Source organism: Limnofasciculus baicalensis BBK-W-15, assembly GCF_024178385.1.
Taxonomy (GTDB): domain Bacteria; phylum Cyanobacteriota; class Cyanobacteriia; order Cyanobacteriales; family Coleofasciculaceae; genus Limnofasciculus; species Limnofasciculus baicalensis.
The window spans coordinates 1-42,618 of sequence record NZ_JAMZMM010000009.1; the positions used below are offsets into that span (position 1 = coordinate 1).

The 42,618-nt window shown below is 41.3% G+C and carries 54 protein-coding genes and 1 pseudogene; 36 read left to right on the top strand and 19 right to left on the bottom strand.

What is annotated here, in order from left to right; all coding sequences use genetic code 11:
* Positions 1 to 698, top strand: a 698-nt coding sequence (locus NJ959_RS01740) for a sensor histidine kinase (protein ID WP_254010015.1), incomplete at its 5' end; no start/stop codon positions are given.
* A gap of 148 nt (positions 699 to 846) precedes the next feature.
* A complete protein-coding gene (locus NJ959_RS01745; protein WP_254010016.1) occupies positions 847 to 1,092 on the top strand; it encodes a hypothetical protein in 246 nt (81 codons plus the stop codon).
* A 247-nt stretch (positions 1,093 to 1,339) separates the two neighbouring features.
* Here the strand turns inward: NJ959_RS01745 and NJ959_RS01750 are convergent, their stop codons facing one another.
* The gene (locus tag NJ959_RS01750; protein WP_254010017.1) at positions 1,340 to 1,639 is read right to left on the bottom strand and encodes a hypothetical protein; all 300 of its coding nucleotides are present in this window, start codon (positions 1,637 to 1,639) and stop codon (positions 1,340 to 1,342) included.
* Entirely contained in the window at positions 1,636 to 1,875 is a 240-nt protein-coding gene (locus NJ959_RS01755; protein ID WP_254010018.1) for a C39 family peptidase, read from the bottom strand. Before NJ959_RS01755 ends, NJ959_RS01750 begins: the two co-directional genes overlap by 4 nt.
* Positions 1,876 to 1,903: 28 nt before the next feature.
* Here NJ959_RS01755 and NJ959_RS01760 point away from each other — a divergent pair, with 28 nt between their 5' ends.
* Positions 1,904 to 2,173, top strand: a complete 270-nt coding sequence (locus NJ959_RS01760; RefSeq protein ID WP_254010019.1) for a type II toxin-antitoxin system Phd/YefM family antitoxin — start codon at positions 1,904 to 1,906, stop codon at positions 2,171 to 2,173.
* 220 nt (positions 2,174 to 2,393) lie between these two features.
* Here the strand turns inward: NJ959_RS01760 and NJ959_RS01765 are convergent, their stop codons facing one another.
* The 4 genes from NJ959_RS01765 to NJ959_RS01780 form a co-directional block, all read right to left on the bottom strand.
* A complete protein-coding gene (locus NJ959_RS01765) occupies positions 2,394 to 2,663 on the bottom strand; it encodes a hypothetical protein (RefSeq protein WP_254010020.1) in 270 nt (89 codons plus the stop codon).
* A 192-nt stretch (positions 2,664 to 2,855) separates the two neighbouring features.
* Entirely contained in the window at positions 2,856 to 4,715 is a 1,860-nt protein-coding gene (ilvB, locus tag NJ959_RS01770) for a biosynthetic-type acetolactate synthase large subunit (protein WP_309242534.1), read from the bottom strand.
* A 305-nt stretch (positions 4,716 to 5,020) separates the two neighbouring features.
* Positions 5,021 to 5,464: a type II toxin-antitoxin system VapC family toxin gene (locus NJ959_RS01775; RefSeq protein WP_254010021.1), complete on the bottom strand. Its 444-nt coding sequence runs from the start codon at positions 5,462 to 5,464 to the stop codon at positions 5,021 to 5,023.
* Positions 5,464 to 5,706, bottom strand: a complete 243-nt coding sequence (locus NJ959_RS01780; RefSeq protein WP_254010022.1) for a hypothetical protein — start codon at positions 5,704 to 5,706, stop codon at positions 5,464 to 5,466. The genes NJ959_RS01775 and NJ959_RS01780 overlap by 1 nt, the downstream gene beginning before the upstream one ends.
* Between NJ959_RS01780 and NJ959_RS01785 the strand changes: the two genes are divergently transcribed.
* The 5 genes and pseudogenes from NJ959_RS01785 (at position 5,705) to NJ959_RS01805 (ending at position 7,096) form a co-directional block, all read left to right on the top strand.
* Positions 5,705 to 5,863, top strand: coding sequence for a hypothetical protein (locus tag NJ959_RS01785; protein WP_254010023.1), 159 nt, complete (start codon positions 5,705 to 5,707; stop codon positions 5,861 to 5,863). The genes NJ959_RS01780 and NJ959_RS01785 overlap by 2 nt on opposite strands.
* Before the next feature lie 103 nt (positions 5,864 to 5,966).
* Positions 5,967 to 6,221 (top strand): hypothetical protein, encoded by a 255-nt coding sequence (locus NJ959_RS01790; RefSeq protein WP_254010024.1) that lies wholly within the window; start codon positions 5,967 to 5,969, stop codon positions 6,219 to 6,221.
* Positions 6,176 to 6,316: pseudogene (locus NJ959_RS01795) on the top strand (DUF5615 family PIN-like protein); the annotation flags it as partial. The gene NJ959_RS01790 and the pseudogene NJ959_RS01795, both read left to right, overlap by 46 nt.
* Entirely contained in the window at positions 6,312 to 6,575 is a 264-nt protein-coding gene (locus NJ959_RS01800) for a DUF6932 family protein (RefSeq protein ID WP_254010025.1), read from the top strand. The pseudogene NJ959_RS01795 and the gene NJ959_RS01800, both read left to right, overlap by 5 nt.
* On the top strand, positions 6,572 to 7,096 hold the full coding sequence (locus NJ959_RS01805) for a helix-turn-helix domain-containing protein (protein ID WP_254010026.1): 525 nt from the start codon (positions 6,572 to 6,574) through the stop codon (positions 7,094 to 7,096). The genes NJ959_RS01800 and NJ959_RS01805 overlap by 4 nt, the downstream gene beginning before the upstream one ends.
* Before the next feature lie 142 nt (positions 7,097 to 7,238).
* Here the strand turns inward: NJ959_RS01805 and NJ959_RS01810 are convergent, their stop codons facing one another.
* From NJ959_RS01810 to NJ959_RS01825, 4 genes are all read right to left on the bottom strand, one after another.
* Positions 7,239 to 7,526, bottom strand: a complete 288-nt coding sequence (locus tag NJ959_RS01810) for an addiction module antidote protein (protein ID WP_256528524.1) — start codon at positions 7,524 to 7,526, stop codon at positions 7,239 to 7,241.
* 9 nt (positions 7,527 to 7,535) lie between these two features.
* Positions 7,536 to 7,826 carry a type II toxin-antitoxin system RelE/ParE family toxin gene (locus tag NJ959_RS01815; RefSeq protein WP_254010027.1) on the bottom strand — a complete coding sequence of 97 codons (291 nt, stop codon included), beginning with the start codon at positions 7,824 to 7,826 and terminating at the stop codon, positions 7,536 to 7,538.
* A 247-nt stretch (positions 7,827 to 8,073) separates the two neighbouring features.
* A complete protein-coding gene (locus NJ959_RS01820) occupies positions 8,074 to 9,054 on the bottom strand; it encodes an ABC transporter ATP-binding protein (RefSeq protein WP_254010028.1) in 981 nt (326 codons plus the stop codon).
* On the bottom strand, positions 9,051 to 11,366 hold the full coding sequence (locus tag NJ959_RS01825; protein ID WP_254010029.1) for a lytic transglycosylase domain-containing protein: 2,316 nt from the start codon (positions 11,364 to 11,366) through the stop codon (positions 9,051 to 9,053). Before NJ959_RS01825 ends, NJ959_RS01820 begins: the two co-directional genes overlap by 4 nt.
* A 148-nt stretch (positions 11,367 to 11,514) precedes the next feature.
* Here NJ959_RS01825 and NJ959_RS01830 point away from each other — a divergent pair, with 148 nt between their 5' ends.
* The 4 genes from NJ959_RS01830 (at position 11,515) to NJ959_RS01845 (ending at position 13,169) form a co-directional block, all read left to right on the top strand.
* A complete protein-coding gene (locus tag NJ959_RS01830) occupies positions 11,515 to 11,685 on the top strand; it encodes a hypothetical protein (protein WP_254010030.1) in 171 nt (56 codons plus the stop codon).
* A gap of 186 nt (positions 11,686 to 11,871) precedes the next feature.
* Entirely contained in the window at positions 11,872 to 12,249 is a 378-nt protein-coding gene (locus tag NJ959_RS01835) for a Uma2 family endonuclease (RefSeq protein ID WP_254010031.1), read from the top strand.
* Between the two features lie 117 nt (positions 12,250 to 12,366).
* On the top strand, positions 12,367 to 12,738 hold the full coding sequence (locus tag NJ959_RS01840; protein WP_254010032.1) for a hypothetical protein: 372 nt from the start codon (positions 12,367 to 12,369) through the stop codon (positions 12,736 to 12,738).
* Complete coding sequence (locus NJ959_RS01845; protein ID WP_254010033.1) at positions 12,738 to 13,169, top strand: HNH endonuclease; 432 nt, start codon at positions 12,738 to 12,740, stop codon at positions 13,167 to 13,169. Before NJ959_RS01840 ends, NJ959_RS01845 begins: the two co-directional genes overlap by 1 nt.
* Before the next feature lie 74 nt (positions 13,170 to 13,243).
* Here NJ959_RS01845 and NJ959_RS01850 read toward each other — a convergent pair whose 3' ends face one another.
* From NJ959_RS01850 to NJ959_RS01860, 3 genes are all read right to left on the bottom strand, one after another.
* Positions 13,244 to 13,687: a DUF29 domain-containing protein gene (locus tag NJ959_RS01850; protein WP_254010034.1), complete on the bottom strand. Its 444-nt coding sequence runs from the start codon at positions 13,685 to 13,687 to the stop codon at positions 13,244 to 13,246.
* A 204-nt stretch (positions 13,688 to 13,891) separates the two neighbouring features.
* Positions 13,892 to 14,476 carry a hypothetical protein gene (locus tag NJ959_RS01855; RefSeq protein ID WP_254010035.1) on the bottom strand — a complete coding sequence of 195 codons (585 nt, stop codon included), beginning with the start codon at positions 14,474 to 14,476 and terminating at the stop codon, positions 13,892 to 13,894.
* A gap of 1 nt (position 14,477) precedes the next feature.
* Entirely contained in the window at positions 14,478 to 16,043 is a 1,566-nt protein-coding gene (locus tag NJ959_RS01860; RefSeq protein ID WP_254010036.1) for a YcjF family protein, read from the bottom strand.
* A 325-nt stretch (positions 16,044 to 16,368) separates the two neighbouring features.
* On the opposite strand from NJ959_RS01860, the gene NJ959_RS01865 reads away from it, so the two are divergent.
* A complete protein-coding gene (locus NJ959_RS01865; protein WP_254010037.1) occupies positions 16,369 to 16,881 on the top strand; it encodes a DUF937 domain-containing protein in 513 nt (170 codons plus the stop codon).
* Positions 16,882 to 16,941: 60 nt separating this feature from the next.
* On the opposite strand, the gene NJ959_RS01870 is transcribed toward NJ959_RS01865, so the two are convergent.
* Complete coding sequence (locus NJ959_RS01870; protein ID WP_254010038.1) at positions 16,942 to 17,979, bottom strand: Hpt domain-containing protein; 1,038 nt, start codon at positions 17,977 to 17,979, stop codon at positions 16,942 to 16,944.
* Positions 17,980 to 18,838: 859 nt separating this feature from the next.
* Between NJ959_RS01870 and NJ959_RS01875 the strand changes: the two genes are divergently transcribed.
* The gene (locus NJ959_RS01875) at positions 18,839 to 19,930 is read left to right on the top strand and encodes a hypothetical protein (protein ID WP_254010039.1); all 1,092 of its coding nucleotides are present in this window, start codon (positions 18,839 to 18,841) and stop codon (positions 19,928 to 19,930) included.
* A gap of 586 nt (positions 19,931 to 20,516) precedes the next feature.
* Here NJ959_RS01875 and NJ959_RS01880 read toward each other — a convergent pair.
* Positions 20,517 to 20,657, bottom strand: coding sequence for a hypothetical protein (locus NJ959_RS01880; protein ID WP_254010040.1), 141 nt, complete (start codon positions 20,655 to 20,657; stop codon positions 20,517 to 20,519).
* Between the two features lie 26 nt (positions 20,658 to 20,683).
* Between NJ959_RS01880 and NJ959_RS01885 the strand changes: the two genes are divergently transcribed.
* Positions 20,684 to 21,079 (top strand): hypothetical protein, encoded by a 396-nt coding sequence (locus NJ959_RS01885; protein ID WP_254010041.1) that lies wholly within the window; start codon positions 20,684 to 20,686, stop codon positions 21,077 to 21,079.
* Here NJ959_RS01885 and NJ959_RS01890 read toward each other — a convergent pair.
* Positions 21,059 to 23,386 carry a M48 family metalloprotease gene (locus tag NJ959_RS01890; RefSeq protein ID WP_254010042.1) on the bottom strand — a complete coding sequence of 776 codons (2,328 nt, stop codon included), beginning with the start codon at positions 23,384 to 23,386 and terminating at the stop codon, positions 21,059 to 21,061. The genes NJ959_RS01885 and NJ959_RS01890 overlap by 21 nt on opposite strands.
* A 172-nt stretch (positions 23,387 to 23,558) precedes the next feature.
* Here NJ959_RS01890 and NJ959_RS01900 point away from each other — a divergent pair, with 172 nt between their 5' ends.
* The 3 genes from NJ959_RS01900 (at position 23,559) to NJ959_RS01910 (ending at position 24,562) form a co-directional block, all read left to right on the top strand.
* Positions 23,559 to 23,897, top strand: a complete 339-nt coding sequence (locus NJ959_RS01900; RefSeq protein WP_254010043.1) for a hypothetical protein — start codon at positions 23,559 to 23,561, stop codon at positions 23,895 to 23,897.
* Positions 23,898 to 24,065: 168 nt separating this feature from the next.
* Positions 24,066 to 24,305, top strand: a complete 240-nt coding sequence (locus NJ959_RS01905; protein ID WP_254010044.1) for a hypothetical protein — start codon at positions 24,066 to 24,068, stop codon at positions 24,303 to 24,305.
* The gene (locus NJ959_RS01910; protein ID WP_254010045.1) at positions 24,302 to 24,562 is read left to right on the top strand and encodes a type II toxin-antitoxin system RelE family toxin; all 261 of its coding nucleotides are present in this window, start codon (positions 24,302 to 24,304) and stop codon (positions 24,560 to 24,562) included. Before NJ959_RS01905 ends, NJ959_RS01910 begins: the two co-directional genes overlap by 4 nt.
* A gap of 97 nt (positions 24,563 to 24,659) precedes the next feature.
* Here the strand turns inward: NJ959_RS01910 and NJ959_RS01915 are convergent, their stop codons facing one another.
* A complete protein-coding gene (locus NJ959_RS01915; RefSeq protein ID WP_254010046.1) occupies positions 24,660 to 24,917 on the bottom strand; it encodes a DUF433 domain-containing protein in 258 nt (85 codons plus the stop codon).
* Between the two features lie 158 nt (positions 24,918 to 25,075).
* Between NJ959_RS01915 and NJ959_RS01920 the strand changes: the two genes are divergently transcribed.
* From NJ959_RS01920 to NJ959_RS01950, 7 genes are all read left to right on the top strand, one after another.
* Positions 25,076 to 25,645 (top strand): Uma2 family endonuclease, encoded by a 570-nt coding sequence (locus tag NJ959_RS01920; RefSeq protein ID WP_254010047.1) that lies wholly within the window; start codon positions 25,076 to 25,078, stop codon positions 25,643 to 25,645.
* 125 nt (positions 25,646 to 25,770) lie between these two features.
* Positions 25,771 to 26,037 carry a DUF4258 domain-containing protein gene (locus tag NJ959_RS01925; protein ID WP_254010048.1) on the top strand — a complete coding sequence of 89 codons (267 nt, stop codon included), beginning with the start codon at positions 25,771 to 25,773 and terminating at the stop codon, positions 26,035 to 26,037.
* Positions 26,027 to 26,227, top strand: a complete 201-nt coding sequence (locus NJ959_RS01930; protein WP_254010049.1) for a DUF2283 domain-containing protein — start codon at positions 26,027 to 26,029, stop codon at positions 26,225 to 26,227. The genes NJ959_RS01925 and NJ959_RS01930 overlap by 11 nt, the downstream gene beginning before the upstream one ends.
* Positions 26,228 to 26,288: 61 nt before the next feature.
* Positions 26,289 to 26,528, top strand: a complete 240-nt coding sequence (locus NJ959_RS01935) for a DUF4926 domain-containing protein (protein ID WP_309242535.1) — start codon at positions 26,289 to 26,291, stop codon at positions 26,526 to 26,528.
* A 143-nt stretch (positions 26,529 to 26,671) separates the two neighbouring features.
* Positions 26,672 to 26,917 (top strand): DUF433 domain-containing protein, encoded by a 246-nt coding sequence (locus NJ959_RS01940; RefSeq protein WP_254010051.1) that lies wholly within the window; start codon positions 26,672 to 26,674, stop codon positions 26,915 to 26,917.
* Positions 26,917 to 27,273, top strand: coding sequence for a DUF5615 family PIN-like protein (locus NJ959_RS01945; protein ID WP_254010052.1), 357 nt, complete (start codon positions 26,917 to 26,919; stop codon positions 27,271 to 27,273). The genes NJ959_RS01940 and NJ959_RS01945 overlap by 1 nt, the downstream gene beginning before the upstream one ends.
* A gap of 319 nt (positions 27,274 to 27,592) precedes the next feature.
* Positions 27,593 to 30,430: a lipase family protein gene (locus NJ959_RS01950; RefSeq protein ID WP_254010053.1), complete on the top strand. Its 2,838-nt coding sequence runs from the start codon at positions 27,593 to 27,595 to the stop codon at positions 30,428 to 30,430.
* On the opposite strand, the gene NJ959_RS01955 is transcribed toward NJ959_RS01950, so the two are convergent.
* Positions 30,417 to 30,638: a hypothetical protein gene (locus NJ959_RS01955; protein WP_254010054.1), complete on the bottom strand. Its 222-nt coding sequence runs from the start codon at positions 30,636 to 30,638 to the stop codon at positions 30,417 to 30,419. The two genes, NJ959_RS01950 and NJ959_RS01955, sit on opposite strands and share 14 nt — an antisense overlap.
* Here NJ959_RS01955 and NJ959_RS01960 point away from each other — a divergent pair.
* The 11 genes from NJ959_RS01960 to NJ959_RS02010 all read left to right on the top strand — a co-directional run bounded on the left by NJ959_RS01960 (position 30,637) and on the right by NJ959_RS02010 (position 40,840).
* Positions 30,637 to 31,050, top strand: a complete 414-nt coding sequence (locus tag NJ959_RS01960; protein ID WP_254010055.1) for a hypothetical protein — start codon at positions 30,637 to 30,639, stop codon at positions 31,048 to 31,050. The genes NJ959_RS01955 and NJ959_RS01960 overlap by 2 nt on opposite strands.
* Positions 31,043 to 31,282, top strand: coding sequence for an HNH endonuclease (locus NJ959_RS01965; protein WP_254010056.1), 240 nt, complete (start codon positions 31,043 to 31,045; stop codon positions 31,280 to 31,282). The genes NJ959_RS01960 and NJ959_RS01965 overlap by 8 nt, the downstream gene beginning before the upstream one ends.
* Before the next feature lie 287 nt (positions 31,283 to 31,569).
* On the top strand, positions 31,570 to 32,850 hold the full coding sequence (locus tag NJ959_RS01970; protein WP_254010057.1) for an MFS transporter: 1,281 nt from the start codon (positions 31,570 to 31,572) through the stop codon (positions 32,848 to 32,850).
* Positions 32,851 to 33,167: 317 nt separating this feature from the next.
* Complete coding sequence (locus NJ959_RS01975; protein WP_254010058.1) at positions 33,168 to 33,791, top strand: Uma2 family endonuclease; 624 nt, start codon at positions 33,168 to 33,170, stop codon at positions 33,789 to 33,791.
* Positions 33,792 to 33,827: 36 nt separating this feature from the next.
* On the top strand, positions 33,828 to 34,256 hold the full coding sequence (locus NJ959_RS01980; protein WP_254010059.1) for a XisH family protein: 429 nt from the start codon (positions 33,828 to 33,830) through the stop codon (positions 34,254 to 34,256).
* A complete protein-coding gene (locus NJ959_RS01985; RefSeq protein WP_254010060.1) occupies positions 34,244 to 34,606 on the top strand; it encodes a XisI protein in 363 nt (120 codons plus the stop codon). Before NJ959_RS01980 ends, NJ959_RS01985 begins: the two co-directional genes overlap by 13 nt.
* Before the next feature lie 523 nt (positions 34,607 to 35,129).
* Positions 35,130 to 35,873 carry a cistern family PEP-CTERM protein gene (locus tag NJ959_RS01990; protein ID WP_254010061.1) on the top strand — a complete coding sequence of 248 codons (744 nt, stop codon included), beginning with the start codon at positions 35,130 to 35,132 and terminating at the stop codon, positions 35,871 to 35,873.
* A gap of 212 nt (positions 35,874 to 36,085) precedes the next feature.
* On the top strand, positions 36,086 to 37,723 hold the full coding sequence (locus tag NJ959_RS01995; RefSeq protein WP_254010062.1) for a GspE/PulE family protein: 1,638 nt from the start codon (positions 36,086 to 36,088) through the stop codon (positions 37,721 to 37,723).
* A gap of 729 nt (positions 37,724 to 38,452) precedes the next feature.
* Complete coding sequence (locus NJ959_RS02000; protein ID WP_254010063.1) at positions 38,453 to 39,355, top strand: CHAP domain-containing protein; 903 nt, start codon at positions 38,453 to 38,455, stop codon at positions 39,353 to 39,355.
* A gap of 108 nt (positions 39,356 to 39,463) precedes the next feature.
* Positions 39,464 to 39,868, top strand: a complete 405-nt coding sequence (locus tag NJ959_RS02005; RefSeq protein WP_254010064.1) for a hypothetical protein — start codon at positions 39,464 to 39,466, stop codon at positions 39,866 to 39,868.
* 357 nt (positions 39,869 to 40,225) lie between these two features.
* Positions 40,226 to 40,840, top strand: a complete 615-nt coding sequence (locus NJ959_RS02010) for a hypothetical protein (RefSeq protein WP_254010065.1) — start codon at positions 40,226 to 40,228, stop codon at positions 40,838 to 40,840.
* Positions 40,841 to 41,076: 236 nt separating this feature from the next.
* On the opposite strand, the gene NJ959_RS02015 is transcribed toward NJ959_RS02010, so the two are convergent.
* Entirely contained in the window at positions 41,077 to 42,501 is a 1,425-nt protein-coding gene (locus tag NJ959_RS02015) for a BCD family MFS transporter (RefSeq protein WP_254010066.1), read from the bottom strand.
* Positions 42,502 to 42,618 lie beyond the last annotated feature (117 nt).

A 42,618-nucleotide genomic window follows, 5' to 3' on the forward strand; every position in this document is an offset into this window, starting at 1 on the left:
TCTTAGAATTATTAAATCTTTATCAAAAACACTACCCCCATCCCTTGCCTGAAATTGAAACAAAAATAGAGAATATTGAACTAGAATTTATTAGCGAAGATTTATTAAAAATTCTAGCTTCTATGGAATTTGGCACGGAGCGCATTCAGAAAATTATTCTATCCTTGCGTAACTTTTCCCGTCTTGATGAGTCGGAAATAAAAAAGGTTGATATTCACGATGGAATTGATAATACTATTTTAATTCTGATGTCCCAATTGAACCCAAAGATTGAACTACTGAAGCAGTATGGTAATTTGCCGTTAATTGAGTGCTATCCAGCCCAGCTTAATCAACTATTTATGAATATCATCAACAATGCAATTGATCAACTATTAACTAATTCCACAAAATTATCCAAGCAAATTTTAATTCAAACTAACCCTATTGAAAACGACCAAATTCAAGTGAGGATTCGAGACAATGGTTTAGGCATCCATCCAGAAATAAAAGACAAAATATTTGATCCATTTTTTACCACGAAGCCGATTGGAGAAGGCACTGGTATGGGGCTGGCTATTTCCTATCAAATTATTGAGAAACATGGCGGGAAAATTGAGGTAATTTCTGAATTGGGTGAAGGTACTGAGTTTGTCGTCACTCTGCCGATATTATCTAGTTTAGTCAAGGAAGGGATCGTGATGAACGCTTTAAGATAATAGGATATTGGGGAAAACTCCCAACTCTACGGAGGAGAATTGTAGAGTCAAGTTACCGTATCAGTAAATTTACGGTTACAAAGCCAAAGAAATCTATTCTATAATCACAGCAGTTGTTTAAGGATATAATGAAATGTATACAACTGAGATGATTTCAATCAATACTAAATCTCATAACGTTGATTTCCTGTGGCAAGCTGCGGAAACCTTATCATTAAATGAAAAAGCCGAACTTATTGAGAAGTTGCTGGGTAGAGAATCAGGATTGATGCTAATATCTGCTAACAGTAATTTAGCTGATTACGTGATTGCTCAGACGCAGTTGTTATCTTTGACAGGGTTAACTTATGTATGGAATGCGATTACTGCTGAGATTGCTGGGAAATTAAGTTAAATCCTTCTCAAGTATAAACTCAACAGCCAAGTTAATCGATTAAGATGGTAGGGCACTGGCTGTAGGTGAATTGTTATTTCTATTAAACTAACTTTGTTACTGAAAAAAATAACTTGATTTGATAAATATAAAGATCTTCAATCCACATTTCAATTAGTAAATGTTAGAATCTTATCGGGGATGGTAATGTCCATGGTTTTCTCCTCTCGACAAGCTAAAAGAGTAAATTGGTCAAGTAATAAAGGTATTATACCTTAACAGCTTCTAATTTACCTGGATAAAATTCCCCGATTTCTACTGGTAATTCTACCATCTGACTGTTATAAAATTTGGCAACTAACTTACAAATATTAGAGGCAATTCCCTGATTAAACCTGAAGGTTTCCGAAAAAATATTATTGCCATTAATAATTTGGATTTCTCGATCGGCAATGGTATCTATTTCGACTGTTATCGGAAACTGATATTCTTGGTTTCCAATTAAAACTATGACATCGAATATTTTCGATATTTTGGTTGGTTTTATGGTTAGGATTTGTACTTTCATGCTTTCCTTAGATAAACGCCTTGTTGATTCCAGTATCGCAAAAATTCATCTTTCTCCATTTTATATTTTGTGCCTTTACCCTGTGGATCTCGAATCTTAACTTTTCCGGTTTCATCAATACCATCAACCACAACAATATGACCAAATCGCCCTCCTATCTCCCATAGTACCGCAGACCATGAGCCTTTGGTGTTTAAAGCATCAACCACTTGAGACGGTGTTGCGCCAGGTATCACTAATTCTCCACCACCCCAAAGTCTAGAAGTGTCAGGATCGAGAGTATTTAGGGCACGGGCAATGGTGCTGGCATCTGTGGGTACTCCTGTTTGGGAGGCGATGCCTGTAATTATTACGGAGCGAGGGCAACCTGTTATGGTGGCTATTAGCTATGCACAATATGTTTCTCTGTTAGAAACTATTGATATTTTGTCGGATCGGGAATTTAAGGAGCAACTGATAGCCGGAATTGCAGAAGATCGACAAGGGAAAAGAGTAAGTTTGTCAGATGCTATCATCCAGTTAGGATGGGAGTGAATTATTGATAAGTTAACTAGAAAATGCCGCGAGAGCTAACTTATGGAATATGAAATTGAGTTAATTCCTTTGGCTATTAAGCTACTAGTAAACAAGCTCTTTTCTTTGCAGGGGAATTATTAAATAGTAATCTGTTGACTTTTAGCTAAATGCAGAAGTTGCGCAGGAATGCCTCCCCACAGTAAAGCTGAAATCCAAACGTTAACATCAAGAACAACTCTCATTTTTTACCCCATAACTCTTGTCTCACTTCTTTGACAATTTCACTGATTTCTTGAAGTGTCGGTTGTTCCGGATCAGGTTCTAGTTCATCAATTTCTTGAAGAAATTTATCTAAATCAATTCTTGGCTTGGTAATTTTTTCAAAAATAATAGCTCCTTCTGTAACTGAAATCTTATATTCAGTTAATGGTTGTAATTGTGCTAAAATTTCTGACGGAATCTCTAATTTGCCATCAGGGGTTACTTTAGCAATTAATTGTGTTTTCATTATTTTCTCTCAATCTAAGTTAATTAATATAGGGTGCGTAATATCCTGTATGCTGCATCAGTTGTGGATATTTTTAACTATTGTAGGGGCGAAGCATTCGGGCGATAACCTATTCCAAAAACGATAGTATTTATATCCGAATGCTTCGCCCTGACTGGGGAAAGAAAACACCCCCTATCTACTTAATTTCCATCAAAGTTTCGTCCCACATTCCGGACAGAAATTATGAGTAGAAATAGTCTTCGCCCCACAATTACTGCAATAGATTATCTCAGCTACTATGTCACTTTTCGGACGTTCCGGCAAACCAATCATTTGGGCATTACTCTTACCCGGTGCAACCATCGGATAACAATTTTCATCCTTATTTACCCGGATATCTGCCAAAACAGGACCATCATGTGCGAGAATTTCTGCGATCGCATCCTCCAATTGCTCCGGGTTTGTCACTTGCATCCCCTTGACACCATAAGCCTCGGCTAATTTCACAAAATCCGGCATCCCTACTTCCATATCGGAGGAAGAATACCGTTCCCCGTAAAATGCTTCTTGCCACTGACGTACCATCCCTAGCCAACCATTATTCAGAATCACTGTCTTGACATTAATCCCATAATGTGCAAGGGTTCCCAATTCCTGAATATTCATTTGAATTGAAGCATCGCCCGCCACACAAATTACCTGTTCATTTGGTAGCGCCACCTTCACACCCATGGCTGCGGGCATACCGTAACCCATCGTGCCCAAACCACCGCTAGAAATCCAGCGGCGGGGTCCATTTTTCAGGAATTGGGCAGCCCACATTTGATGTTGACCGACATCGGTAGTATAGTAAGCATTGGGCGCTTGACGGTGTAACTCTACCACCACTTCTTGGGGAGAAATGCGATCGGGATAGTGAGAAACTTGTAAGGGATATTCTTCACGCCAACGGTTAATTCGGGCTAACCACTCTTTAGTTTGTTGTGGTTGGGCAGGAATTCCTTGTTCCTCATAGCGGCGCAACAAATCATTCAATACTAACTTCACATCTCCCACAATGGGTACTTGGGGGGCGCGATTTTTCCCTACTTCTGCGGGGTCAATATCAATATGAATTACTTGGGCATGGCTGGCGAATGTATCTAGTTTACCTGTAACTCGGTCATCAAAACGCGCACCCACAGCGATGAGCAAATCGCACTCAGTTACAGCAAAGTTAGCATAAGCTGTCCCGTGCATACCCAACATACTTACAGATAGAGGATGATTTTCATCAAATGCCCCCTTACCCATTAAAGTTGTCGTTACCGGAATTTGGAATATTTCGGCTAATTGTTGTAACTCATCATGGGCAGCCGATGCGATCGCGCCACCTCCCACATATAATAAAGGTCGCTTTGATTCCCGAATCAAATTGAGCGCCTGATTAATTTGGCGAGGATTCCCCTTAACTGTCGGACGATAACCTGCTAACTTAACAGTACCGGGTTCCACAGGGACATAATCAAATTCTTCCAATCCCACATCCTTGGGAATATCAACTAAAACCGGACCAGGACGACCAGTGCTAGCAATGTGGAAAGCTTCTGCTATAATCCATGCCATATCCTTGGGGTCCCGCACCACATAAGAATGCTTAACAATTGGTAACGTAATCCCATAAATATCAGTTTCCTGAAAAGCATCGGAACCAATTGCCGCCCGTGGCACTTGACCTGTAATAATTACCATGGGAATCGAATCCATGTGGGCGGTAGCAATACCCGTGACTAAATTAGTTGCACCGGGACCCGATGTCCCGAAACATACTCCCACTTTACCAGTAGCACGAGCATAACCGTCAGCAGCATGAGCTGCCCCTTGCTCGTGTCTGACTAAGATATGCTGAATTTCGCCACGGGCTTCCCAGCGGTACAATTCGTCATAAATCGGCAGGATAGCGCCACCGGGATAGCCGAAAATATGCTCGACACCGTGACGTTTGAGACTATCCATTAAGGCAAAAGCGCCTGATTTCGGAGTACTCATCTTCTGTTGGACTTCTTTTTTGGCGATGGTTTGAGAACGCACTCTGATTACCTCACTAAAGAACTAAAGGTTTTTATACGATCCGATATTTATCTAAAATACTTGCTCGGGCTGCGGATAACCCTTTATTTTATAGGATAATGGGGATTTCTGTCTAGAGCGGATTTAGGATTGTGATGGTCTATCTTACCTTTTGCAGTATTCTTAGACAAGGATTTGGGCGAATGCGGAACAACGAATGAGAGTGGCGGAAGCAGCAAAGATTTAGTCGGAAAAAGTGCTGAATATGTCGGGTTTGTTGGCTGTAAATTAGATTAAGTAGGCGCTCTCGTTTCTTTGGGGATCTTTCAGATCCAGGATTCCAAGTCGAATGGCTCAACTGCTTGAATGCGCTGGAAGTCTCGATCGCTTGTGACTAGGGTAAGTTGATGCTGGATGGCAACTGCGGCAATCCACAGATCGTTTTCGCCGATGCCCAATTGAGTGATGTTGGTTTGACGGCGTTGGGCTTTGTCTTTTGGGGCGTAGCGATCGAAAACTGCCGCTTTGAGGTTACCGTAAATTTCGGCGGTGGTTTCGTCGATGGGATAGATGTATAGCCCAAGTAGGAAGCGTTGAACTAGGGCAAGATTAGCCTGTCGTTGTTGGGATCTCGCCGCCATGTCAATCAGTTCACCCTTAACAATGGTGCAGGTAGCGATTGAGGAATCCCCAAGGCTGGCAAGGTGTTCGAGTACTTGAGTCTTGCCTAGTATGGCATAGCTACAATGGTTGGTGTCGAGGAGAAACATTACTCAAAGGGATTGGGGCTGTAGTCAAATTGTGCTTCGCCGCCTGAGTTTTGGACAGCTTCTAAACATTCTTGGAAGTCATCGCCTGACCAAGTGCCGATTGTCTTGAGGTGGGTGAGGAAGGATTTAGCAGTTGGGATCGAAGGTTTCGTGGTGAGAGATTTCAGGAAGGAGAGGGCTTCAGCAAGCCTTGTATTGGGCAAAGCTTCGATTGCTTGGAGGAGTTGTTCTTTGAGAGTCATGATCGTGTATCTTGTCGCTTATGGGCGATCGCATCCGCTTGCTTTTGGCATTTACTCTTTCATTTTAGGCGATCGCATCCCCGTGCTTTTGGCATTCGCTCTTTCATCCCAGAGTCACTACAGCGTCCAATCTTCGAGTGAAAGTCCCGGAACTTGACCAAAGTCTCGTTGGTTGCGGGTGACAACGACAGAGGTTCCCCAAGTGGATGAAAGAGAAAATTCTGACTATACTACTATAATAACGCCAAATATTTGTTTTTATGATTCTGACTGAATTATTACCAATGCTGCGAGATTTATCCCGCCACGATAAGTTGCGTTTGCTGCAATTTTTGGTAGCGGAAATGGCTAAAGAAGAAGGTTTAACTTCGCCAGAAAATGGAGCAGTTTATCGAGTTTGGTCACCCTATAATTCCCCGGAAGCTGCTCATAAATTAACGAAGCTATTGGAGGAACAGAAGCATAACGGATGGCACGTCTCTATGCCGATGAACAATACCCCTATCCTGTTGTAGAATTACTGCGAAATTTGGGTCATGATGTGTTAACTGTTCAAGAAGCAGGCAAAGCTAATCAAGGAATTTCTGACTCGGATGTTTTAGCTTTTGCTAAGTGAAACTAAACCTAAAGATTTTGATGCTTGCTACGATCCGGAAACTGTAGATTTTGAAAATCTGAGAGTAAACGCTCCTAGATTATTCAATTATGCCAATCGTGATGCCCAAAAAGCTAAGTATAGAGGAGAGATTTTCCCCTCAGATCAACCTGTAGGTAATTATGGGGAAAATTCTTTCGAGTTTTTTCAAACTGATAGACAGCAAAACAGAAAAGGAATCATAGCTATAGACTTACTGAGGTGGTCACCATGATCAAAAATGAATCAGAATATAAATATAGTCAAGAATGGGCAGAAAAGTTTAAAAGATCTATATCGGCGATGGGGCAAGATGAAGAATGGAAAAGAAATGATTTGAGCAGATGGGAATCAAATCTAAGTGTGTTACTCTATCATCTGGAGGAGTTAGAAAAAGAAATAGCTGAATATGAAAGACTGATTAATTGCGATTGCAGCCAGCCAATAGAAATTGAAGTTAAAAAATTTTCTGAACTGGCAGAGGCTTTAATTAAAGCTCGGATGGCAGCCAAAATTAGCCACGAAGAACTAGCAGAAATTGTAGGTTTTGACTCAGGAAGGATTAAGCAATGTGAAGATAAAAGATATGAATGTGCTAGTTTTGGAGAAATGCTGGAAATTAGTGCAGCTTTAGGTATAGAGTTTAGAAATACAGCGATATGGGTAAATTTTGAGGAAATAGAGACAGGTAAAAAAATAGCCAAAAGATGGCGAAAAAGAAGAGAAAAAATGAAGATGGCAAGTACAAGATCTTAAAGAGTTGTAATTTGACCAAGAGGTTGGGTAACATCTGTCAGTGCGAGCTAACATTGAAGTTGTGCGGCGGCTGGTAGCCTTGAACTGAGTCTTCAGATTTCTTGTCCCTCCGCACCAACCCGGTGTTACGCAATGGGAGATGTCAAATTGAAGTAACTCGCAGACGCAAACCAAGTGCCTGGACAACCTTGAGAATTGTAGCAAATTCTGGATTGCCTTCAATCGATAACGCCTTATAAAGACTCTCGCGCCCAAGCCCCGTTTCACGAGCGATATGTGTCATTCCCTTGGAGCGAGCAATATCTCCTAATGCAGCGACGACTAGGGCGGGATCGCCATCTTCAAGTGCTGCTTCGAGATATGCAGCCATATCATCTCTAGTTTCCATGTGATCCGCTGCATCCCAGGGATAAGTTTGAATTTTGGTCATAACGATCTCCTATAATTTCTCCGCTAAATCTAAGGCTGTCTTTATATCCCGCTCTTGGGTACGTTTGTCCCCTCCTGCAAGTAAGACAATCAATGTATCCCCGGATTGTACGAAATACACTCGATACCCTGGGCCATAGTCAATACGCACTTCTGATACACCTTTTCCCACTGGCTTCACGTCACCAGGGTTGCCCATCGATAAACGACGAATGCGAATATCGATACGCGCCCTAGCTTGCCTATCCCGCAAGGAGTTAAACCATCGGGAATAGATTTCCGTCTTACGAATTTCAATCATGTCTTGTATCCTCCGGGATACAAGACAACTGGGATACAAGCAGACAACAGAAAGTATTAATTAAGAGTAGCTCCCTTAAAATCAGCTTAATTATTATTAATTTACTTTGGCACTAAAAAGAGGTAAGCAGAGCTATTCCTAACCAACAACCAATAACCAATAACCAATAACCAATAACCAACAACCAATAACCAATAACCAATAACCAATAACCAATAACCAATAACCAATAACCAATAATCAATAACTACTGACTAGACTTAATTCCCCGTCTCTGTAACTGATTCATAAAAAATTCTTCCAAAGAGACACGCGCCAAGTTAATCCCAATAAGCTGTGCCCCCATTAACCTCAGACTACCAAGAAACTCTTGAGGTTCGCCCTTTAATTGACCATGCCAAACATCTTCATCGAATGCCAAATCCTCGATCCAACGATTCAGGATATCTATATTACCACCTTTGCCCCTCACCTGATAGCGATTAGCCTTACCCAGAAGTTGATCCAGGGAACCCATACAGATTAATTCGCCCTCAGCTAAGATGGCAATGCGATCGCAAATCATCTCCACATCTGATAAAATATGGCTATTGAAGAATATTGTTTTCCCTTGCTCTTGTAGGGAAAGGATAATCTCCCGTATTTGATAGCGTCCGATTGGATCTAATCCTGACATAGGTTCATCAAGAAATATCAATTCTGGATCGTTAATTAGAGCTTGTGCCAAACCGATACGCTGAAGCATCCCTTTAGAATATTGCCGCAGTTGCTTTTTGCGCCCTGTTTCTTGAGATAATCCGACTAATTCCAATAACTGCGGGATACGTTGGCGCTTTACGCTGGCAGGAATTTGGAATAAGTCAGCCACTAGTTCCAAAAATTCCCATCCCGTCAGATAATCGTAGAAATAGGCATTTTCTGGCAAATAGCCGATTCGTTGCTTAACTGAAGTATTTCCTATGGGTTTACCCAATAACCACCCTCTTCCAGCAGTAGGGCTAACTATCCCTAATAATGTTTTTAATAATGTAGTTTTTCCTGCACCATTTGGGCCAAGTAAGCCAAAGGTTTCTCCCTGATAGACGGTGAGGGAGAAGCTTTTGAGAGATTCAATTTTTTGATTGAGCCAGAATCCTGTGCGGTAGACTTTCTGTAATTCTAAAGTCTGAATTACAGGTATTCTATCTATAACAGTTAGTGCAGACGCTGAATTGACAGTAGAATTCATTTGATTTTCGCAGCAATTTGAGGATTGTAAAGCCGCAAGTAATTCCAATAATTACCAAACACCTGCTTCACATAATCTTGGGTTTCTGGAAAGGGAATAGATTCCACAAATTCATCGGTATCAATTGCTCCTTTTCCTGCCAGCCATTGCCCTGTATTCCCAGAGCCAGCATTATAACTGGCAACTGCTAGGGCGGAGTTATTGTTATGGCTTTGCAGCAAATCTGCTAGAAGCCAAGTCCCCAATTTGATATTATCGTTGGGGTTGTCTAATTTATATTGCGCCAATTTGATATTTTTGGCAACTAATTCACCTGTGGTAGGCATCATCTGCATTAAGCCAACTGCACCTGCCGAGGAACGAATATCTGACTCAAAGCGAGACTCTTGGCGAATCAGGGCAATGGTGAGGAGGGGGTTGAGATGGTGTTGTTTTGAATAATTTGCGATCGCATCCATAAAAGGTAATGGATATAAAGCATACCAGTAAGTTGGTGTTTTTTGCAGTTTCTCGTATTCGGCTTTTTCTTGGGGTGTTTCCCTATCCTCCAAACTGGCGATGGTGGAAATTCCCTCCAGGTAATCGCCGCTGGCTATCCGGAGTAAGCCATCGGTAAACTCTTCGGTAACGGTGGGCTTAATCCTATTGGTAAATTCGGCTTGCCAAAGCATCCAAGCATCTCGATCTTGACCTAGTTGATACAATTCTTTTAAAGTTTCAGATCCAAGAGGTAAAATAGGGCGGGTTGGTGGTGATACTATTTTAGGATTAATCTGGCGTACTGTACTGAAATCTCCTACTTGCCAACCGAGTTGTACTGCCGATCGCCAAGCATAGTAAGATTGGGGATGATTGGCGATAACTTGCTCGAAAGCGGCTTTAGCTTCCTGTTTTTGTCCTAGTTTATTCGCCCATTTCCCCGCCCAATATCCTGCCTGACGTGCTAAAAAACTATCGGGGTTATTTTTAGTAATGGTTTGGGCTAATTGTAATGCAGATTTTGGATCTCCTCCTGCTGCTTTGGCACGAGCAAGTTTCCACTGATAGGCAGCACCTGCTGGCGATTTGCTATACTTAGTTAGGAGTAATTCACGAGCTACCTCGGCTGCTTGTTGACTGGAAAGACGCTCTAGGGTTTCTGCTTTAACTATAACTGCTTCACCTGCGCGATCGGGAAATCGATCTATGGCTTGATCTAAATAAGGAACAGCTTCAATATCCGGTTCTATTTTAGCAATTTTTACCAGGGCATCAAAGCTTTCTGTGGCTCTGGGAAATTCCTCCACTACTTTTTGGTAAGCTAGTTTAGCCTCACCTCGCTTTTCGGCATATTCTAGTCCTAATGCAGCTAAGTAAGCATGGCGGGATGTGGGTTCAGTTTTGGCATAGGCGGCACTAGCTTGCCCGTATTTTTTGGCTTTCCAGTAACCAATTGCAATGGCTTCCCAATCTTTTGGTGAAATAATTGCCTTGTCTTTATCTTCACCAGTTTTACCATATTGGGCAACGAACTGATCGAGTATCTTAGTGATTTTTGGTTGATCGAAGGCATAGCGAGTTAAGATCGACATTAGTTCCGGTTGAGCTGGATCTTTCTCGATTTTTGCCTTGGCTAATTCTAGAATGAGGGGATGAGAGGGGTATTTCGCGATCGCGTTTTCCCAGTATTTCGGATCTTTGGGCGAGATAGCAGAAAAATGCTGAAATTTTTCCATCACACCCGACTGATTTGTAGAGGCAGTGAGAGTAGAATCCAGATATTTAGAAGTTTTGGCAGCAAGGGCATATAAAGCTTCTGCGGCTACTGGTTTATTGCTATGATGTTTTAACAAATCTTGCCAAGCTGCCAAAGCTTGGCTTTTGTCGCCTATAAGTTCGTAAGATCTAGCTTTCTGAAGTGTAATATAACCTGATAGAATAGGATAATCTTTATCTAAACCATCCAACCATGTCAGTGCCTCTTTACCTTGCTTGGCAGCGATAGCATCTGCGGCTAAAATATAACGAGCGCGGGATCTTTCGAGGGATTTTTCGCCTTTTGCGATCGCTTTAAGTTGCTCGGCTCTCTGAGCAGCAGGTAAAGAAACGAGTCTAAGAGTTGGCGTGTTACCCCGATCTTCTGGTTTAATCGAATTATAGTTCAAGAAAGGTAGCCAACCAGCAACCGAACCAAGATTATAGTTCCTCGCTAGGATAGTTCCTCCTAACAACAGCGTACAAAGTCCAATCCCAGCAACCACTGCTATTAGTGTTTTCCTTTGCTTCCGCCTTGATAAACTGTGGGGAACAAAAATTTGACGTGTTTTCCTCATAAAATCTCCTGGTGATGCACAATCGGTAATAACTAATGGCAGCTAGTAAAACAACTTGAAAGTAAAAAAATTAGAGAAAAAAATTAGAGAAAAACTAATTAGCCATGAGCTGTTAGGAATTAGTAGTTAGCCATTACCAAGTACAAAAATGAACCGTTCTAAAATTGTTGCTATTATCACAGGTGCAATTTCCCTCATTTTAGCGATCGCGTATCTCCTCCTCGTCCAGATTTTGGATTTCCGGGGTGAGATGATCCCAGCTCCAGTCAGTCAGATTGAAACATCAGTTATAGTGACTCATCAAGTAACGATCGACTGATCGTCAACATTCTCCCACAAATGGGGATCGAATTGAAACTATGCCATCAATTTAATTGATGCTTACTACCATTGGTGGTGTCTAAGTACTTTCACCTAGCCTATTCTAGAGCCTCGCCCAGCCTATTGCCCAGCCTATTATAGAACATCGCCCAACCTATCCTGGAACATCCCTTACCCTCAAACTATGATTCCCTCCTCAACAATTTCTTCTCCTTTAACGATTCCTCCTTTAGAAAACGGCGATAAGCTTACCCGTGCTGAGTTTGAGCGTCGTTACGAGGCAATGGCTGAAGTTAAAAAAGCCGAATTAATTGAAGGAGTGGTTTATATGGCATCTCCGGTATGCGCAAAAAGTCACGGCAAACCCCATGGAGCCATTATGGGTTGGCTAGTTGCTTGTGAAGCAGCTACGCCAGGTGTGGAAGCACTCGATAACACAACACTTCGCCTTAATGCCGATAACGAGCCGCAACCCGATGCAATTGAAGTCTTCCCAGGGCTATGGTTGGATATAAGCGCTTTATTAGCCGGAGATTTAGCGAGAGTTATAGATTTACTCTAGCAAGAAGTCTCGACTCAATCTCATCAAGATTTTCTAGAAATATTGGGATATGCCTAGGGAAAATGATTGCCTAACAATGGCAGATATTTTTCATTAATCTAAAAAAGGATATTGATTATGAGTGTAGCAATGGAAAAGCGGAGTAAGGCTATAGAATTAGTCACCAAATTCCCTCCTGAAGTTTTGGATAAAGCCGTAGAATTGTTAGAAGCTTTACAGGCACAATTTGAAAGAGAAACGGCTTTGTTACAAATTATTGATCGAGCTTTGCCACCGGAGGATCAGCAAAAATTAGATTGCTTGCGAGAGCGTTGCGAGTGGGATAATTTAACTGAATCTGAATATCAGGAGTTATTAGCTTATGAAGATTGGTTAGAAAATCAAAACGTGGCGAGATTAGAAGCAATTATACAGCTAGCAGAAATTAAAAATATGACTTGGCAAGCTTTCTACCAAAAATTAACTCCTAGTGAGGAGTCAATCAACTAATGTCATCAGAAAGAATAACAGCTAGTCTTAAGCGTTTAGTAACAGAGAGAGCGAAAAGTTACTGTGAATATTGTCGTATTTCTAGTCAATATTCGCCTGGTTATTTTACTGTAGATCATATTAAACCATCTCAATCTGGCGGAGAAACAACTTTAGATAATTTAGCTTTGTCATGTCATGGTTGTAATAGCGTTAAACATACAAAATTTATGGCAATTGATCCTGAAACCAGCACAGAAGTAACTTTATTTAATCCGCGTCAGCAAGTCTGGAGCGAACATTTTAGTTGGAGTGAAAATTTCCTGGAAATTAGGGGGATAACCCCTTGTGGGAGAGCGACAGTAACAGCACTTAAATTAAATAGAATGGGATTAGTTAATTTAAGAGATTTGTTAGTCAAAGCTGGTTTACATCCGCCACCTGAAGTGTAAAATTTAGTAATTAAGGCATCGCGCTCCGAGTGGGATAATTTAACTGAATCTGAATATCAGGAGTTATTAGCTTATCAAGATTGATTATAAATTTCTCCAAACCAATCTTCATCAAGGGCTTTTTTTAAGGAAATATGAGCATTCTGGGGGATTGCAAAGAGCTTAGAAACAGACTTAACCGCTACAGGATATGCTTTGGCATACATTCCTTCCAGTTCATTTTTTAAACTTGGACTATCTTCTAAACGATCTTGAATTTGAGCGCGAAAATTGACAATTTCAGCAGCCCAATGATTTCCAGAATATTCTTTTTCAACTTCCCAATAACATAATTTAAGCAGATGTTCTAATAAACGGGTTAACAGACTTAACACCGCCCGTCTATCGCTTTTACCCATACTCTCTAACTCTTCTATTAAATTATCCCAGTCAACCCGATCGAAATTTCGTTCTCTTAATTGGTTGACTGTTTCTTTAATCCATTGATGATGATCTGTTTCGTATCGGGTGAATGACACGATCTTCTCCTCCTGTCACTTTTTTGTTTTAAGTTATTCTGTAAATCTATCCTTAACTCATCTGTCCATTAAATTAAAATACTAAATGATCTTCTGTCTTTGAATAATAGTCATAGATCCGGACGATCCCGATCTATGACTATTATTCTATCACTCACCTCAACAAAGGTCAAATATTATAAGCAGGTTAACAAGTAGGCACGCCTAACCCACCCTACCCACTGCGAGAATTCTGCTGTCAGATTGAGAATTACCATCAATCAATGAAACCCTGACACAATGAGCAATATGAATCGCTGCATAACAATAATCAGGATTTTGATTAGCTTCCGGTAAATAACTATCTATACGCGATACTCGCCAAGGCAATTTGATAAACTCACGCTTTGAGTAATCGTACTCTCTCAAATAAGCTCCCACCCTAACTTTCTTACCGTAGAAATGGATAGAAGATTGAATCATCTCTCCATTATCAGAAACGGAAATTTGAAGAATAGTAAGAGGATTATCTTTAAACATCTTAATCCTAACCCAATCCAACCGCTGAGGTAAAACCTCTCCTACCAAACCACAGTGATTCAGAAATACAACCGAATCCGTTTCAAATTCCGGTTGAGTTTGTGCCTCTAAGCGAAACTCATCAATAGCGACAACCTCCCAACTTCTATCACGGCCAATTGCTACACATTCTCCCTTAACTGGAATTCCTTCAGCCCATTCCAGACGAGTATATTCTCCAAGTTTGGGATTGAGTTGGTGATGGGTTGCTTCGTAGTATCTGTATGGCATTTTAATTATCTTTATTCTGATACTCCTTAACTCCATCCGCTTCCTCTTCCTCATTCACTTCTTCTTTGTCTTTCAAAGGCTTAACCACCCGCGCAATTGCATCTGTGACAAATGCTTTAATAAACTCATCCCTACGATTAAGCTGAAACTGTCGCTGTACCACTTCCGTCATCCCCCCATCTCCCCAATCTTGATCGTGGCGAAAATATTCAATAAAACTTTTACCAGCAATCCGAGTTAAATAAGCGGCTGTAACCCCTTGAATCGCTTTACCAACTAAATAAGTTGCCACATTTAATTGTAAGGCTGTAGAAATAAGTTCAATCGCACCCTTAACAATCCCTAAACTGGCAAGAGTTTTGCCCAAAGATAGAGCAAGTTCCCTCCCTCTTTCCATATTTAGTTCACAACCATAAATCCTGCCAATTTCTACCACCATTTGGGCATTAACAGCAGCAGTTGCCAGTAAATCTATTACAGGTAAAGGCGTAACAGCAATTACCCCCGCGCCAATCCACTGAAACCTTTCCACCACTTTCTCTGCCTGTCGTCGCCGCTGATTATCAATTAGGCGGCGGGCAGCCTCGCCCAAACGCTGAGATTGGAGTAAAATGTTATCAGCAACCAAATCTTCTCCCTCAGCACGCAAAACGGCCGCAAGACGACGGATTAAAGGCATTACATCAGGTTCGAGATCCCCAACTTCTTCAAGAAGTCGGGAATCTGGATTAGCTGCGATCGCAACGACATCCATTGCCGCAATAAAACCCCGCACCCGTTGCCGCAATCTGGCTAAAATAATTTCTTTATCTTCATCATTATAGAGATCGCTTTTATTGAGGACAAGGATCGATCTCTTGCCAATTTCTGCTAATCTCCGTAATGGTTCATATTCCGATTTTCGGATATCATTATCTACGACAAATAATAATAAATCTGCCTCTGTCGCTAACTGTCGGGCTAATTGCTCTCTTTCAGTACCCACTACCCCCACCTCTAAAATTCCCGGTGTATCAGTAATGAGAATCTGGCGATTCAATCCCTTAAGCTTTAAACTATAAGTTTCTCCGGCTGCAGTCGTCCCCATACTAGCACCCACTTTACCCACCATCCGCCCAATTAGTGCATTCACCAGAGAGGTTTTCCCAGCAGAACCTGTCCCGAATACTACCACCTGTAGTTCACCACGCGCTAAAATAGCCTCAATCTCTCGCGAACGACTCAAAAGTTCTTGTCGTGCTACTTCATCCTGAATCTGCTTGACTTGCTGACGTACAGCTTTCAGTGTTTCTGATGCCGCCTCCGCCTTGACTTGAGGAACTTTTGGGCTAAGGCGACGCTGAGTCGAACCCTTCTGAATCCGTCCGAACAATCCCGTATAATAAATAAAGGCAAAAATTAACACCCCCAGTAGGGCAATAATGAATAACAGGAGGAAATTAGCCAGGAGGGGAGCTGTAAAGGAAATTTGGATATATAGCCGATGGAGGGAATCAATCAGCCAAAGCATTAACCCCAGAATTAGGCTAAGACCAATAATAAGCGTTAATAGGCGAGGGAGGGGCATGATTCCATCTTGTTTCCACAAACTGGGGTTGACAACTGAGTGCAAGAACTTGTAGATTATTATACAAAATTATCCTAAATGTAGATGGTTTTAGGGATAATGATAAAGGATGAAGGATAAAGGATAATAATAAAGGATGAAGAATAAAGGATGACGAGTGAATAAAAATTTCTACTTCTTATAGACAACTGGAATTGTTTGAGGAAGTTTGAGTAAGCTTGATACAGGGGATATCTCACCAGATTACTGTTGCTCTTTCACACTTCATACTTGATACTTGATACTTGATACTTCACAAATTGTTTTTCTTGGAGCAAAAAATTCTATGAGTCTGTTCAACCAAATTTTAGGCGCAGTTACTAATCCCACTCAGGAGGGTAGTACTAATCAGCTTGGTAATATTCTCGATACAGTGCAGCAACTAAGTGGCAACCACCAAACCGATTCAGGTGCAGTAGGCTCTGCTGTTTCTATTGTAGGCAATTATGTGCGAGGCGCACTTCAAGAAAAGCGGAATAATGAGGGAGATGCAGTAGCCCAAGGAATTGTCAATCAATTTGGTGGTACTAATCCTAACAATCAAGTAGTGCAAATGCTCTTCAGCGCACCTCAGCTTCAGCAGCTTATTGGCGAAATTGAAAGCAAAACAGGCATGAATGCCACCATGATTCAAGCTATGTTGCCTACCTTAGTTCCCGTCGTCCTCAATTTCCTGAAAACTGGTGCAGATACTAGCGGTGGTAATTCTGTTCTCAATAGCTTTTTAGATGCAGATGGGGATGGTGATGTTGATATGTTTGACGCGATGCAGTTAGCATCTCGTCATCTTAGTCGTTAAATGGTAGAACAGGCATCTCGCCTGTTCCACCTAAATCGAAGCGAAAAGCCTCCGGAAACTTTATTCCTGTGCCTTCGCGTGAGCATGGAGTAACTTAACAAGTTGCATGATTTGTTTCTTGTTAAAGGCTTTGATAATTGCCTTAGCAGCCCCTTTTGGTTCCACTGGAATCTTAATCTGTTTAGTAGTAGCTTCACTAGCAGGTTTAGCCGGAGGTTTAGCAGAAGTTTCAGTAGCAAGTTTAGCCGGAGGTTTAGCAGAAGTTTCAGTAGCAGGTTTAGCCGGAGGTTGGGGAGGTGGTGCTACGATCGTCAGTTGTTGTAAATTTGGACTAGGCGCGATCGCATTTCCTTTACCTTGTTGTAATTGATCGCTAGCTAGCTTGACCTCTTTAATTACTAGCGGTGCTAAGGTTTGATAGGAATTATTTCGGTTTGCGATCGCGTGATAGCAGGTTTTAAGTAACCCTTGCCACAATTCACTCCCTCCTCCCATCAGTGCTAAACGCTTACAGTATTCCTGAATTTGTTGGCGATTCGTTGGTGTATCTTCTTGTTTAAACAACTGCAACATTTGTTTGAGAATACCCGTCACTTCAGGGGCAAAGTTGTCAGGAAGCTTGCTTTGGGCTTTCCCTGGTTGAGGGGAGGTAGGGGCGGTTGTATCAGGAGTGCCCTCACCACTAACGAGGTGTTCCAGATAATTCTGCAATTGGATAAAATTCGGCTCTGCGGCTTGCACAACTTTCTGGGCTTCGTCTTCCCGCAAGCCAAATGGTCCTTGCAGTTGCTCGATCAAATCTTTGAGGATGTCGTAACTCTGTAAGAATAACGTTTCCAGCTTGCGATCGACGTTGAGATCGTTCTCCTTAAGGATTTTAAAACCATCCTCTAATCGGTGTGCCGTCTTTTGAATACTACCAAAGCCCAGCATCGCCGCACCGCCTTTAACCGAATGGGCGGCGCGGAACATTTCATTCACCGTCTCCGGATCTTTGACAACCGTAGGCAAATCTAATAGCCCTTTTTCGATGGTGTCGAGGTGTTCTTTCGCTTCTTCGATAAAATAGCCTAAAATCCGCTGATTCCCCGCATCCACGGTAGTTTTCCCTACTCAAAACGATTGTGTACAACGATACCTACAATGACTGCCACTGGAGATGTTTGCGATATCGCGCACTTTAGCACCGCTTGACTTAGCGAGGCTTGCAGTAGGCACTGCTGGTGGCAGCCATATCGAGCAATTAGACTCTTTATTTTAGACTATCAAGTTCACTTCAGTTCGTAGTTGTCACCTGAAATATTGATAAAACTGCTAATTGCTAATCGCTAATTGCTATATTACTAATTTTACAGCAGGTCAGGCACTGTTTATCGTTAATACAAGGGAAAACTGCTTGTTTTGTGGGTCAATGAGTGAGATAACAGTTCTAGTGCGATCCAGATCGCTGCGCTGGAGCCTTGGAGAGCCAATCTCCTCGAGCCTAACATAGTTGAGAGGCGCTAAACCTAAGCGCGACAATGCTTTGAGAGTAGTGACTCTTCGATCCCTCTTGATTTATAAGAAATGTTGAGTTTCTTTAAAATTTATGACTTTATGATAGGGTGGGTTACAAAAAAAGTCAGAATATGACAAATGGAAGTTCCGAGTTGAGTCGGTATCGCAACTTACCCTGAAAAGGAAGACAGTGTATAACCCCAAATCGGCTCTACTTAAGACTTACGCGAAAATGCCAAATCTCACAACAGAGGTAGGAATATCTCCTGCGTAGTTGCCCTTTCAATTCCCCAACGGGAAACACCTTTCAGTTATAGATAAAAAAACATTTTTCTGAGTTAAGCTAATAAAACATTAGTCTTTTTTCAAACAAAAACAAGGTTCTTATAATAACTGAATTGGTGTTATTTATACCTGCAAAGATTCCGAATAGAAAATATTTTTACGGTAGGTTTTTACTATGGCGCACTCATTAATATCAACGGCGACTGAAGATCGTTCTTCTCATAATTCAAGATCGAAGTATCCACTTGGCAATCCTTCATCTGCACCATCTTCCTCCCAATCCTCTACATCAAATGTCCATTCTTTAGCTGTTCTCTGGGCAAAGAAATATCTGGTGTCAGTGGAGGGAAAAGATGAGTCATCCCCACTAAAAAATTCTCATAATCTCAAAGATGTTACATCTGTAGAAGGTAGGAAGCAGACTGCCGAGAAACTGATGGAAAATCTCACCTTAGCCAGCGCACAAGCTTGGACTCAAACAGAAATTTTGTTAGGAAAAGAATTGCGACGACATAAAGTTAACCCTGACTTAGTTAATCCCTTGGAGATTGCTGCCGATACTCGCCATCTCTTTCAAAAAACCCTCGCAGCTTATGGCGAGGAATGTACGCCACGTCGCTTATCTGTAATTGTCGGGAAAGATTTTGGTAAAGTGCGACATAAATATACTTGTGTCGATCGCCGTGCCATTGGCTTTGTGAGTATGCAGTTTCACTATACTGGGGAAAAGTTATTGACTTGGCTTTCTCCTGGGGAACAGCAATTGTGGAAACCTTACCTCAAGGTTATGGACGATCACATGTATATTCCTCTCCATGCTGCCTACGAAGCTGCTGGCAATCATCCCGATAATTCTCCAATTCTAGCTGCTGTTCAGCATTTTCTCCCGATTATTACTAAAATTGCTATTTCGGTTTCCCAACAAGTTTGCCGTCTCAACCCTAATCATAAAACCTACAGCGGTTTCCTTAGCGAGTCTACGGTGAGAATTGCCACCATTCGCGATGTGGAAATGTTTCAGATTTATCTCTGCTTATGCGTTTTGGAAAATGACATTTGTTCGGTACAGCGAGAACTTTTCCCCCTTTGTGTTATGTTATATCCTCGGTTGGGGGTAACCTGGGGACTGGTACAAGAGATGTTAAAAATTATCGGTTGGGAAATGTACAATTCTCTATCTCCTGAAGATATGGCAATCTTTTTACCTTATCTGCGCATTTTGACGGAGATGTTTTCGGGTGAGGTGTTTGATGCTTTGGGAAAGTAATAGATAGGCAATCTGTTACTCTCTTGGCGTTGGGAGAATTATTTTTTTGATCAACCACTAAGACACTAAGACACTAAGACACTAAGAAGCTGATTTTTGGCTGTTTAAATCAAGCTTAAGAGGAATTTGCATATCTAAAACAACAGCAACCCTACAACCTGACTTACTGAGGAATTTCCTGTTTGTGTCACTTCCCTTTGGAGTTGCTCTACACCCCGATTGAGGTAGGTTGTATGGCTCCCGTCTGACTAGCTTAGGAAATATCAGTGTTCTTGGTGAGTGTTGCTGTTGTTTGTTAGTGAGACAGATTGAAAATTGAACAGCCTTTTTGTACCTCTCAACTTGAATGTTTACTGTACTTTGGGTTCTTTCATCGAAGCTCTATAGCTTCACTTTCTAATTTAGCACCTTATTCTCAAAGTAGTCAAAAATGAAATTTAAGTTTACATTCTTGGAGTAAATGCTCTTGAGATTGTGAAATAAAGTTACAATAACTGGGGATCTCGATTAGCACTTGAGAAACCCGGTTTCTTGGCGTAACTTCGGCGAAACCGGGTTTCTTTGCCTTTGGGGATGGGGGGTGGATTTAATTGTTCAAGTTAACCCGACGAAACCCAAAGGCAATCAGCCGCGCGGGGATATCTCGCAGGATGGGTAAGCGTAAGAAGAAAGGCGGGCTAAAGGTTTGAGTTGTATCTAATGCGGCTTTAATAATTCGCTGCTGCATGAGAGACTGGAATCCCTGAATAATCCGTGTGGGTATTTCTCGCTCCTGTTGTACAGCCGCTAAATCACTTACATCTACTGGCTATCTCTAATCCTAATACCAAGTCTCACATTTTCGACTCTCTCCCGAAAAAGATCCAATCGGCAATTGTTACATATCGAGAATTAGCCGAAGTATCTCCCGATATAGTAATTAGATTTGCGATCGCTCGCTTCCTAGAGTTAGAGTTCATTCCTATGCCTGATAGCCACAGCTATACTGAAAGTCGCAGTATCCTCAATGACTTACCAACTTCTCTCCAAACAGAGATTGAGAAATATGCCGCTGAAGATAATATACCACCAGAGTTTGTGGTAGAGCTAGCGATCGGTAACAGTAGCGTAAATATCAAGCAACAATGCTTACCTCACTTGCCAAATTAAATAAGCTCCCCAAGTTGCAGCACTAAAAGCTAAAATTGTCAACCATATCGGATAGTAAGCTTTACTCATTTTACCTCCAGAAGTTCGTAGGGTTTCTAAGTCAATCCAAGGTGTTGCACCGCGACGAAACCATCCTGTTATTGTTATTTGTTCTCCGATTAAATCGCTGGGGCGGTGTCGCTGAGGTAGCAAGTTTCCGAATGCGCCGAGATAGGAAAAGAGGTGGAGTTTGATTAAGCCTGTGGGGGTTTGTAAAGTTAAATCTGTTCCTAACCAGTTGAGTAAACTATTACGCCCTAGGAGTTTCCCGGTTAATTGGATAGGTTTGCTATCGGGAGGGAGGGTATGAGGATTGGCTAATAATTCGCCTAGGTTTGGTTGATTAATAACTGTGCCTGGTTTGATATCGGGAAAGTAATTGTTAATCCAGAATAATATAGTGAGACTGAAGGCGATTAAAATGCAGGCATCGAGGAAGGAATTGGCATTGTGGAGCCAAATTAGTTGCCAGATATTCAGCCAGTCGCAAATTATCCCAATTAACCAGAGGATACCTCTGAATAAAATACCCAATATCAGTCCATAGAATAGGGCGCTGTGGAATAGGGGTAATGCTTTGTAGCCGTTTAGTAGTTTGGCTAGCCGTGCAGTATTATTGCGAATTGGTGGAGTGGGGGTGGGTAAGTCTAATTCTGTACCGATTTTCCAGTGGTGGGAGTATCGGGCTATGCTATTTAAGCGATCGCCAATTAGGGGATGTGATGCTGTAATACTTAACCAGTCGCGGTATGGGTTGGTGCAATCCCAGTGTAATATTGCTTCAAAGGATATTTGTCCGGAACAACTGCTCAAGGGGATGGCTTGTTGATATCCTATGGGTAGCAATAAGTCAAGGCTTTCTAAAATACTGCTGGTTTGTCTGGAGGTTTGGATATCTTCGGTAATTCCGATGGCAATTTTCAGTAAGGCGCGAGTTAATCCGTTGGGATTTCCGGTGGTTTCGATGGCGGTGCGATCGCTATAATAAATTCTAATTCTGGAAAGCCATAGTAGGGGCAATCTTAGCAGATAGTAAGTACAGTAGCCTAAAGATGCGATCGCGCTGCTTATCCCCAGAATTATCGGTGGTAAAAGTTTCCGATAGGCGGGTAGTTTCCTATCGATTAGTTGGGATAAGTCTTCTCCCCATTTGCTGACTTGCCAATATATAAGATAAGGAATTTGGATGGCTAAGGTAAAAAGAGATATTAAGATAAAATCCCGGTGAATAATATGCCCTAACTCACCTCCATAAATAGTGGCTATTTCATCCTCTGTTAACTGAGATAATAATCCTTCACTGACAACAATTCGGGCTGTGCGAGGTAGATTACCATAGGTTATGGCTAGAGGTGCATTTGTGGGTAATATTTCTAAAGTTGGTAAGGGAAGATGGCGTTGGCGGCAAAAACGCTGTACCATTTTTGCTGCTTCTGGAGAATGAGAGGTAAGTTGACTGAGGGAAAAGGGTTGTAAACCGTAAAACTGCTTTAAGATTCTATCCATTAACCAGGGTAAGAAAATTAGTAGCAGTGTCAGAATTACCCATAAAGTTGGGGTAGGATCTCGGTAAAATAGTTGGATTGGTTCTAAAAAGGGCAACTTTACCAAAATATTATTAGTTGTCCCCATGAGGAATTGTATCCAAAAACGGAGTAAGTAAAAAAATGCGATCGCACTGCCAATTTCCACACACCACAATTGGAATAATTTAGGGGGTTTGGCAGGTTTCCAACTTTCTGCACGTCCTAGGTTACGGAATCTAGGGCTAGTTGTAAAGAGGGAGGGTGTAGACGGTGGAGTGTAGGCTACCGGAAGTTGGGATGAGGTTTGCGGTAGTGGTTGTTGGGGAATAGGAGGTTTCTTTTGAGATTTCCCTCCAGAAAATAAACGCTGCGCCGAATTCCCTAACCACTGTGGAATGTTTGAAGTATTTGGTGATGATGGGGGTGTTTCGTTTAAGGGGACAAATCCTGTCGGGTTAGTGGTGGGGGGAAACTGAGTCGTCAGTTGAGTCAAGGTATTAGTTGCCCAGGATCTAACTTCGGGGTTAGGATCGTCAGTGAGAATTTGGCAAATTGCGATCGCTTTTCGTCCATCACCCACCCGCTGATAGGCTGTCACTAGCCCCACGGCAGCGCGGGAAATGAGGGATTCGTCTAATTCCAACTCGCAGACACCAGACAGATGTGCGATGGCGAGGGCATAATCGCCCTGTTGTAGGGCTGTCATACCGATATCGAGGGAAGGATTGGGAATTGAGTTCATAATCTTTATTTAATAGGGGGGGATATCCTGTAATAGTAATTCCGATTGGGCAAACCCAAACAAGATTACCCATTGGAATCCAGATTGTTGGAAAGCCTTGGAGAAAGATAGAATTGTTTGCGATTGGATCTATTTATAAGTTACATTTATAGTTTCAGGAGAAAACTGACTTATGGATCTGATTATCGATACACAAGTACTTTCATACCGCTTTAAAGGTATTGAGAAGGATATTCATAGCAAAAGTTTAGCAATTTCATCAATTACGGCTAATGAGTTTTTAATAACTCAGCATAAAGACTCAGAACAACCTGACTACTATATTATTCATCCAGCTAGATACCCAGGATTAGACGGCTCTAATATTCCCGATGAATTTACAAACCCTAAATGGGCAAAAATGGGTAATCGTCGAACAGATCATGTAATTATTGATTTTGGAAATCAGTTCTCAGCGTATCGAGAATTTGGAAATGAGGCAATTTCCGAAATTATCAATGAAAATAAATGATGTTACAGAGTATTGAGCTGGAAATTGCGATCGAGGAATTATATCGGGGTGTAAGTTTAGGGCGATAATCTGACGGGTGCTTCCTATAGGATGGAATTACGATCCAGTTATTTTGAGAATCCTGAAAAAATATGCTAATCTTAAAATTAAAAGTAGAGGAAAGTTCTCATGGCTGAAAATACAGTGAAAGTAGACATCTCATTTCAATCACTCCTGGAAGCTATTTCGTCACTAGGAATTGCTGAAAGATACAAGATTTGGGAATTTTTGGAAGCTGAATTATTCCCGAATGAGGACGATTCTCCAGAAGACATTGCCGAAATTCAAGCAGCCCGTGCTGACTACAACGCTGGAGACTACACAACTTTCGATCGATATATGGCACAAAGGGCAAATAAATCGACATGACTTACACCATCCTCATCCCTAAAGTTGTGCAAAAGCAGCTAGATGTTCTGCCCAATGATGTCTACGAGCGTATCGCTGTAAAAATCTTGCAACTTGCCGAAAACCCGCGCCCAGATGTGGTAGTCAAGCTGAAAGGCACTGATAATGAGTACCGTATTCGGATCGGTGATTACCGCGTTCGTTATGAAATCCGCGACAAAGAACTCATCATTCTCCTATTACAATGCAAGCATCGAAAAGATGTTTATAAAAGTTGAAATTGGCAAAACCAGGCGAATTTTAACTCTGTACTGGACAAATATGGAACTCGTTTATGAGCCACTTCCTGCCTGCGCCTAGCCTGCAAATAATACTTTACAGAGTATTGAGATTGACTGAAGCGCGATCGCATTCTGCGGTGTTGGCATGATAGTAAGTTAATGCTGCGTAGACTTCGGCGAGGGTGAGATGGCCGATGCGATCGCAAATCTCTTCAGCATTCAATCCTCGCTTGTACCAGGTTACAATCCGACGAACGGTAACGCCTTTACCGAGGATGTGGGGACATCCACCATGCAATCCGGGAGTGCGTGTAATGAGCGTACCAATATCAATAGATACTGCTGTGGTCATAAACTATGGAAGTTTGAAGGGACTGATCTTTATTAGAGTATAATCATAATTATGAAGACGTTACACGAGTATGATGTTGTTGCCTTGAACGAACAAATAATACCTGGTAGTGGCTCGAAAATCGCTACAATTAAGCTATCCAATTTGCCTGCAATACTATGATTGCCATTCCCTCTGGATTTAGCCCCGAAGAGTACCTTTCCATCGAACATGAGAATACGATCCGACATGAATATCGGCGCGGTTTAGTCTACGCAATGGCGGGAGGTAGCGACGATCATAGCCGTCTCGCGATTAATTTATTAACGCTGATTAATTTTCACCTGCGTGATGGAGAATGTCAGTTTTTTTCCGGTGATGTCAAGGTGAATTATGCGGCTGAGTTTTTCTATTATCCCGATGCGTTTGTGACGTGCGATCCGCGAGATAAGAACGATCGCTATGTGAAGCGCTATCCTAAGTTGATTGCTGAGGTGCTGTCTCCTTCGACTAAAAAGTTCGATCGCACTGATAAGTTTGAGGATTATCAACAGTTGGAATCATTGGAAGAGTATGTTTTAATCTCGCAGGATGAGATGTGCGTGGAGTGTCGCCGTCGGGTGAAAGATGGGGGTGGGGAACGTTGGGAAACGGTGGTTTATTGTGCGGGTGATTTAGTCATGTTACAGAGTATTGAGCTGGAAATTGCGATCGCAGAATTATATCGGGGTGTGAGTTTGGAGCGATAAATGAAGTAAGCTAGAGACAAAGGTTTCAAAATAGATGAAAACTCCATAGCAGAGTGCGAGGCGTTATAATTAAAAATGCAAAATTCCAAATGGAATATACAGAGGACTTGGGAGTATGAGGAGATATGCAAATTGTTTGGACAAAACACGCCCAGGAGCGTCAGCTACAATGGGAGGAGCGATTGAAAATCACCAGGGAAGAGGTTGAAGCGGCTGTCACCAATCCTCAACAGATTGTCGTGGAAGAGGATGTTTTGGTGGCTCAAATTAAACGAGGTAATGGTCTTCTTAGAGTACCCTTTGTTGAAATTGGCAAAACCAGGCGAATTTTAACTCTGTACTGGACAAATCAAGTTAATCGATATTGGCAGGAGAATCCCAATGAAAGTTAAATACGATGCAGAAGCAGACATTCTGATTTTTATCTTCCGTGATGCGTTTCCAACCAATGCTATTTCTGAACCTGGAGGTGTGATTGTCAGTTATGACGAAACTGACGAACCTGTTACTATCGAATTTCTCAATGCCTCCAAACGTCAACTGTTTAATCCTCAAGATCTGATACTAACGATCGCAACTTAGTTGATGTGCTTTATCGAGGTGGCACGGCAATATTGTCAGCTTAATAAGTGAGGATACTATAATAACGTTAAACGAATATGATGTTGTTGCCTTGACCGCAGAAATTCAGGCAATCCACAAAGAAACCTCTGGGCCGATTTTGCTCCGACATGGACAAGTTGGCACGATTCTCATGAGCTTTGACAATCGCGCTTATCTAGTAGATTTTGCTGATGCTCAAGGCAATACCTATGCAATGGAAACTGTTCCCTCAGAAAAACTCATGCAACTCGTTTATGAGCCACTTCCTGCCTACGCCTAGCCTACAAATAATACTTTACACAGTATTGAGCTGGAAATTGCGATCGCAGAATTATATCGCGGTGTGAGTTTGGAGCGGCAAATGAAGTAAGCTAGAGACAAAGGTTTCAAAATAGATGAAAACTCCATAGAGGGAAACTGGCTATGAATTGGAAAGCATACATTCACTCAAATCCTAAAATTCTGCTTGGCAAGCCTGTAATTAAGGGAACACGAATATCAGTAGAGTTTATTCTAGGGTTGTTTTCAGAAGGTTGGACAGAACAACAAATTATAGAAAACTACCCAACGCTTAATCATGAATCTATCCAAGCTGTATTTGCTTTCGCGGCTGAATGTCTGAAAGAAGACGTATTTTATACACCTTTACTCTTTGCTGAGGCAAGTTAATGCGGTTTCTGGCAAATGAAAACTTTCCACTGCTTAGTGTACGAATTCTACGACAAGCGGATCTGGAAGTCGCTTCTATTACCGAGGATTCTCCAGGAATTGAGGATTCCGAGGTTTTGGTTCGTGCGGCGGATGAGCAACGGGTAATTTTGACGTTTGATCGCGATTACGGTGAACTCATTTATCGCTTGCGGCTGCCTTCACCAAGAGGTGTCATTTATTTGCGGTTTCGTCCTCACGCACCAGAAGAACCAGCATCAATATTGTTAAATTTATTACAAACCGAAGGATTGCAATTTGAGGAATGGTTTACGGTGGTGGAGCGCGATCAAATTCGTCAACGCCCGCTACCATAGTTATTGAAACTGCGATCGCTGTTGCAGTTGTGGCGATCGCAGAATTATATCGGGGTGTGAGTTTGGAGCGATAACGGTTTGCGGTGCTGGAACGCGATATAACTATTTTGAAAGTTTTGAAGAAATATGCTAAATATAAAATTAAAAGTGAAGGAAAGTTTTGATGACTGAGAATGCCGTGAAAGTAGATATCTCATTTCAATCACTGGAAGCTATTTCGTCAGATTGACTTAAGTGCGATCGATCGGTTTCTGAGGTAGTGTAGCAATCTACCAAATTTTACTTTTAGTTTTTTCATATCGAAGCATAGGAAGATTTTATGGCTGGTACAACTGTATGGGATCAATTGTCAAACGAGATGTCAAAAAGTGACGATAGTAAGTTTAAGGACAAAGTAATTTCGCTTTTACGAATATTAGATCCTTCTTTTGAAGAATGTTCAGATATTCCAGGAGCGGATTTTGTTGTAAGGTCTAGTGAAGATAAGCTTGACTGGGTAGTACAGTGTCAGGCTTTTGATGTTGAGTTCGATTTGGATGAGAATCACGCTTTACAAATTGTTTCTACAACAGAAGCATTTATAAGTGAAGGATTTAGATGCGATAGATATTGGGTACTGCATAATCATCAGAATGGGAGGCGTGGGCGAGGGAAATTCAGTCATTTTTTAGGTAAAATTGAAGAATATAAAGCAAGCTTAGAAGCCTCTGGCAATATCAATAATTTTCGATTATTACAACGTCAAGAGTTTCTTGACAAAGCAGAAAATGAATTTAGAAGTACATTAACCTGTTTACTTCAAGAATATTCACGTCGATACAGACTAGACATAGAAAACAAGCTTGAGTTTGGAAAATACTATGTTCCTAACGTACCTGCTGAGGAATCTGAGATTAGCTTTAGAGAGCATGAGCCTATCCCTAATGTCAAACAAGTACCAAGTAATGGAAATCAGAGTGTTTCCGAACTTGTTATTTCTGAGAGAAAAGATATTATCTGGACTTTGATGCACGGAGAAGCTGGTGCAGGTAAAACAACTACAGCTCTCTATACTGCAACCACAGCAAATAAAATAGTATTTTTCATCAACTGTGATATCTTGAATTTCTATTCATTACGTTCAGGGACTAACTTCTTATTAGAGCATATTCTCAGAATGTTAAATATTTTAGAAGAATTTGAAGATGAAACGGATAGAGAGTTATTGTACTCGCTCTCAGGTGCAACCTTGGGAAAAACGATTGAACACTCAGAGAAACATATCCTTGTGTTCGATGGTTTAGATGAAAATAGATTTTATTCAGATCCCAGTAGTGAAGGGATCAAGCGTTTAAGTGATAGGCTATCAGATATTCACTGCCCAATTATTTTAGTGACTAGGACATCGCATTTTGAAGAAAGTTTATTCAGCGAATTAGTGACTGTGAATAATAGCAGAGGGGGAGCTAAAGCTCGTAGGAAAGCAAGAGCTTTAAAACTAGATATCTGGTCGAGCGATCATATTTTGCAGTTAATTGATAAAATTATGGAGGACTACAAAAAAAATCTCCCAGATAGTGAAAATTCTCCAAGAATTTTAGATGGTGAAAGTTTCTTAAAAATTCAAAAATTTAGATGTCTTTTTTTAGATGAATCATACAGAGATTTTTACGGTGAGTTACCTCTCAACCCACTTTTTTTACAATTTATACTGTCTGATGTCGTTGAACGGGATATTCAGCCAGTAAACAGACCAACTTTGATATATCAGTGGGTTCGACGAAAAATATATCGAGACATTGAAAAAGATAATCGTCCTTTTATTATTGAAAAAAAATCTGCAAAGGATTTAACGTCGTCAGAGCGTAGTGAGCGAAATGTTCAAGTAGACAAAATTTTATATATTATGGAACTTGTATCAAAAGATATGACTTTGGGTCGTGAAGATGGTACATTCGTCCTAAAAGATTTGACAGACTCTCAAAAAGTAGAAGAGTTTGCAGCAAAAATTTTTCAGGTAGATAGAGTAAGAATTATAGATGTACTTTTGAATTCTGTTCTGACATCTCATGCAACATTGACTCGTGAGAAATATCGTTCGACGAAGCAGAAAATCACATTTATATTCAAAATCTTACAGGAGTATTTTCTAGCATTATTTTTGGTTAGAAATAATGAAGATTTCTCGCGATATCCTAAAAGTATAATATCTTTTTGTGAAGAAATCATAAAAACCGATCCTGAAGAAGAATTATGGATGTATCTTAGAGAAAACTTTGATTTTTCGCAAGGAAATACACTTATGATTGATAATCAGCGATATGGTTTGAATCCCTTATTTGGGTGCAAAAACCCAGATCGGAAGGGCGATATTATTTTTGTTCATGGCTTGATGGGTCATGCTACGAAGACTTGGCATCCTAGCGAAAAGGACGATCCAGATTCATGTTGGTTAGGATGGCTTGCCAAAGATCAAAAGCTATCAGAACTAGGAATTTGGACATATGGATATGAAGCAGAGCCTTCCGCTTGGAAAGGTAAAGGAATACCTCTGTTCGATCAATCAAGTCCTCTATTAGATTACTTGGATAGCCAAGAGTTAGGAGACAAACCTATTATTTTTATTACTCACAGTTTAGGCGGTCTCTTAGTTAAAAAGATGCTGGAATCTGCTGACAAGTATCCCCAATCTCAAAAATTTATTCACCAAACAAAAGGGATTGTGTTCTTGGCAACTCCACATCAGGGTGCACATCTAGCTGAGTTAATCAAAAATATTGGTACTTTGTTCGCACGTCTTGAACCCATCGTTAACGATCTTAAAGCTAATGAGCATAATCTACGATCACTTAATGAAACATACAGGCAAAAATGCCGTAGTTGGTGTATTGAAACTAAGGTATATTTTGAAACAGAAGCAGTGTTCGGAGTGAAAGTAGTTGAAGAAATGAGTGCAGATCCAGGACTTTTAGACGTAAAACCATTTGCAGTTCAGGGAGCCAATCACATTTCTATTGCCAAGCCTGAGTCTGAAAATTCGCAAGTATACATAGGAGTTAGAAAGTTTATAAAGGACTCCTTGAATATACCTGCAAAAATTCCTTTGAATTTGCCTGATAAAGTTACCAAAATTATTGAGGTTGATGACGTTTGCCAGAACGAATTCAAGCGGCTCTGATCGCGCGTGCTGCGGAAATTGAATATCCGATCGCAGCGACGATCGCCATTTCGATCGCCAGTTTTCTCGACACAGAAGCATTAGGTTTCGTAGATTGCAAACCAGGAGGCGGGCAGTAAAATCGATAAGTCACAGGCGATGAAGTTTTTGATAAGGTGAAAGCCCGATCGCTAAAATGATGAATAGATGTTGCTGCCAAGATAACCATGACCACCATCACCCTCAACCTCTCTCCCGAACTCGAACATCAGATCCGCACTGAAGCATCTCGACAGGGCGTTGAACCCCATCGCTACATCCTCAACGCCCTACAAGAACACCTCCAGCCTAGACTTCCAACCACCCAACCTACTGAAGCCGACTTGCTGCAACAAATTAACATCGGCTTTTCTGCAAAAACCTGGGAAGAATATCATGCCCTCATCACCAAGCGTCATGCCGAAACCCTGACTCCCGAAGAACACGAACAACTGATTCAAATGAGCGATCGCCTTGAACAACTCAATGTTACCCGCATTCAAGCCTTAATTCAACTCGCAACCTTCCGTAACCAACCTCTGACAGATCTGATGCAAACCCTCGGCATCAATCCTCATCCCGATATCGTTGATTATGTCTGAATCTCGCCTCACACAGCAGCAACGACAATTCATTAAACAACGCGCCAATGGTTGCTGTGAGTATTGTCTCAGCCAAGCTAAATTCTCTTCAGATCCCTTCTCCATTGAACACATTATCCCTCGCTCCAAAAGTGGCACCAGTGATTTGGATAATCTGGCGATCGCTTGTCAAGGGTGCAACAATTTTAAATACAGTCATATTCGAGTCATCGATATCCTAGAGTTGCTATAATAAAACTAAATCAACCGTAGGAAAAACATTTGCTTTTATAATGACAGATGTCGCCAGCGGGTTGAAGAGAATGGACTCGCTTCACGCTGCACTTTTCATTAAGGTTATCTCAATCTGGCTGTTTTGCCACCATCAGAAGTCGCATCAATTATTGCAGCGGGCGGCTTCGATTCACCTGTGCTGTTCTTTCAGAATCTAATAACTTATGCTTGGTACGCCAGACGCAATACTATTCCTCGATCTTATGGATAACACGAAAAGGGTTCATTGAACCTCACCAAACTATTATGCAAGCAACCAATCTAAAATTCTTGCCACCTGCATTGAGATCGAGAAACTATCGCCTCTTTGTTGCAGGACAGAGTATCTCGCTCATCGGGACATGGATGACTCAAATTGCTACTGTATGGCTGGTTTATCACCTCACTAATTCGGCTCTAATGTTGGGAGTAGTTGGATTTACCAGTCAAATTCCCAACTTATTATTGACACCCTTTGGGGGCGTATTTGCCGATCGATTCTCGCGTCATCGGATCTTAATCGGTACGCAGATTCTGGCAATGGTGCAATCATTAACCCTCGCGGCCTTAGCTTTATCTGGTGTCATCCAAATTTGGCAGATCTTAGTATTAAGCTTGTTTCAAGGAATAATTAACGCAATAGATGCACCAGCTCGACAAGTATTTGTCACCGAATTGGTCGATCGCCGCGAAGATTTAGCTAATGCGATCGCGATTAACTCAACGATGTTTAATGGGGCACGATTAATTGGTCCAGCAATTGGCGGATTACTCATTGCCCAAATTGGTGAAGCTTACTGTTTCCTGATTGATGGGGTCAGTTATATTGCCGTAATCGCGGCTTTATTAGCGATGAGATTCAAGCCTAAGCAAATGCCAGTCATGAAAGGTAATCCAATCCAAATCATTAAAGAAGGATTTGATTATGCTTTTAGTTCTCCGCCGATTCGCGCCATTTTATTACTATCATCTCTAGTTAGCTTGATGGGGACGCAATATGTCGTAATCATGCCAGTTTTTGCAGATAAAATTCTCAATGGTGATGCCCAAACACTCGGAATGTTGATGGCAGCATCAGGTATTGGTGCTTTAGCTGGAGCTATCTATTTAGTTACTAAAAGAACAGTCATCGGACTAGGTAGGCTAATGATTATCGGTCCAGCAATTTTAGGTATCGGTTTAATTGTTTTTGCTTTGTCACGTTTTTTACCACTGTCTTTATTAGCAATGTTACCGATCGGCTTGGGTACAATTTTACAAATGGCCGCAGGCAATACAGTTTTACAAACAATTGTAGATGATGATAAACGCGGGCGAGTAATGAGCTTGTATACCATGTCATTTTTAGGAATAACTCCCTTCGGTAGTCTTTTAGGCGGAACTTTAGCAGATCGAATCGGTGCGACTAATACCTTAATTCTTGCTGGTATTGCTTGTATTTTAGCTTCGCTATTCTTCCGCAGGCAATTACGAGCCTTAAAGAAAACTGTTTACAACATTTATCAACAAAAAGGGATCGATCTGGGGTCGGAGATCCGGAGGAATTAAATTTTGATTGATTTTAATACTATCTTTTTAGGCTGCCTATCGTAGTTAATCATTTCCAGCATTCTACCCGATCGCCAAAGCTCAAATATTCAATTTGAGAGATAGTTCCGAGCGAAAAAATATCTTAGAGTATAAGTAGAGATGGTAGTAGTTCAGGCGATAGCATCAAAAGAAATATAACAACCGCGCTGCAAAGGTGTCAAAGTTTACGGTATACTTCGTTAACGCACCCTACAAGAGCAGCGATCTATCTCTCTACCTCACGTTAAGCTAAAAACAGACAACAGAGAGTAAACCTAGGCAAAAGGTTAATATTAATGGTTGCGATCGCCCAAAAAACCCTTTCCTTCGAGGAATTTCTTAACTGGGATGACAAATCCGGTAGGTCATTCGAGCTAGTCAAAGGAGTTGCCATGCCCCTGAGTGAACCCACAGCGAAACATGAGGATGTCGTGGATGGTTTATGTCGTCTCTTGGTGGAGCATTGCCAATCCTTGAACCTTCCCTACATTCCTCGACAAAGTAAACAAGTAAGATTGAACGCTATCCCTGGCGAAAGTGAATCAAGTCGTAAAGCTGACATTGTGGTATTTGCGAAGGAAGAATGGGTGAGAATGCGTCAAATTTCTGCCTCTGCTGCTGCTTATATTCCACCTCCCTTGGCGATCGAAGTTGTTAGTACGAATTGGCGGGATGATTACCGGATCAAATTGAATGAGTATGAAACATTAGGAATCCTGGAGTATTGGATTGTTGATTATGCAGGGTTGGGAGGCGTTCAGTATATTGGCTCTCCAAAACAGTCTACGGTAACCGTTAACCGCTTAATCGATGGTGAATATCAGGCACAGCGATATCAAGGAGAAGCCACTATTGTTTCTCCAACATTTCCTCAGTTAGTATTAACGATAGCTCAAATTGTTGCGATGACAGAAGTTTAGTGTTTGCAACTTAGCAGTCATTCTGATTTTTATCTTATGTCTAACCCTATGCCTGCCAGAGATATTTACCATGACGCAGTAAAATCAGCCCTTATTAAAGACAATTGGGTAATCGTTGCCGATCCTTATCGCATTCAGTGCCAAGATATTGATTTATCCGCCGATATTGCTGATGCAAGACCAATCGCTGCTGAACGAGAAGGTCATAAAATTGTTGTTGATATCGAATGTTTTGTAGGACGCTCCTTAATGACCGATTTTCACCTGGCACTAGGCAGATATAAGCTCTATCAAATGCTACTGGAAAAAACTGCACCCGAATATGACCTTTACCTAGCTATTGATGACATTACATACATCAATTTTTTCAGGCGTGAGGGGATTGATTTTCTGGTGCGCTCCAGTAAAATCAAGATCTTTGTTGTGAAGATAGATGAACAGGAGATTGTGCAATGGATAAGCTAAATCAGTATCGCCAAATTATCGAAAAAATTCTGTCCGAATATCGAGATTGGGCGGCAGGTGCGAATCAAATTGGCGTACAGGAATGTGTTTCCTTCGATCGAGAACATGACCATTATTTCTGGTTTCATGTTGGTTGGGATGGCAAGCGGCGAGATTTTGGAGTGACAGTCTACCTCAAAATTGAGCAAGGAAAAATTTGGATTGAAGAAGATTGGACTAAACAGGGCATCGCCAACGAGTTATTAGATGCTGGAGTTCCTCCCGAAGACATTGTTCTCGGCTTTCAGCATCCCAGTAAGCGCCCCCTCACTGAATTTGCGATGGCTTCGCCCAACCCAGGCATCGGATGAGCATTAGTATACGATACAAGTAATGACGCTCACTATTCCCGCGAGCCTGCCAATCAGTATCGAACTCATTTTACTCAACTTACTCTTTAATTTCATCAAAACTTTACTATAATTTGTTCATTACTTCACATTTCACCCTTTAATCTCTGTGGAAACTTGGATATACTGAAACAGTGAAGGATTCGATCGTGCATGAAAACCCTGATGATCCCTCATCAGTTCTGACTGTTATTTCATTTTAATCTTTGGCAGCAACTAAGGCATTGTAGTTTTTAGCACTGACTGCAAACTGCTAGGGAGCGGTATTGCCGTGGCATCAATTTCCAGGGCAAATCCTTCAGGTTTTACATTGCTTATTGTTGCTTAAATAGCAGGAGTAATTTACTCCTGTCAGGGATATTTTTTGTCAAAAATGAAATAACTATCAATTCATATCTACCACAGGGTTTTCTTGACGTAGCATCTATCTGTAGCAGATTTAACCTGCTATCAATACCAACTTCAAGTTTATAAGGGTTCTGAAATGTTGAGCTTTGTTGCTAAATCCTGCCTAGGTATCGCTAGTCTTTCAGCTATTTTCTCTTTTTTCTCTTTCGTTACTCCCTCTGCCTCTGCCTTGAGTATTAATGGAAATAACGTTGAAAACATCACCTCTGGCGATATTGGACAATCCTTTGCTATTTCTTTTGGTGGTAATATAAGCGGGAAGGATCAAGCTGGATTATCCTCTGAGGCTATATTGAAACTATCCGGATTTGAAACAGTCACCAAAGTAATTAATGGTATCAATAAGCAGGTGACTGAAGTGAAGTTTGATATCCTTCTGGGCAATACCTCTGACAAAACTATTGTGTCGAGTAGAACATCTGGCTTTGGATTTGACGTTAGCCAAACCCTATTGGGTGCAACAATTACAGGGATTGACTCCAAAACCTCGCCCCTTTTTGCTAAGGCTAATTTGGATAGTAAAATGTTTGAAGGGAATAAGGGAAATTCCAGCCTTTGCTTTAGCGATAATACAAATAACTGTAGAGGTGGGCAAAATGGTGGGGTGACAACTGGTAATAAAGGCAGCTTTTCAACTTCCTTTTATTTAGATTCGTCTGTTAAAAAGATTAACCTGAATAATTTCGGAGTTCGCTATCAGAGTATCGATTTGACTAGTACTACAAAATTTGATGGTCAAAGTGGAACGGGTTATCCTCTAAAAGTTGCTCCAAAGGGTAGTAAGAATTGGGAAGATTGTAAGGATTCTCAGTTGTGGTAATTTAACAAATAACAAATAACCAACAACAAAAGCATGAAAAATCGGTGAAGCTGAGACAGTCTTGCGAAAAGGTAAATCTTTGTTAAGATGAAAGGAGGAATTTAAGGGAGTCTGATAGAACTCAAATAGATTACAGGGTATCCTCTGGCAAAAATAAATCTACCGGGTTCAATTCAGTATTTCCTTTAAAAAAGTAAATACCATAAAAAAATATGCAGACTTTACCAGCTATTTTGACTCCTTGGCAGCGCCTGAAGAATAGAGAAATAAGTTATGAAGAAGCACTGAGGATGTTGGTAGACGATCGGGGGAACATTAATCTAGAATTACTTGATGCCGAAGTACATAGTCGCTTCTTTCGACAAGTGCCCAATCGTAGTGCTTTGCCTCCAGTCATTCCTCTATTACTTTGGCGTGGTTGTTACTGCTTGGGGAGTCCAGTTAGTCTTAAAGAAGAAGATATCCAAAATTTGAGCGATCGCACTCTCACTGAGATTAACATTATTCCCATTTCTGAGAAGAGTTATCGCGCTTGGCATCTCAGCCAAACCTTTAATGGCAATAGTATCACATCTGCTACCCCAATTAATCCCCTGACGGGAAAGACGGAACAAGAAGATATCAATGAAGTTACCGAATTATATCTTAAGAAAGCCAACGACCAAATTAGTCGAATTAAAACTATTATGTCCGGTGCGCTGCGGAATCGTGCTAGCGATATTCACTTAGAACCCACACCGGAAGGTTTAAAAGTTCGCTATCGAATTGATGGTATTCTCCGAGATATTACTACTTTATCACCAGATCTGAGTCGCCCCTGTGTAGTTGCTCTTAAAGTTATGTCCAATATGGATATTGCTGAAAGTCGCCGCCCCCAAGATGGGAGAATTGGCGAAAATTATACTTCTGGAGAGGAGACAGATTTGGGGTTGGATATGCGAGTCAGTACTCTCCCTTGTATGGGTGGCGAGAAAGTAGTAATTCGGTTATTGCCCCGCCGCAACCCATTTTCTGGGATGGAAGAGTTGGGATTTTCTCCTAATAAGTTGAATATCTACAAAGGTTGGTTAAAGGAACCTCAAGGAATGGTAATTCTCACTGGTCCAACGGGTTCTGGTAAAACTAGTACTCTGTACAATTCTTTGCAGGCGATCGCAACTGAAAATGTTAATGTGGTCACAGTAGAAGATCCGGTAGAATATGTGTTACCTCGGATTACCCAAACCCAGGTAAATGAAATGGCGGGGATGACTTTTGCCGCCGGATTGAGAGCAATTTTACGGCAAGATCCAGATATTATTATGGTAGGAGAAATTCGGGATAGTGAAACAGCAGAAACCGCAATTCGTGCGGCACTAACTGGACATTTAGTCTTAACTACTCTACATACTAATGATGCGGTAAGTGCGATTCCACGTCTGAAAGATATTGGTCACGATCCCGGTTTAGTTAGTGATGCTTTATTGGGAATAGTCGGACAACGTTTAGTCCGGAAAATTTGCCCTCATTGTGCTGAACCATATAAGCCAACAGATGGAGATTTGAAGAAGTTAGGGTTATTGAGGGAAGAAGCCAATCCGAAGGCTTGGCGTTGTGGGAAAGGTTGTGCGAAGTGTTTTAATTCTGGTTATTTGGGAAGAGAAGCGATTGTGGAATTGCTGAATATTGATGATACAGTGCGGCAGCTTATTTATGAAGGGACGATGACTCAGTTACACCAATATTTAGGTGAAATTAAGTTTCATTCATTTCGGATGGCGGCGATTGAGAAGGTGACAACTGGGGTGACAACTATACAGGAAGTTTTGCGGGTTTTGCCTCATAGTGCTTTGTATCGGAAGTATGGGTAGTGGGGAGTGGGGTGTTGGGATATAAGCATGGAACAACCCCTCCCCTAAGAGGAGAGGGGAGTAAGATTTCTGGCTCCCCTCTCCTCTATCCACTGGGGAGTGTTAAAGAATCAGCCTTCTAAATCAGGAGTTACGCATAAGTCGTCAGAAACTCGGTTTCTTCCTCAACCTTAATCGTCTAAACCCACGATTTTCTGTAGAAACCGGGTTTGTTTGCGTAACTCCTATAAATATTACTCCAGACGCTAATTCAGTATTTTTACTCACAAGTCAATCCCGGATCGCAGAAACTTTATCAAAATAAATGGTGATTCCATCAATAAAATTACCGAAAACTTACAGAAATTTGACAGAAAATCAACATATTAGTTAAAACACACAATCTTATTTCATGCAATCTTTATCCGGAATACCTGAGTCATTGTCCTCAAAGAATTAAGCCAAATGGCGTAGGCAATATCAGCAAGAATACTGATGAAAAACTTTGAAAAAAAAAATACATTATTGATATGTGAGCGAAACATTATCTTTTCAATAAAAGAAGATGTTTTATTTGACAACAAGTTCGGTACTATTCCTTATATATCAAGGGTGACAAACCTTTTTACAAGGTTTTCTGTTAGCAAGATCTACTAGGTTGATTAATCGTCTAAAACCATAAAGTTCTGCTGAACTGATCGTGGTGTGGGCAAATGTCTGTCAATTACATTAAGGAATTAAACTATAACTATGAAGGCAACTATCAAACGTTTAACATCTGCGATCGCAGCCACTTCAATCCTTACATTCAGCGCCTTGGGTGTAAAAGTTGAAAATGCCAGTATTCAGCCACTACAAGCAGTTGCTCAAACAGTTTCTTGTAACACAATTCGCCCAGTTAGTACCTTTTTTGCAACAGCCGCATCATCGGGTGTTAATATTCGTTCTGGTCCTTCATTAACTGCTTCTATTGTTGGTCGGTTAGCCCCCAATGAACGCCGAGATTTTGATGCCTGGACTTATGGTGATATAGTTAACGATCTTTGGCTAAATCGTCCCGATGCGCGGTGGTATCGACTCAAGGGTACAAATTACTGGGTTGCTAGTGGTGTCGTGTATGGAAATCCAAATCCTGCACCTCCAACATTGTGTTCCAATAGTGGCAACTTTTTCCGAAACCCAGAAGCATTTTTCCAATGGGCTAACGGACAAAGAGGTATTCGTCGATTAGATAGAAATGACTTACAAGGTCAATGTGTTACTTTGATCGCCCGCTATGTCCAAGAAGTCTTTATGGCTTCTAACGAACGAACTATTTCGCGGGCTTACAATCACGGTTATGGCACGGCTGGGACACTTGCAAATAATGCACCTTTCAATCAATATTTCGGTTCTTATATCAGACCTTCTGCTACCTCAGATTTACCCAGACGTGGTGCTGTAATTTCTTTCCCAGGTCCAGATACCAGATACGGACATGTAGGAATAGTCATGGAAGTGCAACGACTCTCCAATGGACAGCGACAAGTGAAGATATTGGAATCTAACTGGGACAATAAAGCTGAAAATAGCACTGTAAGAATCAGCGGTTGGATCAACATTCCTAGCTCTAATAGCTATGGCGGAACCAATGGCTGGACTAATCCTCGATAAATCTATTATCTTACAGTCAGAAGTCGGGTTTCTTCAAGAAACCCGACTTCTCAACCCCTGCTAGTGAAGCCGATCGCTTTATAAACAATATAATATCAAGGTAACACCATGCTAAAATTTTTCTATCTAACTCTTTTTGTATCTATCACCTTAATTTCCCACACCCAGAAACCCAGTTTCGCCAATAAACCTGACTTACCACACCCTCCTATAAGCGCACAACTCTCCAGAACTTCACCAGAGCAACTTATCTCAAATTCTGACACCGATACGCCAGCCTGCTACATTGAAACACCAGATGGTAGTACTGTAGATCTCAGTAATATTTGTGGAAAACAACCTGAAAACCCAGCGGTTCAACCTACTAATAATTGTGTCCAAATTACCGATCCACAACGTAGAGCATTAATTGCTGAATCCTGCAGTAATGATGGTAATTGTTTAGCCAATTTGGGATGCCAACAGCCACCACCACCAATGTATTTGCCTAAAGATGGCTCTACACCGGGGTAGTCTGAGAGAGATTATTATTTTAATAATACTTCTGTCTTTCCCTAGAAAGGTCGTTATAGACGTTAATTCCCTATAAATTATGTTAAAATATTTAGGACTTACGCAGTTATGCTATCAGTAGGGTGCGTTATGTAACGCACCCTACTATATATGGAGTTTAGTGACAGATTTTGCGTAAGTCCTGATTCCGTGACGAATAATCTCCGTTTTATCCTTGATACAAGTGTCATTGTAAGTGAGTATAGTTACTATAACTAGTAGCCATCAACTCGTACAGAAAAAAAATACGATGCCTCTGGCGGGTGAAGGCATCGCACTCCTCTCACCCAATCTTACCTATCAAGACAAAAACAACCCATGTCTTACAGCGACTTTACCCTGGATGACTTAAAAAGCCAATTCAACCTAACCCTTCAAGAAAGAGTTGAATTATTCCCGTCAATCGCACCCATTTCTCCCAGTGCGCTTTTAACAGAAACTCTAGAAGAAAATATTCAGCTTGCCTTAGAAATAGACACAGAAAAAGCCAGGTCTGAATTAATTATTGCACCAATCCTAGTCGAAATACGCAAGCATTTTCAACGTCAAATCAGCCTCTTCTCTGGCACAGAATTCAATATCGATAAAACCAAAGGATTAAGTGGTAGATGTGATTTCATCATCAGTCATTCTCCCGAACAATTAATCGTGACTGCGCCAGTAGCAACTATAGTAGAAGCTAAAAACGATAACATTAAATCTGGTATCCCGCAGTCCATTGCCGAAATGCTAGCCGCTCAACTATTTAATCAACAAAAAAATAACAACATTCCCTGTATTTATGGCATAATCACTACAGGTAGTATCTGGAAATTTATCAAACTAGTCGAAAATCAAGTTTATCTGGAATCAAGAGAACATTTTATTAATAATCTAGAATTAATTCTCGGTATCTTATCCCAGATTATTGACACCACTCGCCCAAATCATTAGCCTAGCCAGACTTGACTTTATCACTTGCACCAATCTCAATTGGGCGGTTGTAGACGCGATCGCGGCTTCCCGAAGGGTAACCGCAGCTACACAGACAAAACCCGCCTGCGCGGGTTCTGAAACCCTTGATTTTTCCTTAGTCTGCGGAGGCAGACTTTGTTTGTGTAGCCGCGATTTCCAATCGCCCAGGCTTATTGCTCCCCACCTCCCGATACGGCATCCGCTGTTCCATTCCCCTAATCCAAATCGCTCTCCATCACAACCGCGATCGCAGATTTGGCATTATCCTGAAATTCCTGAATATTCACCCGCCGCAGCAATATAATTGCCGTAATCATCCCCACCGCTTGCAAAATAAAAACCAATCCATAAGCCAACCAAGGCTCGGTAAATAAAACCTTCCCCAAATTCAAAACCGCCCCACCCAAAACCGTAGCAAATCCCCTCGCCATCGCTTGGGATAATCCCCAAGCCCCAATAAAAGTACCCGCCACTTCCGCCGCTGTCAAATCCAACATTAAACTAGTCGCCGCCGCAGTAAGTACGCCAGAAGCTAAACCAAAACATAGTAAGCTAGACTTCAGCAACCCAGGATTAGCAGAGAATCCTGCCATAATAAATAATACCGAACATACTGCTGCTGCTGTACACCCCGCTGTAATAGTTTTTTGCTTACCCAATCTTGGTAAAATCAAGAAGCCAGTGATACTAATCCCAATTAAAGTACCCATTCCGAAAGGTACATTCAATTTAGTAGTTTCCGAGATACACATCCCGAATACTTCCCCACCGAATGGTTCCATTATCGCATCTTGGGTGAATAAACTTAAAGTTAATACTAACAAGAAGCTAAAAAATATACCAGTTTGACGGTTAGCAGTTAACACCCGCAGCGCCCGCACAAAAGTAATTTGCTCTTCTCTTGCAACTAAAGTAGAACGGGAATTATATCGTGAATATTTCTTCTCAATACCAATAGTTCCCAGCCAAGATAATCCCAGTACAATCCCTGGCATAATCGTAAATACTGGATTAATCGTAGCTCTTAATTTTGCGATATCGGCAAGAGGTGCAGATTGAGATGGATCGTAAGATAAAATTTCATTACCACAAATTTCCGGCTGTGCCAGTAATTTTGAACTAATAATAGCACCCACGACAATTCCCACCATCAACATTGACCAAACAACCGCAATCAGTTGAGATCGATTATCCTCATCCGTAACATCTACCAATAAAGCCGCAAATGGGGTGGAGCTAGCACTAAGAGCTATACCGTAGAGGGCAAAAACAAAGGCGACTACGAGTGCCCAACCATAGCTTTGGATACCCCAACCCGTCGCTTGGATGCTACCACCGAGTTGCCAGATCGCTTGTAGGGCGATGAAAGATAAAGTAGTAAAAGCTGCAACCCCTAGCCAAACATAGCCAGTGCGATGGTAACCTAATATTGGTCTAGCATCGGACATCTGACCAAACCACACCCGCGCTGGGCTGACAAATTGGGACATTGCGATGGCAGCCCCAGCGATGAAGGGCAATACTTTCAACTCATCAATCATCACCCGATTCAATACTCCTAGAGTCAGGAGCGACATGATTCCTAATCCCATCTGGAATAAACCCAGACGAAACATAGTCAGGAGGTTAATTTTGGGCATTTTCGGTTTTTTTTGATCGGAAACTGTCTTACTATAGTAAGCGGTTTGTTATATTCACTTCCAATAAAGTAGTGCTGCAGTACTACTCATAATCCGTTTCACTGCTAATAAAGTAGT

Coding starts and splice junctions, on each gene's coding strand:
- NJ959_RS01745 (WP_254010016.1), top strand. CDS start 847: ATGATTTCAATCAATACTAAATCTCATAACGTTGATTTCCTGTGGCAA.
- NJ959_RS01750 (WP_254010017.1), bottom strand. CDS start 1,639: ATGAAAGTACAAATCCTAACCATAAAACCAACCAAAATATCGAAAATA.
- NJ959_RS01765 (WP_254010020.1), bottom strand. CDS start 2,663: ATGAAAACACAATTAATTGCTAAAGTAACCCCTGATGGCAAATTAGAG.
- NJ959_RS01775 (WP_254010021.1), bottom strand. CDS start 5,464: ATGTTTCTCCTCGACACCAACCATTGTAGCTATGCCATACTAGGCAAG.
- NJ959_RS01785 (WP_254010023.1), top strand. CDS start 5,705: ATGATCGTGTATCTTGTCGCTTATGGGCGATCGCATCCGCTTGCTTTT.
- NJ959_RS01780 (WP_254010022.1), bottom strand. CDS start 5,706: ATGACTCTCAAAGAACAACTCCTCCAAGCAATCGAAGCTTTGCCCAAT.
- NJ959_RS01790 (WP_254010024.1), top strand. CDS start 5,967: ATGATTCTGACTGAATTATTACCAATGCTGCGAGATTTATCCCGCCAC.
- NJ959_RS01805 (WP_254010026.1), top strand. CDS start 6,572: ATGATCAAAAATGAATCAGAATATAAATATAGTCAAGAATGGGCAGAA.
- NJ959_RS01810 (WP_256528524.1), bottom strand. CDS start 7,526: ATGACCAAAATTCAAACTTATCCCTGGGATGCAGCGGATCACATGGAA.
- NJ959_RS01815 (WP_254010027.1), bottom strand. CDS start 7,826: ATGATTGAAATTCGTAAGACGGAAATCTATTCCCGATGGTTTAACTCC.
- NJ959_RS01820 (WP_254010028.1), bottom strand. CDS start 9,054: ATGAATTCTACTGTCAATTCAGCGTCTGCACTAACTGTTATAGATAGA.
- NJ959_RS01825 (WP_254010029.1), bottom strand. CDS start 11,366: ATGAGGAAAACACGTCAAATTTTTGTTCCCCACAGTTTATCAAGGCGG.
- NJ959_RS01830 (WP_254010030.1), top strand. CDS start 11,515: ATGAACCGTTCTAAAATTGTTGCTATTATCACAGGTGCAATTTCCCTC.
- NJ959_RS01835 (WP_254010031.1), top strand. CDS start 11,872: ATGATTCCCTCCTCAACAATTTCTTCTCCTTTAACGATTCCTCCTTTA.
- NJ959_RS01840 (WP_254010032.1), top strand. CDS start 12,367: ATGAGTGTAGCAATGGAAAAGCGGAGTAAGGCTATAGAATTAGTCACC.
- NJ959_RS01845 (WP_254010033.1), top strand. CDS start 12,738: ATGTCATCAGAAAGAATAACAGCTAGTCTTAAGCGTTTAGTAACAGAG.
- NJ959_RS01855 (WP_254010035.1), bottom strand. CDS start 14,476: ATGCCATACAGATACTACGAAGCAACCCATCACCAACTCAATCCCAAA.
- NJ959_RS01860 (WP_254010036.1), bottom strand. CDS start 16,043: ATGCCCCTCCCTCGCCTATTAACGCTTATTATTGGTCTTAGCCTAATT.
- NJ959_RS01865 (WP_254010037.1), top strand. CDS start 16,369: ATGAGTCTGTTCAACCAAATTTTAGGCGCAGTTACTAATCCCACTCAG.
- NJ959_RS01875 (WP_254010039.1), top strand. CDS start 18,839: ATGGCGCACTCATTAATATCAACGGCGACTGAAGATCGTTCTTCTCAT.
- NJ959_RS01880 (WP_254010040.1), bottom strand. CDS start 20,657: ATGCAGCAGCGAATTATTAAAGCCGCATTAGATACAACTCAAACCTTT.
- NJ959_RS01890 (WP_254010042.1), bottom strand. CDS start 23,386: ATGAACTCAATTCCCAATCCTTCCCTCGATATCGGTATGACAGCCCTA.
- NJ959_RS01900 (WP_254010043.1), top strand. CDS start 23,559: ATGGATCTGATTATCGATACACAAGTACTTTCATACCGCTTTAAAGGT.
- NJ959_RS01905 (WP_254010044.1), top strand. CDS start 24,066: ATGGCTGAAAATACAGTGAAAGTAGACATCTCATTTCAATCACTCCTG.
- NJ959_RS01910 (WP_254010045.1), top strand. CDS start 24,302: ATGACTTACACCATCCTCATCCCTAAAGTTGTGCAAAAGCAGCTAGAT.
- NJ959_RS01915 (WP_254010046.1), bottom strand. CDS start 24,917: ATGACCACAGCAGTATCTATTGATATTGGTACGCTCATTACACGCACT.
- NJ959_RS01920 (WP_254010047.1), top strand. CDS start 25,076: ATGATTGCCATTCCCTCTGGATTTAGCCCCGAAGAGTACCTTTCCATC.
- NJ959_RS01925 (WP_254010048.1), top strand. CDS start 25,771: ATGCAAATTGTTTGGACAAAACACGCCCAGGAGCGTCAGCTACAATGG.
- NJ959_RS01930 (WP_254010049.1), top strand. CDS start 26,027: ATGAAAGTTAAATACGATGCAGAAGCAGACATTCTGATTTTTATCTTC.
- NJ959_RS01940 (WP_254010051.1), top strand. CDS start 26,672: ATGAATTGGAAAGCATACATTCACTCAAATCCTAAAATTCTGCTTGGC.
- NJ959_RS01945 (WP_254010052.1), top strand. CDS start 26,917: ATGCGGTTTCTGGCAAATGAAAACTTTCCACTGCTTAGTGTACGAATT.
- NJ959_RS01950 (WP_254010053.1), top strand. CDS start 27,593: ATGGCTGGTACAACTGTATGGGATCAATTGTCAAACGAGATGTCAAAA.
- NJ959_RS01960 (WP_254010055.1), top strand. CDS start 30,637: ATGACCACCATCACCCTCAACCTCTCTCCCGAACTCGAACATCAGATC.
- NJ959_RS01955 (WP_254010054.1), bottom strand. CDS start 30,638: ATGGTTATCTTGGCAGCAACATCTATTCATCATTTTAGCGATCGGGCT.
- NJ959_RS01965 (WP_254010056.1), top strand. CDS start 31,043: ATGTCTGAATCTCGCCTCACACAGCAGCAACGACAATTCATTAAACAA.
- NJ959_RS01970 (WP_254010057.1), top strand. CDS start 31,570: ATGCAAGCAACCAATCTAAAATTCTTGCCACCTGCATTGAGATCGAGA.
- NJ959_RS01975 (WP_254010058.1), top strand. CDS start 33,168: ATGGTTGCGATCGCCCAAAAAACCCTTTCCTTCGAGGAATTTCTTAAC.
- NJ959_RS01980 (WP_254010059.1), top strand. CDS start 33,828: ATGTCTAACCCTATGCCTGCCAGAGATATTTACCATGACGCAGTAAAA.
- NJ959_RS01985 (WP_254010060.1), top strand. CDS start 34,244: ATGGATAAGCTAAATCAGTATCGCCAAATTATCGAAAAAATTCTGTCC.
- NJ959_RS01990 (WP_254010061.1), top strand. CDS start 35,130: ATGTTGAGCTTTGTTGCTAAATCCTGCCTAGGTATCGCTAGTCTTTCA.
- NJ959_RS01995 (WP_254010062.1), top strand. CDS start 36,086: ATGCAGACTTTACCAGCTATTTTGACTCCTTGGCAGCGCCTGAAGAAT.
- NJ959_RS02000 (WP_254010063.1), top strand. CDS start 38,453: ATGAAGGCAACTATCAAACGTTTAACATCTGCGATCGCAGCCACTTCA.
- NJ959_RS02005 (WP_254010064.1), top strand. CDS start 39,464: ATGCTAAAATTTTTCTATCTAACTCTTTTTGTATCTATCACCTTAATT.
- NJ959_RS02010 (WP_254010065.1), top strand. CDS start 40,226: ATGTCTTACAGCGACTTTACCCTGGATGACTTAAAAAGCCAATTCAAC.
- NJ959_RS02015 (WP_254010066.1), bottom strand. CDS start 42,501: ATGCCCAAAATTAACCTCCTGACTATGTTTCGTCTGGGTTTATTCCAG.